The following is a 57,671-nucleotide window of genomic DNA, read 5'->3' as shown; positions in this document are numbered from 1 at the left end:
TTACCGCTGCCGACCGGTGCCGGGGCGCTCCCGGCCGGCGGCTTCGCCGGGAACAGCCCGGTGGACGGCTCCTCGGCCAGGACTGCGACTGCTGCGGCGCGGGGGACCGGTGAGCCGGGGGTGCCGGACTCCGCACCGGCGTGGGCTGACTCGCTGGTTGCCATCGGATGCCTCTCGGACGGATCAGGATGGGGAGGGGGGAAAGACGGGCTGTGGCTGTTGCTGTGGCTGTGGCTCAGGCATGGCACGGGAAGTGGCCGGTGCAGCGGGCGGGCCAGCCGGCGGCCGGCCCGCCCGCGTCCCGGAGGGCCGCCTCGTCGAGCCGGGTGACCGCCTCGTCCGACGGCGGCCGGAACCGCGTCGTTCCGCCCGGGATCTCCGCCAGCAGCACGCGCGCCGGAGCCTCCTCGGACGCGTCGTGCCTGGCCAGTACGGAGAACTCGGTACCCGCCGCGAAGAGCGCCGTCGCGCCGCCGGTACCCGGGGCCGTGAGCACCGAGGTGCGACGCGCGGTCACCGGCCTGATGACGTAACGGACATGACCGGCCGGCGGCGCGGGAGCACCCTTCTGCTCACGGTGGACGACGTCGAGCGGCGCGTCGCAGCGCAGGACGGCTCCCACCACGGCGTCGTCCGGGATGCCGGGCCCCGGCACGGCCCGCATCAGCGTGCCCCGCAGTGCGGGCAGCCTCCGCAGTCCCGAGGTGAGGCAGGCGGCGTACGGTGCCAGCTCACCGCTCCCCGCACCCGCGTCGGCCGCGAGCGCGAGCGCTCCGAACCGTCCACCGGGTGCCGACGTCAGATACAGGTGGACGGCGACGAGGTCGACGTGGGCCTCCTCCTCCTTGGAACCGCGCAGGGCGGGGAGTTGTACGAGAGCCCGGTTGACCGGTCCGGTGTGTTCCTCCCAGACCGACGCGGCCAGCTCGCGGAAGGCGGCCCGGTCCGCACCACTGCTGAAGCCGGGCGGGGCCGACGCGGGGGCGGGGAGCCGGCGGGACGCAACGGCGACGGGTGCCGGAGAAGCAGGTGCCGGGGAAGCAGGTGCCGGAGAAGCTGGAGTTGGCGCGGGTGCCGGAGCCGGAGGGGGCGCGGGTGTGCTCGGAGCTGACGCGACCTGCGGGGCGGTGCGGCGGGGTCGCGGAGTGTCAGGAGGCGCTCCGGCCCCCGGCAGGGGGAGCTTGGACGGCGCGGCATGGCTGCTGCTGCTCGTGGCCGGGCGGGTGGCAGGAGCCGGAGTCTGAGCCTGAGCCTGAGCAGGGGGTGTTGACGCGGTGAGCGCCTCTGCGGGGATCGGCCGGGGGGCGGGCGCGGTCGGCGCGGCGGGCGTGGGAATGGCGGGTGCGGGAGCGGGGGCTGCCGTGGGAATGGCAGGTGCGGGAGCGGCGGGTGCGGGCGACGGTGCTTCTGCCGCGACCGCGGAACGCGGTGTCGGCGCGGCGAACATCAGCGCGTTCCGTACCGCGAAGCGCCGCAGTGCGTCCACGGTTTCGGCCCCCGCACCCGCGGGTGCGGCGATCTCGGCGTACTCGCGGACCTGACCGTCCAGCTCCGGCAACAGGGCGGCGAGTGCCTTCAGGAGTGCGGTCCGGGTCTCTCCGTCGTCGCCCGCCTCCCCCACCTCGATGCGCATCGCGCGCTCCTCGGCGGGCCGCTCCCGGACCGCGGCCGGAGGGGTGGGGGAGTGGCCCACCCACAGTCCGGCCCGCACCGCCACCACGTACGATCCGCCGGGCAGACGGCCCACGGCGGGTTCCGGACCAGGGCCGGTCACGGCGTCGGGCAGCAGCCAGTGCACCGGACGCGGGGCAGGCCGTGGCGCACCCGGTCCGGCGTCCCCGGCTTCCGCCTCCGCGGGGGCGCAGCTCACCGCGGTGAGCAGGGCGGGCCAGGTGGACTCGCCCTCCGCCGACACCAGCCGTATCCGCTCCTGACGCGCATCCCCCGACGGGTCCGGCACGGACAACGGGAGCCCCGTGCAGACTGTCACCTCCGTGCCGAGCAGGTCCGCCACACGCTGGGCGACGGGCAGCAGATCGGGGCCGCCGCCCGGGGCCAGCCGTACCCGGTCACGCAGTTCCGCGGGCAGCCGGGCGAGGAGCGTGGCCAGGTCCTCCGCGAGGTCGTCCCGGCTCTCCGCGCCGTTCACCAGCACGGTCAGCCGGTCCGGGTGCACGGCGAGGGCGAACGCCAGATCGCCGGGACGGGGAACCGCCGCGCCCGTGGGGTGCAGCAACAGTCCCGCGGGTATCTGCCGGACCGTGTGGTCGCCCAGTTCGCCCAGCGGTACCCGGGCGAGCGCGCGCTGCCAGTGCGGGGCGGGTATGCGTGCGCCCAGAGCCACGGGTTCCGTGCCCGGCGCGAAGCGCCACCAGCCGCCCGCCGGGGTCGCGGGCTCGCTCACGTACAGTCCGCCGCCGGGCAGCAGGATCGCTGCGGCGTCGGGCGCCTCGATCTCGAAGTCCCATGCATCGGCCAGCCGTTGGGCCAGTGGGAGCAGGCCGTCGGGCTTGCGTGCGGCGGCGCGTGACATCACCAGCCGGGCTGAGGAACGGTGTTCGTCCCGCAGCCGGGCGAGCAGACCGCCCAGTTCCTCGCCGAGGTTCCCCGCCGCGTCCGCGGCCACGTCGACGATGATGATCGGGCGTTCCCGCTCGACACGCAGGTTTCCGGCCAGCTCACGCACGGAGGTGCGGCGGTCGGCGGAGGAACGCAGCAGGAATCCGGAGGCGCCGCCGGGACCGGATTCCGCGCCGAACTCGTCGAGGACCGTGCGGGGGCCCTCCGGTTCACGGGTGACGGGGCCGGACGCGGCAGGGCCGGGGGAGGGTTCCGCCGCCGAGTGCCGTCCGCGCCACCGGGGCAGCCGCGAGGCCAGTCCGCTCACCGGGAGTCCTCCCGGCGGGTGAAGCTGCTGCGCTGCACTGACCCTCCATCAATGATCGTTCTCGGTCGGGATGCTGACCCTAGCTCCCGGGATCTCATGCTCGCCCCGCAGGGACGGTGGTGGACCCACCGGTGAGGAGGTGCAGGGTGAGGTCGGAGAGAGCGGAGTGCGTGGATCCGTGTTCCTGATCCTCCGCGGTGGTCTCCTCGGAGGACTCCGACTCCGGCTCGAAATCCGACGCCGAATCGGGATCCGCCGCCGTCGGAGCGGTCGGTGCGGTGTGCAGCGGTACCCTCTTGCCCTTGTCCTTGCCTCCGAGGTTCCCGCCGTCTCCCGATCCGGACGGCCGGGAGTTCCCGCTGTCCTCGGTGTCGGCCGACCAGCCCTCGCCCGCCCGCCAGCTGACGCGGAGCGGCGCGGTGTCCGTGGCGGGCCCGAGAAGGTGGATCCGCCCGTCGGGGCCCGTGATGTGGAGACCGCGTCCGAGCGAGCTCGCGTAGAGGTCCAGCAGGAAGCGCGCGGAGCCGTCGATGGTGAACGTGAACGCGGTGGGCGTCGACCGGCCGGGCAGGGGTTCCGTCGGTCCGCCGATGTAGTCGTCGAGGACGTGGTCCATGGGGTGGATGCGGCCGGTGAAGAGGCGGGTGGTCAGGTCCTCGACCGTCAGTCCCTGTTGTGCGGCGTCCGCGAGCAGTCGCTGGGCGTCGGTGGTGGCGGCGAATCTCTGATGGAGGTCCACGAGCATCTGCCGCACGGTGTCGTTGAGAGGGACGGCAAAGGTGGACGAGACGGGATCCTGCTGTTCAGCAGTCCCGGTGCCGGGGGCCAGCGCTTGGGCGAGGGCGGCGAAGAACGATCCGGGCCGCACGGTCAGGGAGTGGTCACCGGTCGGGTTGAGGTAGGTCGACGCGATTTCGTGGAAGCTCCTCTGAAGCACTCCCGCGTCGGTCCCGTACAACAGGTTCATCGCGTACGTGTACGCGTTCAGCGCACCGGGCTGAAGTCCGGCCCACAGGCCGCCCGGAGTCGGCAGCGGTGTCGACAGTCTTTCCAGCAGATTCCGTCGCGCGAGGTCATCAAGAATCGTCGGTGTTCGGTTGACGTTCTCGGAAGAGGAAGAGGAAGAGGAAGAGGAAGAGGAAGAGGACGGGCGGGGCGGATTCGTCAGCGGCTCCCTGGTTTCGAGCAGTCTTGCCAGAGCCTGGTGGATGGCGTTCCTCGTCGGATGTGTCCCGGCCGAAGGCTCCGGCTCCTGGAAGAGTTTCGCGTACGGGACCGGGTTGAGGTGGCTCTGCGGGACGCGCAGCTGGTGCCTGCTGATCTGCGACTCGGTGAGATGAGGCGTCGCCTGAAGAGCCGATGTGCGCCGGGACTGGAGCATGCCGAAATACAGCCGGGACAGGTCGGTCTGTGTCGCGGCGTTCTCGAAGTCGATCACGAAGGCGGTGCCGCGCACGGCAGGACGCAGCAGTTCGGCAGCCGTACGCAGCGACCCGTCGGGCTGTGTCCCGGTCCCGTGGTCCTCGACGATCTCCCAGGCCGCGAGGCGCATCAGCGACAGGGCCAGACCGTTGAACTCGGCGCTGCCCGTGCTGAAGCGGATCGGCGGCGTCGGTCCATCACCTTCCAGCAGCGTGGCCAGTCCGTCGACGAAGAGGTTCGGCTCCGGTGAATAGGCCTGGAACGGTGCCTGACCGGACATGCGGGCCCTGGCCCGCATGTCCTCCCTGATCTCCCGGTCGAACTCTTCGACCATCTCCGCCAGGTCTGCCGGAGGTTCCCCGAGACTCCTGTTGGGATTCTCCAGGTTGTACCGCTGCCACCGCTCGCGTGTCTCCCTGACGAGCTGGGCGCGCCCGGCGGTGTCGTCCCTGTCGGGAATCCGGTAGCCGCCCGACATCAGCAACGGTCGCAACGGCGGTATCGACTCGGTGGAGCCGGTCGTCGTGTGCGGGCCGAAGGCGAGCTCGCTCGCGAAGTGGTCGAAGATGTGCGCGCCGGAGGGCACGGTGTGCGGGTACTCGTCGAAGTCCATGAAGGACAGGTAGGGGTGGCTGTTCTGCGCGACGAGGCCGTGCAGAGCCTGCCGGGTGGCGTTGCTCGTCAGGGTCGTGTTGCGTGCTTCGCCGAAGGGGAATGTTCGGTTCGGGTTCCACCGCATGGGCACGGCGACGACGGCCAGCGGGACGGGCGAGTCGATGTTCCGGGTTCCGGCTTCGATGGCCGCGTGGAGCAGCGACGTGTCGCTCTGGGAAGTGCCCCGTCCGTTGACGCCGACGACGATGACCGTCCGCCTCCGCATCTCGGGGGACAGCCCGCGCAGCACCGAGTCGATGAAGCCCTGGAGCCGGCCTTCCTGCGCGAACGTCTCTCGGTCCACGATCGCGTTCACCACGTACGAGACCGGGCGCCCCTGCCCGACGGAGGCGGCCACACGGGCGCGATAGCTCTCCGGTGTGAGGGTATCGAGTCCGGCGGTGCCTCTGGTGAGAGCGGTGAAGGAGGCGTTGTGGTAGCCGTGTCCCGATACCGGGGAGGTCTGGGCCGTGGGATTCGGTTGCGGGGTCGCGTTGTTGGCGCCGTTGTTGGCGCGGCCCCTCCCGCGTCCTCCTCTCCCTCCACGTGAGCCGTTGGCGGCGCCCCGCGTCGATTGCTTGCTGGAGGGCGACTGGCTGCTTGGCCGGTCGACGGTGTTGTCCGGGGCCAGCCGGGACTCGGGTCCCCGCACGGCGCCCTGCCGGCCGGTGCTCGTGGTCGACGGCAGGGGCTCCGTGAGCAGGTGCGCGACCGACTGTGTCTCCACGTTACGGGCACGCAGGATGTCGTGGCGTTCGTGTCCCGCTTCCGGGTCGAAGAGCGCGGCGAACTCCGCGAGGATCGTGTCCAGCTTCTGCTGCGCCTCGTGCAACTGCCGCTCCAGCGTAGCTGTGCGCCGAAGGCCCTGCTGACTCTGCGCGCCGTTCGCGCGCCTGGCCTTCGCGACGTCCTGCGTCAGGCCCTCGACCTTGACGTGCTCCGGGTGGGCGCGCTGCCCGATGTCCCGTACCTGCTCCCGTAGGCGGGTGGGGATGCCGGCACCGGGGTCGCCCGTCTTCAGGAAGGCGTCGAAGTTGGCGAGGTCCTCGTCGGTGAACCCCTTCGGCCGGGATGTGTTCAGGTGCTTGGCGAGCTTGCCCTCGACATGCCACCGCGCGTGCTTCTCCTCATTCGCGCGCACGGACAGATCCAGAGTCTTCTGGTGCTGCCCGGAGCGGGTGGGGGGCCTGCTCACCATGAGGCGCTCGTACTTCGGGGCGAGGCCTCCCAGCACGGTGAGCCCAGTACCGTCCGGTTCGGTCTCGGCGGTGTGCCAGACGGTCATCCGATCACCGCCCATCTCGCTGTTGGGCTCCTCCAGATAGCGGACGGGAAAGCCCATGAGCGCCATGGCTTCGAGGTTGCCGCTGCGGAAGCCGAGGTGCCGGGCCGTCGAGTGACGGTCGAGATAGTCGAACAGGCGGAACTGTCCGGTGCGGGTGGTGCCTCCCCAGGCGGCGGCCCCGGGGTCGTTCCAGAACTCGGTGAGGTCGACCACTCGCGCTGTGAAAGCGTCGAGGTGTACCCGTTCGTCGCTGTCGGGGAGTTCGCCCTCGTTGAAGTACGCCGCTATGGAACGGAACTTCTTCTTGCCGGGAGACAGCTCCGCACCCCGGGACGACTCGGCGCCGGAGTCCCCCACGATCAGCACGGCCTTGACGTCACCGAGTCCCGCGATGATCTCCGCGATGCCGATGTAGCCGGTGTCGTGCTCGATGTGCACTTCACCCTTCTTGCCGCTGAACCGCGACCACAGCACTGCGACCCGGTCGGTTCCGTCGAGGGTGACGCCCTTCGCCGCCAACCAGGACTTCACGGCGGTGTCCTGCTCCTGATCCAGGTTCCAGGACCGCTTGACGGTCTCGCGCAGCTCCGTACTGAACCGCTTCCCCACGATCCGGGTGGCGTCTCCGACCCCCAGGATCCGGTTTCCCCTCTCCTTGCTGCTCAGCTTCAGGTCATCGACGAACTTCTTGAAGAAGGTTTTGGAATCGGCGGTGGACATCACCTTGATCCGCTCGCCGGAAATTCCGGATTCCTCGTAGAACCTCCCGACCGTGTCCGCCTTCCGCCGGCTGTTGCCGGAGGTGTCACCGCCCGTCGAAGCGGATTGCTCGTCTTCGTAGGTGATGACGACTGACAGGTTTTTGTCCGCCATGAGCGCTGCGGCGATGGCGAACTGGTCACCCGAGGCGTAGTGCGGCTGTTTGAGGTAGATCCGGCCGTCGTCCTCCTGCGGAGTGTGGCTGACATTCTGCTGCGGCGCGTCGCCGGGGTTGCCGTCCGGATGACGGCCGTTCTCGTGGATCGCGGGCTCTTCCTCGTCGCCGGAGAGCACGAGGCTCAGTGGGACGACCGCGTTCTCACTGACCCGTTCGACGGTGGCGAGGTAGTCGCTCGGGAGGTTCTCCAGGCTCTTCTGGAGGGTGTTCACCATCAGGCCCTCGCGGCGTACCCCGCTCGCCCGGTCATCTCGCCGGAACAGGTGGCGGTCCTCGCGCTGTTCCCGGGCCTCGGAGTACTCGTCGGCCAGGCCCAGGTAGTGCAGGATCTCGTGCGTGAGCACCGCGTCGCTGTGCCCGACGTCCCACGTGAGCTGGTCGGCGCGGACCGGCGGACCGTCCGACTGCGAGAGCGTCACCGCCTCGCCGTGCTCGGGCGCCTGTACGAGCTCCACCGTGACGTGCAGTTGGTCACCGGATTCCGGGAGGATGTATCCGGTGTTGACGTGGGCGTCCAGGGTCGACTGAAGGCGGGTCTGCAGCGCGGCCAGGTCCCGTGCGCTCAATCCGTCGGTGAGCCGCATGGGCAGGGCCACGTAGAACTGCCGGACGGTTCGCCCGTCCGGCATCCGGATCCGGCGCACGTGGTTGCGGATCAGGGTCAGCGATCCGTCGAGGAGCCCCTTCCGGCTACGGGTCTGCACCAGCTTCGGATCGAAGCGCTCGGTGTTCACGGCGGCCGTCTTGGTCTCGGGGAACGCGGCCACCTCGTGCGGAAGTACCGGGTTCTCCGTCCGCCGGCCCGCCTCGCGGGAACTGTCGGTCCCGTCCGGGGCCGGCGTCGCGCTGTCGTCCGGGGTCCGGGGAGACGGCCACTGGGGCGGGAGCGAGGCGAGCGACTGGGTGGTCGGCTCCGAGAGCGGTGGCACCGTGAGACTCACCTCGGCGTCGTCGGCCCGGTGCGCCTGCGTGATGTCGGCGGCGAGCGTGAGCTGCTGCACCCCGATCTCGACGAGCCGTGCGTTCGCCCGCTCGACGTCCTGCGTCAACTCGTGCCACTGGAGCGTCAGTCGCGCGGCATCCTCTGCGAGCCCCGCCTCCTCCAGCAGGGTTTCCGCCTCGTGGCTGGACTCGGCGGCCACCCGCAGATCGTCGTGCGCCGCGATGTGCCGTTCCAGCTCGGCCACCGCGTCGAGCAGGTTGGCCTGACGGCGGGCCAGCGTCTCGACCCGGTCGGGGGTCGCGGCGGAGAGCAGCGTGCGGGTGGAATCCAGCAGGCGGGTGGCGCTCCGCAGGGCATCGTGCGCCTCGGCCTCCGTGTGGTCGAGGCCCGCCACGAGAGCCCGCTGGTCCGCGTGGACCTGCCGCGTCCGTCGCAGATCGCGATCGGCGGCGGTGCGGAGCTCGGTGGCCCGCCGCAGTGCTTCCCGCGGATGTGCGTCCAGGGAGGACGGGCGGCCGTACGTCTGCTCGAACAGCTCCAACTGGTCTCGCGCGTGGCGTAGTTGTTCTCGCGCGCCGTTCCGGTCGGGGATCTCTTCGCTGTCCGGGGCCAGGGTCCAGACACGGGTGCCGTCACCGTCGCGCAGCGCCAGTTCCAGGGTCTGCCCGCTCTCCTGGGCGATGGACCGCGCCCGGTACAGCGCCTCGAAGCGTTCGTCCGTGGTGGGGTTCGTTCCGAGATCCAGCCAGAGCTGTACCACGGCTCCGGGCGGCAGCACGTCGTCGGAAGCGGTGATCAGCTGTGCGACCTGTGAGGAAGTCAGGTTCCGCACGTCCGGTGCGGACAGGTCCCACACCCCCTCGCCGCGGTGTGCTTCGGTGAGTACGCCGAGGCCCAGCAGATCGCGTTCGGGCACCCGCAGCAACGCGGTGCCCGTCGCGTACCGCACCTCCCCGTTCGGGCCGGTCAGCGTGGTGACGGTGTCGACCTCGACCTCGTACGTACGCAGCCCCTGGTCGGTGCCGGGCATGCCCGCGGTGCCGGTCTTCTCCCAGTGCCGGGCGAGTGCCGACACTCCGCCGCCCTGACCGCCCGGGACGGACTGGTACGCGAGAAGGGGTATCGATCCGCCGACGTCGAAGCCGCCCCCCGGGGCCAGGGTTCCCGACACACCCAGGCTGAATTCTCCGCTGCGGGAGATCGAGGAGCCGGAGCTCGTGCTGAAGCCCGTCACCCGCACCCGGTCGACCGCCACGTTCCTGGTGGTGTCGATCACGCGCGGCCGGAACACCTGCGTCGACAAGGTGACCCTGGGGTGCGTCGCGGTCCCGGTGACGGTCCCGCCCGCTCCGGCCGCCTCCCGAACCGGGTCCATGGTGATGCTCCCGCCGTGCAGCAGTTCGGTCAGCCGCGCGGCAGCCGCCTCCGACGAGCTTCCGGAGCCGACGCCCTCGCCGGCCAGCTCGGGCGCCAGCTCCCACACCGCGTTCAGGAGGTCCTGCTGGTTGCTGAGCGCGTACGCGACCTCGTTGCCGGTGGGCCGGAGCGGTGTCGCCGTGGCCAGCGGACCGGAGAGCCTCGGGTCCTCGGTGCCGATCCCCTGGAGAAGTTCCTCCGTCGGGTTCTCCGGGGCCCGCTGCTGGTCGGTGTCCCCGGAGAACCGCAGGGTGACCCGTCCGTCCACCTTCTCGTACGGACGAGTGGTGGCGGGATCGCCTTCGATGTGCAGATCGACGGTGAAGGTGTACGCGAGAGTGAACTCGTTGCCGCCTTCGACGCGTTGCCACAGCCGGTCCTCGGCGGTGAGCGTCCTGCTCACGGTGTCCGAACGGGTTGTCGAGCCGCTGCCGGACGGGCTCAGGGTCGCCTTGCGGGAGGTCTCTTCGGACGTCGGCACCACGATGCTGCCCGGCACCGTGAAGCCCCAGCGGGTGGTACGCCCCCGGCTCTCGGTGACGTTCGCGGGGGAGTGGGCGGAGAAGTTCTCCACCCCGGCCCCCGCGTCGCTGCGGCGCCCGGTCACGAGACGCAGCTGGTCCTTCGTCCACGCGGGCTCGCCCTGCACCCGTACGGTGACGGTACGGGTGGTCACGCCGTTCGCGTACGGGAAGCTGAAGCTCAGTGATCCGTCCTTGCCGCGTCCGGGCAGCGCGCCGAGGGCGGCGGGCGAGGTGTAGTCCGCGATGCGCTGGGCCAGCCCGGGCACGTAGTTCCGGTGGCCGGGGGTGAGGCTGCCCGGCGCGTGCTTCCTGACCAGGCCGGTGAGCTTCTCGCGCAGCAGATGAGGCCGGCGCGGGTCGCCGCCTGCGGGCTCCGGCTCCCCGGCCGTCGGTTCGGCGGAGCTCTGCCCCTGGGAGGTGTTCTCGTCGGCCTCTGCCGGATGCGGGTGCGGCTTCGCCAGGGGCGTCGCCTCCAGTACCGCCGCCAGCCCGGGCGCGCCGTACTCGACGAAGCGGTACGGCAGCCGTTCGGTGTCGGGGCGGGGCGGCCCGGTCTCCTCGCCCGCGAGCGGCTCCAGCGTCGGGCCGCTCCGCCGGAGCTGATCGGCCGTGGCGAGGAACGTGATGCCGCCCGGCACGTGGACCGTGCGCGTCACCGAGTCCGCGGTGCGGTTCAGCGGCGATACCCGCCGGTGCCCCCGGTGGACGGTCACCTCGTAGGTGATGTCCGCGCTGATCCGATGATGGGTACCGCCCTCGGTGGGGACCCGCGTCATGCTGGTCGACGCCGACGTGGTCACCGAGCTGCTGCTCCCCCGCCCGTAGACGCCCTTCACACCGAGGCCGCCGGTGGTCGGCTTCGACGCGCCGGGAGTGGACGGATCGGTGACGGAAGGCCCGGCGGCGGCCTGTTCGGCCTCCTCCAGGCTCTGGCCGTACTTCGCCGTGAACCCGGGGCCGCCCTGGTGCGATTCCGTGCTCGTGACCTGGTGGGAGGCGCTGTCGGTGGCACCGAGGTCGGTCTCGCCGTACTGCCGGACCGTCCCCAGATCCTGCGGATTGGTGAGTACGGCCTTCACCTCGACGACCAGGTCGGTGCCGCCCGACACTCCCGGCACGAACAGGTCGTCGATGACGAAGACGCCCTTCACCATCTGGTGCGCGCGCGACATCAGCGCGGCGGGCGTCAGCTGCGCGTGCAGCGCCTCGTGCAGCAGCATGCCCTGGTCGCTGAGGTCTCCGGTGGACACGGTCTGCCGGATCACCGTGGCCATGGAAAGCACCGAGTCGGCGACGGACTTCGCGGCCTCGGTCGCCGCCCCCCACCAGGTGGATGTCGAGGGAGAGTTGGCCGATTCCGAGTCCCCCTGGACCTCCGTGCTGAATACGGGCAGGGTCGGGCCGTGGCCGGAGCCGCCGTCGTTGCCCAGCTGGTTCATCTCGACGTCGTCGGTGCGCTCTTCCTCCACCGGGGGCACCGAGAGGTCCTCGAAGATCGCTTCGACCGCCTCGTACAGCTTCTTGCTGCCGCGTACGACGTCGACGAGGGAGCTGTCGGGCAGCAGGAAGGTCTGCCCGTCGGGAGGCAGCGGAGTGCCCTGCGGCTGGAGCACCGCCTCCCCGTACGCCTCCGAGGAGGTCCCGGTGCGCTTCTCCGGCACCGCCAGGTCGATGGTCACCGGTTCGGGCCGGGGCCGGCCCTCGGTCTGGGGCCGGGTGGCGGACGTGAACGTGGCGGCAGGCAGTGGACCGGCCCCGTCGGTGATCTCGACCGCGAACACGGCCGGGACCCGGAAGACCTCCGTCGTCTGCTGGGTCGTGATGATCATCTGGGAGTGCGAGACTCCCGCGGCGGTGGTCGAGGTGTTCGTCGTCTGCCAGGTGCCCTTGTAGTCCCCCGTGATCACGCCCCTGAAATGACCTGCTGCGATACCGGTTATCTGGCCGGCCGCCTGGCCGGTGAAGGAACCGCCGGACGACTGCTGGCTGGTCCCGGGCACGGACAGACTGCTGGTGCTCGGCAGGTGGACATCGCTGAGCGAGGTGCGATGGGTGGGGGCGGTGGTGTCCCCGGGCGCGCGGTCCAGGGTGAAGCGGAGCCGGACGTGGTCCACACCGCCGCCCGACCGGGGCTTGTTGAAGTACAGGACCATGCCGCCGTCGACCAGCTCGTCCATGGCGCCGAGCAGACCGTGCTGCGAACCCAGCAGGGACAACTTACGCAGATTCTCAAGACGGGCCTTGACGAGGCCCTCGTTCATCAACCAGCCGTTCTGCTCGCCCTCACGCGGGAGGTAGCCGTTGTCCAGAAGCCAGGTCCGTGCCTGTTCCAGTACCTCGGTGACGCCCTCGCCGTGCACCGCCAGGGGGGTGGTGGTGAGGCCGATGGCGTCGAGCCGCGCCACCTCCGGGGGCGCCTGCTTCCGTGTGGCTGCCGTCGGCACGGTGCCGGTCGCGGTCTGCGGGGTGAGCATCCTGAGCCGTACCCGGGTGGGTGGCATCGGCACCGGGTCCGTCGGCTTTCCGTCCGCCGCGATGAACTCCACGCTGTAGACCACGTTCGCCGGGGTGAGCACGTGCCCCCCGTTGGTGCGGATGTTGTGCGTCACGCCGTGTGTGGCGCCCGCCCCGAGACTCCGGTCCTTCTGCCAGACGCGGCCGCCCTTGGGCAGTAGGGAGCCGCCGAGGTGGAAGTCCCGGAAAGCCTTGTCCGCCTCGTCCGGCATCGAGTTGAGCACGAAGCCGATCCCGCCCGCGATGTCGTACGCCTGGGACACCTTCGACAGCGAGTCGGTCTTGCGCTGACGGTCCAGGAAGCGCTCCAGGCTGTACTTCGGACCGACCAGGATCTCCCTGCCGGTGCGGTGGGCCACCTGAGCGGTGACCTTGAACATGCCGAGGGCGTTGCCGCTCTGGTCCAGCAGGACCGGCGACCACGTGCCCGTACTGCCGCCGGGTCGGCCTGTCGCACGTTGCAGAGGGAGAGCACCGAGCAGGTGCTCCGCGCCGAGGAACTTCTCGACGGCGGCCAGCGAGCCGGCGTCGAGGGAGCCGAGCTGCTCGCCGAACCGGGCTCGGACCTCTCGCAGCAGGCTGCCGGGATCGGACATCGAGTCCATCACCCACAACGGTGAGTCGTCGAGATGCTTCTGGAAGTCGGCGTCCTCCATGGGGTTGAAGCCGTTGCGGCCGGCCGCGGTGTAACCGGGCACGGCCAGATGCTCGGGGAACCACGCCGACACCGTGCCGAGCGTCCGCCCCTCCGCCGGCTCCGGCGCGGTCTCCGGGGACGTCGGCGAGGTGACCTCCCACACCCTGCCCCGCGCGGTGTAGTCGAAAAGGCCGGCCGGTTCCGAACTGCGCAACAGACTGGTGGAGGTGATCGCGCTGCTCACCGTCGTCGACAGGGTTCTCTGCTGATGAGTGATGTTGAAGTTCAGCGCGACGGGCACGTGGGTGAGGACGTCCGCGACCACGCTGAAGGCGTTCGAGAGCGGAGTCAGCGAGATCGTACGGACGCTGGTCGTGGAGGCGGTGGAGGTGCTGTCGAACGTGGCCGCGTGCCGCTGCTCGTTGTTGTGCGGCGGCGTGTGCCTTCCGGCACCGGACAGCGTGGAGCGCTTGGGTTTCTCCAGTCGCAGCTGTACGGCCAACGAACGCTGCTTGCCGTCGACGGTCAGGGTGATCGGGTGACCGTCCTTGCTGAGCAGCATCAGACGGTTGTCCTGAAGCACCTGCGGAGAGAGCAACTCGGCCAGTTGGGCGCGCACTTCGGCGCGCTCTGTCTCGGGGAGGGTGCCGGAGGCCGTCTCCAGGGCGTCGAGCGCCTGCTGCTGGAGGGCCGCGGCGACCTGGTCCGGGATCGGCGCCAGGTGGACGCCGCTGACGCCTTCGGAGGCATCCGTGCCGAATCGTCGTACCTCGTCGGACAGCCACACATTCGACGCGGGCGGCGGCGGAGGCGGAGGCGGTGGTGTGGCGTTGGTCGCACCGTCGTCAACGTCGCTGACGATGTCGGTGAGGACATGGGTGCTGGTGTTGGCGTTGGCGTTGGTTTCGGTGGTGAGGGCCGGGGCCGTGGAGATGTCGGTTTCGATGGTGATGGCCGTATGCGGCACCTCATGCGGCGCGTGGCTGGTGGTGAGCACGGGGGCGCCCGTGTCGACGGCAAGGTGGGACTCGGCGGAATAGAGGGCGATGGGCTGTGAGAGCGTCCGTGGCGTGGAGTTCTGACCCGTGGACGCGGAGGTCTTCTCCTGCTCCTCGTCCCGCCTCTGTTCCTGTTCCTGCTCCTGCTTCGGGTCCTTCTCCGGCGTTTCCTGTTCCGGCCGTTCCTTCTCCTGCTCCGCGACGGCCTCCGTGGACGTCGTGTTCGGGCCGTTCGCCGCACCGCTGGTGCTCGAAGCGGTGTTCTGCTGGGTGGAAGTCGTCGGCTTCGACGTGCTGTTGGCCGGGGCAGGCGCCGATGACGCCGCGGGAGTGCTCGCCGTCGTCGTGAGCGGGACGCTGGTGTCCCGGGGCATCGTCGGCGGTGCGGGCACGACGGGCTGCTGCATGCTCTCGTCGGTGTTGTCGGTCTCGTCGTTGCCGACGACGTCGCCGTGGTCGTCGCGCGAGGGACCGGAGACGTCGAGCAGGGCGAAGCCCTCGTCGTCGTACATCTGCGGTGACGGAGGCGAGTATGTGTCCGGTTCGGTGCTGTCATCGTCCGCGGAGAGCGGTGACGAGGTGTCGCTCGGATCGAGGGCCGGCTCGTCGCTCATGACGATCGGGTTCGGTTGGACACCCGGACCACCGGCCGTATTGCTCCCCGCGCCGCCGCCGGACTCCGACCCCGTATGACCGCCCGAGGACTCCGTACGGGCGCCGGGCAGCTTGAACCCGGCCTCCAGCGTCTGGTTGCGCAGATTGGACCCGAGCTTGTCGCCCGCGCCTTCGAGTATGTGTCCGACGCGGCCCTCCACCATGCCCGAGCCGAAGGTCAGGCCCGAGGTGCTGAAGGTGTGGTCGTCGCTGAAGAACAGGTTGTAGAAGCCCTCGGAGACCGCCGCGTGCGCCCCCTCGGACACACCCTCCGTGATGCCGTGGACGCCTGACTGGGCCATCGCCCGGATGGCGCTCCTGCCCAGCTGGTCGGCCGCGCCCTGGCCGAGGATCTTGCCGAGTGCGCCGTCGCCCTCCTTGGCGAGCGGCTTGAGCGCGTCCTCGAGCAGCTTCGGGAGGTCCTTCTTGCCGGTGTTCTCCAGCAGTGTCCTCGCCCAGTCGCGGCCGACGGCACCCGCCTTGTCGCCGCCCAGGTGCTTGCTGAAGGTCTCGCCGATGTTGCGGACGAACTTGTCCCCGGCCGCCTTGCCGGCAGGCCCGACGGTGTGGGGCAGGTCGTTCGCGAAGTTCTTGGCGAAGTCCTCCCCGAACGTCTTCGGGGCTTTCGGCCCGGCGCCCTTCGGCCCCTTGGGGCCCTGCACGGGCGGCTGCGGGAACGCGTTGTCGAGCTCCTTGCCCAGCTGCTTCCCGCCGCCCTTGCCGAAGATGTCGGCGAGTCTCTTGCCCAGCTTGCTGCCCAGGAACTGGAACGGACCGGCCAGGAGCCCCTGGATCATGCCGGACAACGCCGCACCCTTGGTCAGGTCGCCCTCGTACTCGTCGCGCGTGCCCTTGTTGAGCTGCGACCACTGGACCAGCAGATCCATCGCGACACCCATGCCCACGTTGATCAGCTGGTGCATCAACAACGTCATCAGCGCCCGGCCGAGCCACGAGCGGATCAGGAACCGCACGATCGCGCACTTCGCCAGGTAGGCCTGGATCGACGCCCCGAAGAAGAACGCCAGCGCCGCCGCGACGACCGCCTCGAACAGCAGCTCCACCAGCTGGGCGATGATCATGTACTTGGTGTACTGGAGCTGGGTGGCGGCCTTGCGGGTGAACGTGGCGAGCAACTGCGCCTGGTCGGCGACCGCGTCGAAGTAGTTGAGCCCCTCCTCGCCGATGAAGCTCTTCATCGCCGCCTGGTACATCGCGGCGGCGTCACCGTCGAAGCTCTCGCTGGTGTAGCCGAGAGCGGCGGCGATCTGCTGCTTCATGTCGTTGTTCAGCTTGCCGTGCAGGTCCTTGTGGACCTCGGCCAAGGCGAACAGCTTGTCCTCGTCGCCGTTCGGCGGTACTTCACCGGTCAGCGCGGCGAACAGCCAGGCGCAGTCGGGAGGGAACTCCAGGGACAAGGGTCAGCTCTTCCCGGTCTTGTGTCCGCCGAGCGAGTCGGTGATGTCGGTCTGGAGATTGCCGAAGTCCGTCGAGGCGTCGCGCAGGCTCTGCCCGCTGCCGACCAGCGCGTCGCTCAGCGCGGTGATGCCCGTCTTGGCGTCCTCGACCGCGGGCAGGTACTTCTCCGCGAAGGTCATGCCGAACTTGTCCGTGCCCCAGCACCCGTGGTACGAGGTGATCTTGTCCAGGTAGTCGTCGCGGATCAGCTTGATGTGGTCGGCCACCTGGTCCAGATTCTCGCTGCTCCGGTCGAGCCCGTCCGTGTCGACGTCGAGCCCGCTCATCGCTGCGCTCCTTCGTCCGTGCCGGTCGCGTCGTCCTCGTCGACGATCTCGTCGAGCAGCGCGCCACCGGACGAGCGGGTGGGCGCCTTCGACGGGGGTACCGGCAGCCCCTCCTCGCGGAGCGGAGCGAACAGGGCGTCCCAGTCCAGCTCCTGGAAGCCGCCCTCGCCGGTCGGTGAGAGGCCGGGGATGGGGCCGAACGGCCGGTACACGTCGGCGAGTTGCTCGGCCGCCTGGGCGCGGGCCGATCCGATGGTGGCCATCAGCACGCCGGCGAGCTGGGCCGGGGGCATGGTCCGGTACCTCGCGGTGGGGAAACGCAGGTTCGTCAGTTCGCCCTGCGGCCCGACCGTCGCCTCCACGGAGCGGTCCTTCGCCATGACGGTCGCGGAGATCCGGGCGGCGGCGGCCCCGGCCTCGGTCAGCTTGGTCCGGGCCTCCTCGAACTCGGCCAGCGCCTCGGCCAGGTGCTCTTCCATCGGGTTGCTCATGTGTTTGACGCGCCCTTCGATCCGCTCGTACCACTCGGTCCCTCGCTCCGGCTGAAGACGGCCGTCACCGCCCGATCACCGCCGCGACGCCGCCCTCGTCCGTGCCCCAGGTGCCCTCGTCCTCGCTCACCCAGGTGGACCGCTCGCGTTCGTCGCTCTGGGTGTTGCCGCCCGCACCGCCGCCCATGCCGCCGCCCATCGGCGGCATCATCGGGGTGCTTCCGGACGACGTGGTGCTGGGCCGCCGGCTCGCCGCCGCGGCCTCCTCCGCGGCGAGCTGGGCGGACTTGGCGTTCCGCGCCGCGGATGCCTCTCCGGTGGCTATCGCCCGGCCGCGCTCCGCGGCCAGCCCGGTTCCGGCGGCGCCCGCCGAGGCGCCCGTGCCACCGCCGGGCATGAGTCCCTGGTTGCCGAGCGGGTTCAGCGGGAGGCTGCCGGACCCGCCGGTGCCGGTGTCGCCGTAACCACCCACGCCCAGGGGGGATTCGTCGCTTCCGTCGTCCGGGTAGTCGTAGTAGTCGAAGTCGCTGAGACCGCCACCCGTCGTGTTCGCTGCGAGCCCGGCGGTACCGCCCGTCGTGCCGGTCGTCCGTCCGTACGCGTCGGTGGTGACCGTGCGCCCGTCCGGGTAACTGATCCGGTGGCCGCCGTCCTTGAGCGTCGTGTCGACGGTGCCGTCCGGGTAGGTCGTCGTGGACGAGCCGTCCGCGTTGTGCGTCGTCTGCGTCTGTGTACCACCGCTGCCGGTGGTGTTGAGGTGCTCGGTCTGCTTGTGGCCGTCGGCGTCGATGGTGGTGTACGTGCCGTCGGGGCCCAGCTTGGTGGTGCTGCCGTCCTTGTACGTGGTGGACACCGTGCCGTCCTTGCCCACCTGGGACACCGAGCCGTCGGCGTACTGGACGGTGGAGGTGCCCCTGCCCAGGTGCGAGACGGTCTTGGTGCCGTCGGGGTCGGTGGTGGTCACGGTGCCGTTCGCCGAGACGGAGGTCTTCGTGCCGTCCTCGTGCGTGGTGGTGGTCGTGCCGTCCTTGCCGAACTCCGTGGACGAACCGTCCGCGTTGTGCACGGTCGAACCGGCCGCCGGATGGCTGGTGGTGATGTTGCCCTGGGCGTCGGTGCTGGTGAGCGTGGAGTCCGGGGCGAGCTTCGTCGAGGTGCCGTCCGGGTACTGCGTGACCGTCGTACCGTCCGGGCTGATCGTGGTCTTCGTGCCGTCCCGGTAGGTGATGGTCTCGCTGCCGTCCTTGTTCAGGACCGTCTTCGAGCCGTCGGGATTGTTCGTGACGGAGGTGCCGTCGGGGTTGACGGTGGTGGTCGTGCCGTCCTTGTGCGTGGTGGTACGCGAACCGTCCGCGTTGTACGAAGTGGTGCTGCCGTCGGGGCCCTTGACCGTCTTGACGGGGTAGCTGCTGCCGCCTGGGACGTTGGGGGAGAGCACTGGTGGGACAACCCCCGCGGGCGTGGTCTCCTGGTGGCCGTCCGGGTAGGTCGTGGTGGTCGAACCGTCCGGATTCACGAGGCTGGTGGAACCGTCGGGGTTGGTGACCGGCAGGTTCGCGCCGCCCAGGCCGCTGCCGTCGCCCGTACCGTTCAGGCCGAGTGTGGGCGGTGGGACGATACCGCTGCCGGTGTTCTCGCCGTTCAGGCCGAGGTCACTGCCCGCCCCGCCTCCGCCGAACTCGCCGTCGGTGCCGTTCTCCCCGATCTGCGGTGGAAGGTCGACGTCACCGGCTCCGCCGTTGCCGTCCGTGCCCTGGTTGAGCTCGTCCATCTCCTTCTGGGCATCCTCCTTCTGCTTCTCCGCTTCCTCCTCCGCGGCTTCCTTCTCCTTCTCCGCCTCCTCCTTGGCGAGCGCGGCCTCGTCCTCCGCGTTCGACTGCGTGAGGCTGCCCGCACCTGCCTTGAACGGGAAGGACGAATCCGTGTTCATCCCGACCATGGCCTGGTTGAGTTCCAGCATGGCCTTGCTCGCGGCCTGGTCGAGAGGAGCGAGGGTGGCCAGCCAGTTGGTGCAGGCCCGTGTGGCGAGGTTCTTCCAGTCGCTCTCGACGGTGAGGTTGCCGTAGACCGGGTGGATGTGCAGGAACCCCTCCCCGAGCCTGTTGTATCCGTAGTTCTGGCGCATCTTCATGATGTTGTTCTCGTTCAGCCACAACGCCAGATCGTCGAGCAGTGCGTCGAGATGGGACGTCCCGAGCCATACGTTCGCCGGCTTGGTCCGGAGACCGGCGTACGCCGAGTTGACCGCGGTCTGTACGCCGGGATCCGAGTTGTTCTGCCAGCCGTTCCAGGCCGTGGCGAGGCTGTCGGCGGCCGTCCAGATCGCCAGTTCGGCGTCGACGAGCTTGTCACCGACCACGGAGCGGGACCTGTAGTCCTTGTTGCTCTTGAACTCCCGGCCGCCGCCGGGCTGGACCGCGCCGGTCTTCGGGGCGATCAGGGTGAGGAAGTCCTTGTAGCCAAGACCCACCGCGTCGATCAGGTCGCGGAAGACGTCGGCGCCACTGCCCTGATAGGACGAGAACTCGCTGTCGAGCTGCTTCACCCACTTCTCGAGGTCGACGGATTTGGCGGAGAAGTAGTCGACGACCCTGTTGAACGCCTCGGCGATCGGGCTGAATTCCTTGAGATTGATCGCGTCGGCCGTGACGACCGCCGGGGTGTGGTCGTAACCACCGCCGAACCCGTCCGTGGTGTAGGTGTCCCGCAGCGCCTCCAGCGCCTTTCCGTAGCCCCAGTCGTAGGCCCCCGCGTTCCCGGTGTTGCTCCAGTCGGCGCCGCTCGACGAACTCCAGGGGAGTGAGATGGTCGCCTTGTAGACGTCGAGGTAGGTGCTGGACTGCCCGTCGGAAGGGCCGTAGAACTGGATGACCCGTTCGGGCGTCTCGCCCGCCTCCACCTCGCCCGTGGTGTTGCGGTCGTCGGACACGCCCACCTTGGAGACCTTCTTGACCGTGACCCGCATCCACTCGCTGCCGTTTCCCGTCTTCGCGTCGGCACCGCCCACGGCCGCGACGTTGGCCCTGGTGCCGCCGTCGAAACCGGTGAGCTGCTTGACGACGGATTCCCAGCTTGAATCAACTGCCACGGGCAGGACTCTCCTTGTGCGACGAGCGGAGACGAGTGGAGACGAAGGGTGAGGGTCAGGTCTTCTGGGTCGGGGCGAGGTCCCCGTCGACATCGCCCAGGTCGTTCAGGAACTCCTGGCTCTTGATGTCCTCCAGGCTGTCCGCCTGGTTCTTCTTCATCGTCTCCAGCACCGTCCTCATGTTCTTCTGGATGTCGTTGAAGAGCTTCAGCTGGTTGCTGATGACGCCCGCCTGGGACTCCGCCGCGCCGGTGAGGTACTCCACCAGCGGATTCGCGCTCAGCGGGGTCGCCTCTTTCCCGACCAGTCTGCCGAGCTTGAGCACGTGGCTGCTGAGGCCCACTTCGGGTGAAGCCATCTGGGCGCTGAGGAACTTCAGCGAGGAGATCCCGCCCTTCTCGGCGTCCTTCTCCAGCGCGGTCAGCAGGTCGATGAACTCCTGCACGTCGGTGTCGATGAACTTCTGGAGGGAGTCCGTGTCCAGGTGCGACAGATTAGTCGGGTCGGCCGCCATGGCTACTCACAATCGTCGGGAGGCGGGTCGGGCGAGAAGAAGCGGTCCAGGCAGGCGGGGGATCACCCGCCGACGCGGATGTTCCCCCACTCCGAGGCGCTGCGGTTCTCGTGCTTGCGGTACTGGTCCGAGATGTCGCTCAGCGTGTCGCCGTGCTTCGTCAGGACCTGGCCCAGTTGTGTGGTGGCCTGGTTCCACTTTTCCTGCAGAGCCGCGTACGTCGCCGCGTCCGCACCCTGCCAGGCACCGTGCAGCCCGGCCAGCTCCTCGTTGAGGGCCTGAACCAGGGAATGGATGCGGTTGGTCTGGAGGCGCATGTCCTCGGCGGCCTGGTCCACCCTGCTGTACTCGACGTGGATGATGCCGTCGGTCTTGTTGGAGTGATCGTACGGAGTGGTCATGGCGAACTCCTGGGGAGGGAGGGGATGTCAGGGCAGTCGGCGGGCGCCGGACGGACGATCAGGTCAGCTGGGCGAGTACGTCGTTCGACCGGCTGCTGGTCACGATCGTCTCCGTGTTCTGTCCCTGAAGTCCGCGCTGGAGCACGCCGGTCTCCTGGAGCTGCTCCATCATCTGGTTGATGTTTCTGGTGATGATGTCGACCTGGCCGTTCCAGTCCGCGAGCAACCGCTGGTAGGCGCCGCCGTCCTGGCCCCCGTACGCGTGGATCAGGCCGCTCATGGTCGTGCGCACCTCTTCCTGGGACTGCTTGATCCCGCTCTGGACCGTGCTGAGGGCGTTGTAGCCCTCCTGGTTCTCGGACTGGGACGACGTCTGGAGGTTGCCGGGAGGGGCGGGGGTGTTCGACATGTCAGGTGTCCTTTCCGGAACATGAGCGTCTGTCGATGCTAGGGAGGGCGGTGTGGCGCAAGCAATGCCCTGAGTCGAGATCTGAGCTGGAATTGATCATTGCTTAACCGGGGAAGTCATTAACGGCCCTGGGGGCGACTGAATTTGACCGTCTCATCAGGAGCGGACGCCGCCCGTCGACCGGCCGTTCACCCGCAGGACTCCTCCGACGGGACCGCGGAAGCAGCTCGTTCACCGCCGGCCACCGCCGCGTCGAGCACCGGCCCCGTCGGCAGCATGTCCAGCAGCCGGGACGGCACCGCCTGTGCGTGCCCGCCCTTGAGGCCGAGCCGCTCCACCGACTCCGCGTCCGGCAGCCGGTACTTGATGCCCACGTCCGTGACCAGGTACGTCGTCGTGCCGATGACCGAGCCCCCCGCGCCCAGCGCCTGTACGAGCGCGCCACCCCCGGGCCGTACCTCCAGACCGTCCACCGCCAGGCACGCCCGCCGGATCTCTGGGCCGGAGGCGACCGGAGCCGCTCGTGCCGCCGTCGGCACGAGCGTCAGGGCCACTCGGGGCGCGGACCCCTCCGGCTGGATCCGGGCGCAGACCGACGTGCCGGGACCAGGGTCCCGTACGACGGGCGTACGGGACGGCCAGCCCACCGGGTCCCCGGTCGCCCGGCCGGCCGGCGCACGGTGCTGGGCCAACTGGTCCGCGGTGAGCGGGAGCGCGACCGGGACCGACCCCTTGTAGGCCAGCTTCGCCGTCCGGTCGTCACCCAGCACGAGGGCTGCCCCGGGAGTGCTCAGCGGGCGCAGCCCGCTCTCCTCCAGGAGGAAGTGCTGGGTGACGGCGCCCGGCGACGCCAGTGCGTACACCTGGCCCGTCCGGCCGACGAGGCCGTCGATCCGGGGGCCGGCCGCGCCCCGGCCGTCCACCTCCGGCGCCGTCAGGTCGGGTCCGGCCGGCACGCTGTCGAGGAACGCCGCGGAGACGGGCACCGGAGTCACCCCGGAGTAGCCCAGCGCCTCGGCCGCACCGTGCTTGCCGAGCCGCAGCCGATGATCGCCCCACAGCAGGTGCGTGGCTCCGTCCGGGCCCTGGACGAGGACGGCGCGGTCGTCGCCCAGGGAGACGCCGTCGGCGGCCGTGCCCACGCGGAGCGACGTGACGGGGCGCCGGCCGGTGCGGTCCGCGCCCGTGCGGTCCGGTTCCTCCGCGCAGACCTGCCACGCCCCCTGCTCCAGGTCTCCGGGGCCGGGCAGCGCGTCGGGGGCCCCGGGGATGCCGACCGGGGTGCCGTGCCGCTCGCCCGCCAGGGACGTCCCGGACACCGAGACCACTGTGAGGTCGTCGGCCGCGATCAGCTTCGCCGAAGCCCAGTTGCGCACAGGGCGGAGCGTCTTGTCGAGATACAGGAAACGGGTACCGGTGTCCTTCTGCACGATCAGGCTGGAGTCCTGCTGCCAGGTCTTGGAACCCGCGGGCGAGATCATGCCGAAGAGCAGGAACCCGACGGCGAGGACGACTCCGAGGCCGATTCCCCAGGCCATGCCCCGGTTCGTGCGGCCCACCGGGGACTCCGGGGAGTCCGGGTCGCTCCGCAGCATGCCGCTGGTCAGCCGCCCCATGACGAAGAGGTGGGCCTGGACCTGGTCCTTCCTGGACTGCATGTCGTACCCCCTCAGCCGTTGGCGGTGCGCAGGGCCGTGTACACGCCCAGCACCCACAGGGACAGCGGGATCAGGGCGACGGCGAGCAGGGTGTGCAGGACGTCGGCCGCTCGGCCCCAGTAGGGCAGCATCCGGCGGCCGGGCACCGTCCACGAGGCGATGGCCGCCGACACGGCGACGGCGACGAGCGCCGCGATCAGGAACGGGCGCTGCCCGGCGTCCAGCGAGCCGGCGGCCCGCACCGCCATCAGGACCAGTCCGTACAGGCCCGGGAGCATGACGGCGGGCCGCTGCCACACGTTGCCGATACCGCGCGCGTGCAGGAGCAGGAGCAGGCACAGGACCGCGGCGGTGACCACGGCGGCGGTGTCCGGGCGGACCATGACGAGGGCGGTCAGGACCACCGCGCAGACCAGGCCGGTCCCCGCGTACAGGGCCGTCATCCACTCCTCGGCGAGCGCGGTGCGGCTCACCACGACCTGGCTGGGATGCGGTTCGATCCCTTCCTGGAGCTGCTCCGCGTTGGTCGGCAGGGCGGGCAGCCGCAGCCCGGACAGCCGGAAGGCGATGCCCGGGACGAGGCCGCCGAAGACGACCGAGAGGACCGCGAGGACGCTCGCCGCGTGGGCGGCGGGCCAGTCGGTGACCAGCATCAGCGCGCCCCACAGGGCGCCCGCGAGCGCGACCGCCGCCGCGCTCAGCAGCAGCGGCACGAAGGCCGCGACCGCGGCCACCGCCAGCACCGCCCCGCCCGCGGCCGCCGCCGAACCGGCGAGGAGCCGCGCCCCCGTCAGGTGCGCGTCCGCGTCACCACTGGGCAGCAGCGCACCGGCCAGCCCCAGATACGGCGCGACGAGGACGCCGAGTGCGGCGCCGCCCGCGGAGTCGCCCACTGCCCGGCTCGCCGTGGCGGCGCCGAACAGCACCAGCAGCCCGGTGCCGGCCGCGACCGCGGCCCGCAGCGGTGCGGAGCCGCCCGGCAGCGCCAGCACCAGCAGCCCGGCCGCGAGGAGCACCACCGCTGTGCCGCGCAGCAGCCACCGGCTGGTCCGGGCCTCCCAGCCGTGCGGGCGGCCGCGCATCGTGTCGGCGACCCCGTCCACCAGGTCGTCGAAGTGGACCGGCGGCAGCGCCTCGGCGCGAGGGCGGAGGAACAGCGTCTCGCCGTCCCGCAGAGCCAGGCTCTCCGGAGTGCGTTCCTCGTCCAGGGGCTCCTCGCCCAGGCGTTGCAGCACCCAGCCGCCGTGTTCGATCCCCTTCTCCGCCAGGTCGTGGCCCGCGTGGTCGAGGAGGATGGGCAGCAGGTCGGACACGGCCACGTCGGCGGGGACCGCCAGATCGATGATCCGTTCCTGGGTTCTCACCGTGAGCCGGCACAGGCCGGGGGTGGATATGTCTGTCATTGCGGCGGGGCCACACCTCTCCGAGGGGCGGGATACCAAAGTTGATTGCCGCACACTACCTTTGATCTTGCGTCAGGCCGTCCACCACTGGTGCGACCGTTCAGAGCGGGGCATTCACGTCCTTCGTGCCGAACAGCCCTGAATCCCCTGCCTCCCACCGCCTCAGACGCGACGAAGCCCGAGGAGCGAATTCCGCGTGAGTACCGTTCTGTTCCGTCGTCCCGCCCGCAGGCGGGGCCCCGACATGCCGGACGGCGAGATAAGCCTCCAGGAACCTCCCACCCTCCCGGAGGCGGAGCCGAACACCTCGGCCATGTGGATGTACCTCCCCATGGGCCTGACGTCGATCGCCATGATGATGATGTTCATCAGGCCCGGCCAGGCAACCACCTTCAGCTACCTGGCCATCGGGCTGATGCTGCTCTCGTCCGTCGCGATGATCGTCGGACAGCTGATGCGCAGCGCGGGCGAACGCAAGCGCAAGCTCAAGGGAGAACGACGGGACTACCTGCGGTACTTGGCCCAGACCCGGCGCAAGATCCGCCGTACGGTGGCCGACCAGCAGAAGGCCCTGGCCTGGCGGCACCCCGACCCGGCCGGGCTGTGGGCGCTGATCGGTACCAGCCGGCAGTGGGAACGCCGCCCCGCCGACGAGGACTTCGCGGAGGTACGTGTCGCCGTCGGCGAGCAGAAGCTGGGCACTCGGCTCGCCCCGCTGGCCACCAGGCCCGTCGAAGACCTGGAACCGCTCACCGCGCACGCCCTGCGCAGCTTCATCCGGGCGTACGGAACCGTGCCGGGCCAGCCCATCGCCCTCTACCTGCGCGCCTGGTCGCGGATTCTCGTGCACGGCGACAACGAGCGGGCCCGTTCCCTCGCCCGCGCCCTGATCGCTCAGCTCGCGGCCTTCCACGCCCCCGAGGAACTCACCGTCGCGCTCTGCGTCTCCGACGCGCGGCGCGCCGACTGGGAGTGGGTGAAGTGGCTGCCGCACACCCAGCACGCCTACCAAAGCGACGGTGCGGGGCCGGCCCGTACGGTCGCGGCCGGACTCGTGGAGCTGGACGAGCTGCTCGGCGCGGACTTCACCGAACGCCCGCCCTTCGACCCGGAGACCGCGCCCGGCCGCGACGAGCCCTTCACCGTCGTCGTCGTGGACGGCGGCACCGTGCCGGGCGGCCACCGCCTCGAAGGAGCCGGGTACCGCAACGCCGTCGTCGTCGACCTGTCGCAGTCGCTGGCCTGGAAGCCCGCCCGCGGCACACTGCGGCTGCGCATCGGCGACGACGGACTCCATCTGGTGCGCACCGACCGCGAACGCAAGGAGCAGTCCACCCTGCTGGGCGAACCCGACACGCTCGGCCCGGTCGCCGCCCGTACGCTGGCCGCCCGGCTCGCCCCGTACCGCCTCGGCGGCGGTGCGGTCTCGGCCGAGCCGTTCGTCTCCGACACCGAACTCACCTCCCTGCTCGGCATCGCGGACCTGCGCCGCCACGACCCCGCCAAGCTGTGGGACAGCCGCCCGCTGGAGAGCCGCGGCCGGCTGCGGGTCCCGATAGCCGTCGGCGAGGACGGGCTGCCCGTCGAACTCGACATCAAGGAGTCCGCCCAGGGCGGCATGGGCCCCCACGGCATGCTCATCGGCGCCACCGGCTCCGGCAAGAGCGAACTGCTGCGCACCCTGGTGCTGGGCCTGGCGCTCACCCACTCCTCCGAGACCCTCAACTTCGTGCTCGTCGACTTCAAGGGCGGCGCCACCTTCCTCGGAATGGACGAGCTGCCGCACACCTCGGCCGTCATCACGAACCTGGCGGAGGAACTCCCCCTCGTCGGACGCATGCAGGACGCCCTGCACGGCGAACTGATGAGGCGCCAGGAACTGCTGCGCCGGGCCGGGAACTACTCCTCCGTGCTGGAGTACGAGAAGGCCCGCGCCTCCGGTACTCCGCTGGCACCGCTGCCCTCCCTCTTCATCGTCGTCGACGAGTTCTCCGAGCTCCTCTCCGCGCACCGTGACTTCATGGAACTCTTCGTGATGATCGGCCGCCTCGGGCGCTCGCTCGGCGTCCACCTCCTGCTCGCCTCGCAACGGCTGGAGGAGGGCCGCATGCACCAACTGGAGTCCCACCTCTCCTACCGCATCGGCCTGCGAACCTTCTCCGCGATCGAGAGCCGCGGCGTGCTCGGTGTCCCCGACGCCTACCACCTGCCGCCCACTCCCGGCAGCGGCTACCTGAAGAGCGGCGTCGAAGCGCTGACCCGGTTCCGCGCCGCATACGTCTCCGGGGCGTACACGAGCAGGCGCGGAGCCGCCCAACAGGCGCAGATCGCCCGCCAGGTCGTGCCGTGGGGCACCGACTGGGTGGTGCCGCGCACCCTGCCCGCCGCCCCCGAACCGGTGACCGCGGAGCCCGACTCGGGCGAGTCCCTCCTCGCGCTCGCCCTCGGCCGGCTGCGCGACAGCGGGCCGTCCGCCCGCCAGGTGTGGCTGCCTCCGCTGGACGCCCCGCCCGCCCTCGACGCCCTGCTGCCACCCCTGGTCCCGGACCCCGAATTCGGCTTCACCACGACGGGGTCCGCCGGCCGCGGAAAGCTGCGCGTTCCCGTCGGCATCGTCGACAAGCCCTTCGACCAGGTGCGCGACCTGCTCACCGTCGACTTCTCCGGCGCGGGCGGACACCTCGCCGTCGCAGGAGGCCCGCAGAGCGGCAAGTCCACGCTGCTGCGCACCCTCATCGCCGCGCTCGCCCTCACCCACACCCCGCGCGAAGTGCAGTTCTACTGCCTGGACTTCGGGGGAGGCGCGCTGCTCGGCCTGTCCGGACTGCCGCACGTCGGCGGGGTCGCCGGCCGTCTCGACCGGGAGAGGATCTCCCGCACCCTCGCCGAGGTCACCTCGCTGCTCAACCGGCGGGAGCTGTTCTTCCAGGAGCAGGGCATCGACTCCATGGCCACCTACCGCAGGCGGAGGGCCGAGGGTCAGTACCCGGACGAACCGCTGGGTGACGTCTTCCTCGTCGTGGACGGCTGGTCCACGGTACGCAGTGACATGTTCGACGACATCGCGGTCTTCAACGGCATCGCCACCCGGGGTCTCAACTATGGCGTCCACCTCATGGTCAGCACCTCGCGCTGGGTGGAGCTCTCCGCCGCCCTCCGCGACCAGGTCGGCACCCGCCTCGAGCTGCGGATGGGCGACCCGATGGACTCCGCCGTCGACATCCGCAAGGCCGGCACCGTGCCCGCCGTGCCCGGACGAGGTCTGAGCAACGAGAAGCTCCACTTCCTCGCCGCACTCCCGCGCATCGACGGCGGCGAGGACGCGGAGGACCTCACGGACGCCCTCGCGGACCTCGTCGGGGCCGTCGCGGAGAACTGGGACGCCCCGCCTGCCCCGCCCGTCCGCATGCTGCCGGCCCATCTCACCGCCGCCGACCTGCCGCCGGCCGACCCGGAGCGGCCGCTGCGCGTTCCGTTCGGCCTGGACGAAGCCGAACTGGCCCCGGTCTGGCACGACTTCGCCCAGAGCCCGCACCTGATGCTGGTCGGGGACACGGAGAGCGGCAAGACCAGTGCGCTGCGGCTGCTCGTCCAGCAGATCGTCGCGAACCACACCCCCGAACAGGCGCGCATCCTGGTGGTCGACTACCGTCGCGAGCTCGTCGAGGCGGTCCCGGAGGAGTACCGGCTCGGCCACGCGGTGGCGGCGGACCCGCTGCGCGAACTCGTCGACGGGGTCACCCGGGCGATGGTCGTCCGCTCCCCGGGCGAGGACATCTCCCCGGCCCGGATGCGGCGGGCCGACTGGTGGACCGGGCCGCGCGTGTTCGTGCTCGTCGACGACTACGAGATGGTCGGCAGCGGCTTCAGCGGCCCCTTCGAACCGCTGCTGCCGCACATTCCGCTCGGCTACGAGGTCGGCCTCCACCTGGTCGTGGCCCGCGCGTCGACCGGCGCGTCACGCATGGACCCCCTAATGCGCAAGCTCCAGGAGGTCAACTCGCCGGCCCTCCAGCTGTCCTGCCCGACCTCGGAGGGATACGTCTTCGACAGCGTCAAGCCGAGGATCCTGCCGCCTGGGCGTGCGCTGCGGATCGCCCGCCGCAAGGCGGCGCTGGTCCAGATCGCGCTTCCCCGTGAGGTGGCGCCGCCGGAGGAGGAGCGGGAGGAGTAGCCGTCAGGCGGTGCCGCCGCCGTGGGCGTCCCCGGTGCCCAGCCGGCCCGGCCGCCAGCCCCTGGCCCGCCCCCGCGGCAGCACCAACGCGAGGAACGCCACGAGCAGGGCCACCCCCGCGGCGCCCGCCGTGACCAGCAGCGCGGTGTTCCTGGCGCCCGCGGTGTCCGGCGGCGGCACCGGCCGCACCGGGTCCGGGCGGGCCGCCACCGCCCGGGCGGCCGGGGCTTCGGCGCCCGCCACCGCGCCGTAGGGGTCCAACGCGGGCAGGTCCGCCGGGTACGCCGTACGCAGCAGCCTCTCCCGCACCTGGGCCGCGTTCAGCTCCGGGCGGTAGGAACGCACCAGCGCCGCCGCGCCCGCCGTCACCGCCGCCGCCAGCGACGCGCCGGAGCCCGTCCACATGCCGCCGCCCACCGGGCCCGGGCCGACGAGCGCGTCACCGGGGGCGGTGAGGTCGGCGCGCGTGTAGGGCGGGGCGCCGTCCGGACGGGTGCCCTGCGGGCCGGTGTCCAGTACGGCGAGGACGTTCTCCGGAGGCGCGGGAGCGGGTTCGGCGGGGGCATCGGTGCCGACGGACAGCGGCACACTGTCCGCCGCCGCCGGGGCCACCACCAGCGAGTCCTTGGCAGCGGCCACCGCCAGAGCCGCCCGCACCGCCTTGTCCGCGCCGTCCAGCGGCGCGGACACGACGATCACACCGGCCCCACGCTCGGCCGCCGCCCGCACCCCGGCCGCCAGCCGTGCCGGGTCGGATTCGCCGCGGACGCCCGTGCCCCGTACGGCCAGAATCCTCGCCTGTGGGGCGACCCCGGCGAAGCCCTGGCCGGGAGTGGCCGCCCCCGCGACGAGGCCCGCCTGGAAAGTCCCCCGTCCCACACAGTCCTCGTCCGCGTCATCCACCGCGTCGACCCGGCCGGCCAGCACGGCGGGCCCGTCGCTCACCCCGGTGCCGACGATCGCGACCGTCACGCCCTTCCCCCGCGACAGGGTCCACACCTGGTCCAGGCCGAGCGCCTGGCGCGTCCAGGGGGCGTCGGAAGTGGCACGGCCCCCGGCGGTCGTACACGCCTGCTGCGGGGACAGCCGCTCAGGGACCCCCGGCAGCACCACTTGTCCGTCACCGTCCTCCGCGAGAGCGAGCCGGACCGGCAGGGCGGTGAGAGCGGCGCAGAGCAGCACAACGGTCGTACGGCGGTGCATGCGGGGCGTTCCTCTGTTCGGTGAGGTCCAAGATGTACGGGGGATCCGGAAGGTCCGGGCAGGACTGCGCGGCGGCACGGCCGGGCGGCCCTCAGGAAGGCCGCGGCAGACCGGTCAGGTCCTCCGGCAGCAGCAGACGCAGATCCTCCAGGCTCGGCGCCGCGACCGCGCTCAGCCGCCCGGCCTGACGCGTCATCATCTCCTCCAGGGTCTGCCGCGCGAGACGTGCGTTGCCGAACGTGCGCCCCCTGGGCAGCCCGTCGAAGTGCGCGCGCAGCGCGGTGGCGGCGCCGGGCGCGCACTCGTAGCCGTTGTCGACGGCGTGCTGGCGCACGATCGTGACCAGCTCGTCGGAGGAGTAGTCGGGGAACTCGACGTGCCGGGGGAAACGGGACGCGAGACCCGGGTTGGAGCCCAGGAAGCGCGCCATCTCCTCGGTGTAGCCCGCCGCGATCACCACCACCTCGTCGCGGTGGTCCTCCATCAGCTTCAGGAGGGTGTCCACGGCCTCCTGGCCGAAGTCGGACGAACCGCCGCTCCCCGCGGGGGTGAGGGTGTACGCCTCGTCGATGAACAGCACACCGCCGAGCGCCCGCGTGAACACCTCCTTCGTGAGCTGCGCGGTGTGCCCGACCCACCGGCCCACCAGATCGGCCCGCGACACCTCGACCAGCTGGCCCCGCGGCAGCACACCGAGTGAGGCCAGCAGCTCTCCGTACAGCCGGGCCACCGTCGTCTTGCCGGTTCCGGGCGGGCCCGCGAAGACCAGGTGGTTGCTGATGCGAGGCGCGGGCAGCCCGGCCTCGGCACGGCGGCGCGCGGTGGCCAGCAGATTGACCATGTCGCCCACCTCCCGCTTGACCGCGGCGAGCCCCACCAGCGCGTCCAGCCGCAGCAGCGGGTCGTCGTCGGCCTCGGGGCCCGCGGCCGCGCTCACGCCGACATCCTTCGCGGTCAGTACCGCCAGATCGCGTTCGTTCACCTCGGCCATGACCGCCAGCCGGGACGCCTGCCGGTCCACCATCTCCTCGAACACCTTGCGCGCGGTGCGCCCGTTGCCGAACGACGCGTCGCGCGGAATGGCGTCGAAGTGGCCGTGCAGCGCGGTCCTGGCCGCCGGTTCGAGCTCGTAGCGGTGCCCCGCGCACATCCGCTCGACGATGGTGACCAGCTCGTCCGAGGTGTAGTCGGTGAACTCCACGGTGCGGGTGAACCGGGAAGCCAGACCGGGGTTGGAAGCGAGGAAACCGGTCATCTCCTCCGGGTAGCCGGCCGCTACGACCACCACGTCCTCCCGGTGGTCCTCCATCAGCTTCACCAACGTGTCGATGGCCTCCCGGCCGAAGTCCGCGCCCGAACCGCCCCCGTCGGACACCAGGGTGTACGCCTCGTCGACGAACAGCACTCCGCCCAGCGCCCTGTTGAACGTCTCGGTGGTCTTGATGGCGGTGCCGCCCACGATCTGGGCCACCAGGTCGGCCCGCGAGACCTCCACCAGGTGCCCGCTGCGCAGCACTCCGAGCGACGCGAGGATCGACCCGTACAGCCGGGCCACCGTCGTCTTACCGGTTCCGGGCGGGCCCGCGAACACCAGATGGCGGCTCATCGGCGGGGCGGGCATGCCGAGACTGGCGCGCCGCTGGGCCAGCCGGTTCAGGTTGATCAGCGTCAGGACCTGCTGCTTCACGTCGGCGAGACCGATCAGGGACTCCAGCTCGGCGACCGGGCCGGTGTCGTTGTCCGGTCCCGCGGCCGTCGGGACCGCGCCTCCCGGGAGCCGTCCGTCGCCCGCCGCCTCGGCACCCGCGGCGCTTCCCCAGGCGTCCGGCGCACCGTTGTCCGCACTGTTCAGGCCCTCGACGGCGAGCCGGTCGCCGGGCACCGCCTGCCGCAGTCCGCTGCCCCGGTTGTCCCGTACCGTGCAGCCGGTCAGCGACGCCGCGTCGGTACCCTCGACCCGTACGCCGTCGGCGCCGGAGCCGGACACCTCGCAGGACTTCAGGGCCGCCCGCGCGCCCGCCGCGACCAGCACTCCGTGCTCACCCGAGCCGGTGACCCGCACCCGCGCGGCGGACAGCTCGCCCTCCGGATCGATCCGGACGCCCGCACCGGACGCCCCCTCGACGGTGGTGTCGCGCAGGGTGACCGTGCCGAGCGCCCCGACCTGCACGCCCGACCCGGCCGCCGTCCGCAGCGTGCTGCCGCCGACGTACAGGCTGCCGTGCCCCGAGACGTGCACGGCCGAGCCGGCCGACGCCTCGACGACGCACTCCTCCAGCCGGCCCCGCCCGTCCTTGGCGACCTCCACCCCGTGCGACCCCGACCGGGTGACGGTCGCGCGGCGCAGCAGCGGGTTGGCGCCGGTACGTACGACGATGCCGGACCCGCCCGCGTCCCGTACCTCCAGGCGGTCGAACTCACCCGACGAGTCCTCGTCGAGCAGTACACCGACGGCCTCCGCGTCCGCCACGACGGTCCCGGTCAGTACCGGCGAGGAGAAACTGCTGACCCGGATCCCCGCGTCCCGCGCGGAGGTGAACACGCAGTCCGTGAACGTGCCCCGGCTGCGTTCGGTCACGAACAGCCCGTGGCCCGACGTCCGTTCCGTACGGCAGGCGGTCAGGGCGGGGGAGCTTCCGGCACCCAGTACGAAGCCGTGCCCGGTCGTGTCGCCGACCGTCACCTCCTCCAGCACCGTCTGGCCGGTCGAGCTGACGTACACCCCGACCACCGCCTGCCGGACCGAACCGCGCACCATGCGCACCGTGCTGTCCTCCTCGACGGCGACCCCGGGCTTGTCCGTCGCGGATATCTCGCAGTCCTCCAGGTGCAGGTGCGCCTGGCCGTTCGTCAGCACCCCGTTGCCGCGGGTGTCCCGCAGCCTGCCGCCGCGTACGGTGATCCGCCCGCGCTCGCCGGCCACCACCGCGGAGGTGCCGAGATGCTCGACGACACAGTCCTCGACGAAGCTCTCGTTCGCGGACGTCGAGACCACACCGGCGCCCGCCGGATTGCTGACCCGGCACTCGCGCAGGACGAGGGACCCGCTGCCCCGCGCGAACAGCGCAGCCCACGCCGAGCCGTGCACCTCGCACCGGTCCATCGCGATCTGTCCGCGCGGTGAGTCGACGACCGGCAGCTCGTCGTCGTGGCCGCGCAGCACCAGATCGCTCACCAGCACGGCGTCGCCGGTGAAGGTCAGCGCGGTGCCGCGCCGGGGCGCCAGCTCCACCGTCCCGGCCCCCTCGGACGCGGTCAGTGTGATCGCGGCGGAAACGGTGAGCGACTCCTGGTAGCGGCCGGGACCGATGCTGACCACGGCCCCGTTACGGGCCCGTGCGACGGCCTCCGCCACGGTGCGGAAATCGCCCGAACCGTCCACTGCGACGGTGAGCATCTGGCGTGACACGTATCTGACCTCCCGGCCCCCGGGGCCGGTGGGGCGACGGGGACACGCGGCATGTGATGGGGTGTACGGAAGTTGAGTGCCCATCATGCCTGTTGCCGCAGGTCGACCGCCATGGTGATCCCGGCCCCGCCCACCTTGCGGGGACCGACCCCGGGCGGAGAAGACGAAGACCGTGCCAGGACTTGACGCCCGGCCGGCTCCAGGTCGGCCGGGTGCCGGGGAGACCACAACCAGGCGTGGCCCGCCGAGACGAGCACGAGGGCCTGCGGCACGGCCCGGGCTCGGGCCGTGCCGCAGGGTCGCCCGGCCGTAGAGCTGCGTCTGCTGTCATTGCAGGAGGGGCCTAGGGGGCGAAGGGCGAAGGGCGAGGCGTCGAGGGGGGCGAGGGGGGCGAGGGGGCGGCGAATGCACCAGGACTGGGCCCGCCGCTGTTACCGCACGGGGCGCTGTCACTTGTGCGCGGGGCAGACCGGACGGAAAACTCAGCCGGCTTGGCCGTAAGAGGCTGTGACAGGAGGCGGGCGCTCAACCCCGCACCAGGGCTGCGGCGTTGACTGGCATACTGCCGTGGTGAACCCCACACCCGAGCACATGAACTCCAGAACAGCCGCCGCGTGGACGGTCGCGCTCACTGCTCTCGGCGGGTTTACCGGATTCGTCTGGGGAGGAGCGTTCCTCGCTGTGACCTGCGGCCTCTCTCTGGCAGGCGGAGGTGCTCTCGGGGCGGTTCTGTCCCACCGTCGAATGGTCGCCGGCGCTGCGGGAAGTCAGGCCCGGACGGCTGCCCTCGGGTACGCCGACGGGGCTGCGGACGCGATGGTGCTGGGGATACACGCATACAGGCACTCCGCCTTTCCGCTGTCCGGTCCCGGCGCTGTGGACCTCGCGGAACGCATGGCCCGCCGTGAGGAGGCATACCGGCTCACGGCCGCCGAGGGCCTTCCCCACCACGTCCGGGAGGCTGCGGCCGCCACGCTGGAAGCAATCGACGGCGGCTGTGAAAGTGCCGCCCTGTCCGCCGTCGAAAACCTGAGGGAAGCCATCCAGAAGCGACACTGTGACCTGTAGGTACACCCGGAACGGGCTCCTCCGAGTAACGGCCCGGCTGCTCTCCGCCGACGCTCCCGCCTCCCGCCACCGTCAATGCGGCGGGACCGTGGGGCAGTGTCCACGTCACGACCCGGTCGGGTCCCAGGACCGGGTGTGCGCCGGCAGGACACGGTTGGCCGTGGGCCCGCAGCGAGCTTCACCGTGGAGACTCGGCCTCATCCCGAACGGTCGCGGAGACGCGGCTTCATCCCGAACGACCCCGTTCACGACCACCGTTCACATTCGGCGTCGAGGCGTGGGTCGGTGCGCACCCACACTTCGCCGTCGGCGGCCTCGGCCGGGGCGTCGACCCGTTCGAGACCGAGGAATTCGATCAGCCTGAGCAGTACGGCTCGTTCGGCTCGGTCCTCGCCGACACCGTGCGAGCCGAAGAAGACGTAGTACTGGTCGCTCGGGTCCACGAAGCCCGAATCCGCCCAGATGCGGGCGACTTCCACGATTGCCGCGGCTTCGGTCGTGATCGCGGCGGCGCGAGTGGCACCGCGAGTCTCCGGTGAGGCGTCGACGTCGGCGAGGTCCGGGAACCACTGGCCGAAGTGGTCGAGGCCGGCGTATCCGTTCTCGAAGAACAGCATGGCGCTCGGCATGTAGCGATTGGCCCTGTCGACCTTGAGGTATTCGGACCTGCGTCGGTCCGCGAATTCGGTCCGGGCGAGCACACCTCGACCGGGCATGAGCACCAATCTCTGGCCCGCCCGTACGTCTTCGATGGTGTAGGTGTCGGAATCCCGCTCGCGGAAGAACGCGGAGAACGCTACGTACGCTTCCTGAGGGTCGCCCACGGAGACCTGCTGGTCGTCGCCGTCACCGACGACGAAGACGAACTGTTTCGGTCCGGGGTGGTAGGGGCGGGCCATGTGTGTCCTTCGTTCAAATGCGATTGCCCCCCAGCGTAAGGCGTGTTGCGAAAGTTCCGCCTGTCAGGCGACGCCTGGCACGTACGCTCGCCGCGTTGTCGGGTCGCCCCGATACCCCGCCCAGATCGAGATCGACTGCGACGGCCACCGCGGCGGCCTCAGGCCCGACGCGCCCGCGCTCGTCGAGATCGGCCGCATCCTGGACGACGCGGGCTGCCTCGACGGCGTACTGACGCACGCGGGCGAGTCGTACTTCGCCCGTACAGCGGAGGAACGGCGCCTGGCCGCGCAGAACGAACGCGACGTCGCCGTCGCCGCGGCGGAGCGGCTGCGCGCGGCCGGCCTGCCCGTGACCACCGTCAGCGTCGGCTCCACGCCCACCGCCCACGCGGCCGAGGACCTTGCCGGCGTCACCGAACTGCGCGCCGGCAACTACGTCTTCTTCGACCTCGTGATGGCCGGCATCGGCGTATGCCGCATCGAGGACATCGCCCTGTCGGTCGTCGTCACCGTCATCGGCCACCGCCCCGAGTACGGATGGGCCGTCACCGACGGCGGCTGGATGGCCATGTCCCGGGACCGCGGCACTGCCGTCCAGGCGCAGGACCAGGGCTACGGCCTGGTCGCCGACCTCGACGGCAACCTCATCCCGGACCTGGTCATGACGGCCGCCAGCCAGGAACACGGCACGCTCACCGCCCGCGACGGCGCCCGCCTGCCCGATCTGCCCGTCGGCACCCGCCTGCGCATCCTGCCCAACCACGCCTGCGCCACCGCCGCCCAGCACCACGGCTACCACGTCATCGACAGCACCCGCACGTCCGATACCGCACCGGCGATCCAGGGCGTCTGGAAGCGGATCACCGGCTGGTGACCCGCACGCGCACCTGCAGGGTGCGGGTCGGCGTAGGTCGGGGCGGGGCGGGGCGGGGCGGGGCAGGTCGGGGCGGCGCAGCTCGGTGGGTTCGGGTCGGTGATCGCGGCACCCTGCCGGCGAAGGCCTCGCGTCCGCCGCGAACCGGCCGATGGACCCGCCCCGAGGCGACAGCCCGCGCTCCCCGGTGGCACTGTGGCCGGGGTGGGCCGGGGTGGGGTTTACCGAAGGGAGAGCGATGGAGGGTTCGTCGGCCGAGGCCGGGGCGGAGCGTGCGGAGTCGCCCGGAGTTCGTACAGCGATCGCCCAGTCCGCTCCGGAGGTCTCCGTGGTCGCCCGCCTCGCGCATCTCCAGGGCGTGGTGGGGAACAGTGCCGTCGTACGCCTGCTGGGTGAGCAGGTCACTGTCGGGGGCGGGACCGTGGGGGCAGCCGATTCTGCCCCTTAGGCCATTGCTCCGGGACGGCTGCTTCGCCTACAACCGGTAGGCAAACACCTAGAGTTGGCAAGGAGGTCCGCCTGTGCGCTCCGTTGATCGGGACCACCGGAAGGCCGATGAACGGGCACCGGGTACGACGCGCCAGTCACGGCCGCCGGCAACCCTGAACAGTGCGTGGGTGCGCCATCTGCAGCGTGTGGCAGCGGGCGGTACGACCTTGTCGCACCCCGGAGCGGGCCCGCGGAGCGAGGCCGCCGCCGGCCAGATCATGGACGCCCCCGAGCCCGTTCGGCGGACGTCCGCCGAACCCGCACGCACACCTGACCGCGTGGACCACGGCCGCGCGCACACCGAACCGGCGCCGGTCCAGCGAGTGCCCAGGAGCACGGCGGCCGAGGAACCCGCCTCCCGGCAGGCCGAGCAGCCCCCCGGGGAAGCGGAAGTCATCGCCCGCCTGAGCGAGTCGATCGAACAGCACACGGTCCAGGAAAAGACGAAGTAGAACCTCTTCGTGCCGGGGACCTGGTGGCCCGAGCGTTGGATGGTCGAGGGGCCGGCCCGGCTCAGGAAGACCCTCGACCGGCGGGTGATGCGGGGTGAGCCGTTCAACAGCCAGGATCTGGCCGACATCAGGACCCTCTCCGAGGCCAATCCGCAGTGGCTCGACGAGGTGGGCATCGGCACCTACCAGCAGGCCGAGAGCTACACCGAGGGTCGCTTCAAGGACTGGCTCAGGCTTCCCGCGGGCAAGCGTGTGCTCACCGCCACCCTGGCCGTGCGCGCCAACCATCCCGCCTTGCGTGAAGCGGGCCAGGCCCCGCCGATCTCGCCCGACTACACACTCGGCCGGTTCATGCTCACCCGGGCCCCCGGTACCTCGCCGGAGGAGAAGAAGGTCCTGGAGCGGGAACGCGACCAGCAGATCCGGGAGACGGCCATCGACACCCTGCACCCGGCCGGAATCGCACCCGACCGCCTGCACCCGGACGGCATCGCCGGGACGGGCCCGGCCAAGGGCAAGGGTCAGAGCGCGGGTGCGTCCGATGTCGCGTCGCGAGATGCGCAGGCTCGCGAGATCCTCACCAGGGTGCTTCTCGTTCTGCAGAACGGACTGAAGCTGTACGACCCGAAGGCAAGCGCGCACGTGGCCGACTACGAGAAGGACGTCATCCGCGCACTCGCCCACGGTGGACGCGTCAACATCCGTATCCCTGCCTTGAGTTCGGCCGACAAGCCGGCCTACTCGCTGCCTCACTTCCTGGGTGTGACCCAGGACGACCGTACGAACACCCCTGCACCGGGCGTCAGTGAACGCGCGTTCGCCACCCACCGCACCGACATCGGCGTCAACAAGAAGGACAAGCCCGGCGCGTTCAAGGAGAAGGGCGGACTCGGGGCGTCGCTCACCAACGTCCTGTCCGTCGGCGCCGACCGTCCGGACATGTGGGGACAGAACATCTCCGGCGGCGGCCTCGGCTCCAAGGACTGGAACGGTGACGTGGTCCTGCCGAACGGCTCCCACGGCCACATGCTTCTCGTCCATCACCGGCCGACCGTGAAGAAGGACGGTTCGCTCCAGATCGGCATCGAGACTCTCGCGCCGCACGCCGCCAGCCCGGTGGGCTACCGGCATGACTTCCGTTCCACCGAGGCCACCGCCAACCCCGAGTCGGTCCTGCATGGCCACAAGGGCGACAAGGTCGGCTCGGGCGGGCTGAGCAAGAACGAACGTCTGGTCGAGCTGGGGGAGATGGGCGGCGGGGACTGGCGTGTCTTCCTCGACGGGATCAAGGGGGAGTGGGACGCCATGCTGGCCGCGACCGAGGACGGTTCCAAGGAGCGGCGAGCCCTCTACGAAGGGCTGGTCGGCCCACGGGCCCAGCCGAAATCCTGACCGCGGGACGCGCCGCCGCACCGAAGTCCGCCGTGAACGGGCAACCGGCAGCCGCCCGTTGACGTGAAAGGGAGAACGTTCGGTCTTGACATTCTGGCGCCGGGTGCCGATCATCGGAATGGAGACCGAACGTTCTCTCTCATCCTTGGTGGTGCCTCATGCCCTTCCGTCGCTTCGTCATCTCCCTGAGCCTCGCCCTGGCGGTCGTCGCCGGCTTAGCGGCTGCGCTGCCGGTCGTCGCCGGAACCGGCCGCGGCGTTCTTGTCGTTCTGTTCATGGGGGCCACCGGCGCCGCCGTGGGCGCCAAGGCCGCTCCCTCGAAGTCCGCTCCGGAACCGGCCGGTGAGCCCCTTCCGGTCCCCGGCCAGGAGTCCGTCGAGAAGACTGCCGATCAGAGCGAGGCGGATCACGGGACGTCGGCGCAGGAAGCGGCGGCCAGGGAGGCGGCTGCCAAGGAGGCTGCGGCGAAGAAGAGGAGTGTGCGGACCTACTCGGTGAGGGTCGGCGATTCCCTTTCGGGGATCGCCGTCGAGCAGAACGTCAGCGGTGGCTGGAGGGAACTCTATGCCGACAACCGTGAGGTCATCGGTGCCGACCCGTCGCTGATCCGTCCAGGTCTCAAGCTCGCCCTCGGCGGCGAGGGAGTCGGAACGGCAGTCCCGGAGCGGTCGTCCGCCCTGGCCTCTTCGAGGTCCGGTTCGTCCCCGAAGGCATCGTCCGCCGACAGGCCCGACGTGACGGAGAGGGCGAGGGTCGCCGTCCCCAAGTCGTCGTCCGTCGCGACCCGTTCGAGGCCCGAGTCGCCCTCGGAGGCCTCGTCCGCCGTCAAGCCCGCCGCGGCGCAGGGGGCCGGGAAGGCGACCGCGGAAGTCGGGACCGCCGGTACCGCCCACGGCTTCACCGCCCCGGTGTCGGGTGTCTCGCTCGGTACCGGCTACGAGGCGGGGGGCAGTCTGTGGTCCAGCGGCCACCACACCGGCGTCGATTTCCTCGCCGCGACCGGCACCCCGGTGAAGGCTGTCGGCGCGGGCACCGTCGTCTCGGCCGGCTGGGGCGGCGCGTACGGCAACCAAATCATCATCCAGCTCGCCGACGGCCACTACGCCCAGTACGCCCACCTGTCCTCGCTCCTGGTCTCCGGCGGCCAGGCGGTGACGCTGGGGCAGCAAGTCGGTCTCTCCGGCGCGACGGGCAACGTCACCGGCCCGCATCTGCACTTCGAGATCCGCACCACGCCCGACTACGGTTCGGACATCGATCCGGTCGCCTATCTGCGTTCCAAGGGTGTCTCCGTCGGCTGACGCGCGTCCCGCTGCGAGAAGCACCTGCCCGTCATGCGACAGAAGGCCGGAACCCCGTCACGGTTCCGGCCTTCGGTGTGTTCCGGCCAGACCACGTCCCAGGACCGGGAGGGGCGGGGAAGGGGCGGCCGGCGCTGCCCCTTCCCCGCCGGGCGTGCCAGGAATGCACTGGTGGTCAGAGGTAGCCCTCGCGCAGGGCGTACGCGACCGCGTGCGCCCGGTTGCGCAGATGCAGCCGGGTGGTCATTCCGTGGATCACGCTCTTCACCGTGCGTTCGGAGTAGGAAAGCTTGCCGGCGATCTCGCCGGTGTCGAGTCCGTCGGCCACCAGGCGCAGTACATCCACCTCGCGGGAGGCCAGTCCCGAGGCCGGGCCTCCGGTGCGGCCGGCGGCGTCGCGGTGCATCGCGCGCACCTGGCTGATCAGCCGGCCCAGCAAGTCGGCCGGCAACTCCCCGTCGCCGCGGGCGGCTGCCAGTACGGCCTGCACCAGGCGCGGCGCGGTGGCCTCGTGCCGCCATACGATCGCGCCGACTCCGCACTCGATGACCTCCAGCAGCTCGCCCTCGCGGAGGGCGCTCACCACCAGCACCGCTCGTGCCCCTTCACCGCGCACCAGGTGGCGCAGCCGGCTCAGTGTGCTCTCGTCCAGGACGTCGTCGACGAGCAGTGCCACCGTGCCGGGGCCGGAGGCGTTCTCCTCCCGGAGTTCGATCTCCGGGTGCCGCCGCAACTGGCTGATCGCACCCTCGTACAGGATCGGGTCGAGAGCGTGTACCGCCACTGGTATCCGCTCCGGCGTGCCGGTCAAGCCGGTGCGTGCGGTCCGTGATGACCTGAACATGTCTCCCCTCGATGTGCTGCGGTACGCCACGTACGTTCAAGATCCGGTTGGTTACGTTCAAGATCCGGTCGGTGCGGGTGGCGGCCGGTGGCCGCGAACGCGCCCAACAGGGCTCATGCGTATGGAATGTTCATACGGAAGGAACGTTCGCTCCCGTGAAGGTAGCCGCGACGGATCCCACTCGTCAATACCGAACGTTCTATCCCTGTTGGTTCGGCCGGAAGGGGGCCTCGGGCCGTCACGCGGGTGCGGGCCGGTGGGGGAGGGTGGGCCGCAGCTGTCAGGCCGTCGGTTGCTCGCCGTGACCTGTGCCCGCACACGATGCCCCGCTCAAGGGTGCTGGTGGGCGCGCGGGCGGTCGTGGAGTCGAAGCCGCATCAGCCGGTCGATGTCGCGGGGGACATCAGCCCGCCCGGCGCCGATGTCGGTGCGTTGTGGGCCCGGCGGTAGGCCACCGGGGAGAGGCCCACGTAGGTGTAGAAGTGTTTGCGCAGTGCCACCGGGTCGCCGAAGCCGCAGGCGGCGGCGATGCGCGCGACGGTCAGGTCGGTGGACTCCAGAAGCCGGCGGGCATGCGTCAGCCGGTGCTGGGCCAGCCACTTGAGTGGGCTGATGCCCGTCTCGCCACGGAACCGGCGCGTGAAAGTACGGACACTCATGTGCGCATGCCGTGCCATGTCCTCCAGCGTGATCGGTTCAGCCAGCCGTTCCAGTGCCCATTGCCGGGTTGCCGAAGTGGAACGGTCGGTGTCCTGGGGAACCACGTGCTCGATGAACTGGGCCTGCCCACCCTCGCGCCACGGTGCTGTCACGCACCGGCGTGCGGCCGCCGCCGCGACCGTCGTGCCATGGTCCCGGCGAACCAGGTGGAGGCACGTGTCGATGCCGGCCGCACCGCCGGCGGACGTCAGGACGCGGCCGTTGTCGACGAACAGCACGTTCGGATCCACCTCGACGTCGGGAAACCGGCGCGCGAACGCGTCGCACAGTGCCCAGTGGGTGGTGGCCCGCCGGCCGTCGAGCAGGCCGGCCGCCGCGAGCAGAAAGGCCGAGGTGCACAGGCTCACGATGCGGGTCTGCGGGCGTATCCGATCCAGGAGGGCGGCGAGTTCGCCCGGCAGCGTCCCCGTCGCGAGCAGGTCTTCGCTGGGCTCCAGGGTGGCGATCACCACCGTGTCCGCGGTCCGCAGCAGATCCTCGTCGTGGTCGACGAGGATCTGGAAGTCCTCGTGCGTACGGACCGGCCGGCCTCCGATCGAGAAGGTCTTCACCGAGTAGAGGCGGTCCCCCTCCGCGGTGCACGCCTCGTTGAACACCCGGGCCGGGATGCCCAGATCCAGGGGCAGCACGCCGTCGAGGGCGAGAACGGCAACATGATGTGGCATGGCCGGAATGGTACGACAGGTGTCCCTCAGGCCACTCACCGGCCGCTGTACGCACAGGACAGAGTGGCTCTCGCCGGGGTCGGACCGGCAAGAGAACCCACGGAACAGACCTGAGCGAGGAAGCACATGAGCGAGAACACCATGCGTGCCGTCACCATGAAGGAATTCGGCGGACCCGAGGTCCTGACGGTCGAGCGGGTCGCCAGGCCCGAGCCGCTGCCGACCGAGGTGCTGGTGCGGGTGCACGCCGCCGGGATCAACCCGGTGGACTGGAAGACCCGCGCGGGCCAGGGCATGGCCGGCCTGCAGACAATGCCGCTGATCCTGGGCTGGGACCTCTCCGGCGTCGTGGAAGAAGTCGGCTTCGGCGTCACCACCCTCGCGCCGGGCGACGAGGTCTACGCCATGCCGTGGTTCCCGCGACCGGCCGGTGCCTACGCCGAGTACGTCACGGCACCCTCCCGCCACTTCGCCCGCAAGCCGGCCTCGATCGGACACGCCGAGGCCGCGGCCCTGCCTCTCGCGGCGCTCACCGCATGGCAGGCCCTCGTCGACACCGCCGACGTGAAGGCCGGGCAGCGCGTACTCGTGCACGCGGCGGCCGGCGGCGTCGGGCACCTGGCGGTGCAGTTCGCCAAGCACCTCGGCGCCGAGGTCGTGGCCACGGCCAGCGAACCCAGGCACGCCTGGCTCAAGGAACTGGGCGCGGACCAGACGATCGACTACACCCGGCAGCGGTTCGAGGACGTCACCGGCGACATCGATGTCGTCGTCGACCTGATCGGCTCCCACGACGACAGTGACGCCCGGTCCGTGTCGGTGACCCGTCCCGGCGGCCTCGTCGTATCGATTCCCAGCGGTGTCTCCGAGCGTCTGTCCACCGTGGCCGGACGAGCCGGGGTGCGCACCAGCCCGTTCCTGGTGGAGCCGGACTCCGCCGCCCTCACCACGATCGCCGGGCTGGTCGACTCCGGCGCGGTCCGTGTCGAGGTGGAGCGCGCCTTCGCACTGGAAGAGGCCGCCCAGGCCCACCACCTGGGTGAGGCCAACCGCACCCGCGGCAAGCTCGTCCTCGCCGTCACCGACTGACTCTCCCACCTGCCCCCTGACTCTCCCCCCTGCCCCGGAGCACGCCATGCACGACGAAATCCACCGTTGCCCGATCGGGCCCGGACACAGCGAGGAATCATGAGTACCGATACGCAGGCCAAGGCAGCTCTCACCCCGGCGGTGCACCTCGCTGCTGCCCGCGAACTCATCTCCGAGGTGCACCTCGCCGCCGCCCGCATCGGCTTCACGGCAGCCGTCGCCGTCACCGACCAGGGCGGACATCTGAAGGCATTCGACCGCGCCGACGACGCGCCCTTCCTCACCGCCGAGATCGCCGTCGACAAGGCATGGACCGCGGCGTCGTTCCACACCCCCACCCACGTGTGGAACGACCTCGTGGCCAGCCCGCGAACCGCGCCACTGGCCGGTCACCCGCGTGTGATGGCGGTGGGCGGCGGCTACCCGATCATCGACGACGGCCGATGCGTCGGGGGCCTCGGAATCTCCGGCGGCACCGCCGAGCAGGATCAGCAGGCCGCGGAGGAGGCCCTGGCCGCCCTCGGGTTCGAACTGCCCACGCGCTGACCGCGGCCTCACCGCGTCCCGTCCGCCCATGCCGTCGTTCAGGGCGAACGGGCGAACGGGCGAACGGGCGAACGGGCGAACGGGCGGGCGGACGGCGGCCGGTGAGCTCGACGGTGCCGGTCCTGGTCCGTGCGACAACGCGCCACGAGCCGATGACTCGCCCCGCGCCCTCCGGTCCGTGGCCGGGAACGGAACGGACGCGGGACCCGCGTGCCCCGTCGGCGAGAAGGGGCGAGAAGGAGTGGATCAGGCGTAGTCGGGGATGTTGCGGGCCGCCCAGCCCGCGAGGGCGTGGGCACACTCCGCGACGGATTCCCGCCAGGACTTGGCGGCTCCCTCGCCCGCGTCGTCGCTGACGTGCTTGACGATGTGCAGAGACACACCGGCCAGGTGTGCTGCCGTCGCCAGGGCGTAGCCCTCCATGTCGACCAGGGACGCGTGCGCCGCCAGGCGGGCGCGGGCGGCCTCGTCATTTATGAAGGAGTCCCCGGTGGCCAGGGTGGGGCCGTTCGGGTCGCCCACTGTCAGGGGGGCGCCGCAGGTCTCCCCGGTCAGGGAGAGCAAGGTGTCGCTGTCCAGGTCGTGCTGCATGACCGTGCCGATGACGTGGGTACCGGTCCAGCCCGGGCGCAGGGCTCCCGCGGTGCCGAGGTTGACGACGTGCGACGGTCTCGGGCCGCGGCCGAGTATCGCGGCGAGCGCGCTCGCGGCGTTGACCTTGCCCATTCCGGTCAGCAGGACGGGCAGTGAGGTGTCGAGGTACTGGGCCTCTTCCTTGACCGCCAGAACGAGCAAGGGACGGGTACTGGTGATCTCTCCCGTGAGTTGCATGGGATCAGGGTATGAGCCGGCTCCCGGTGCACGCTTCCCGGGGGCGGGCATCGTCATGGCGAGCACCCCCCCCGGGCGCCGCTGGGCCTGGGCCGTGTCCGACCATTCCCGTCGGGCGGTCGACGCGCATGGTCGGACACGGCGGCACATCAGCTGCCCTCCGCGGACCGTGCGGTGCGGAACCAGGAGAAGATCTGCCGCCGGCCCGGGTAGTCCCAGTTACGGAAGGTGCCCCGGCAGGCCACCTGGTCCACCGCGAACGAACCGCCGCGCAGCACCTTGTGGCCGGGCCGGAAGAACACCTCCGAGTAAGACCGACCGGCAATAGGCGCCCGGGAGGCGACGGGGGCGGGCCACGGTGCATGGACCTGCCATTTCGCCTGCTTGAACCCTCCAGGATGGCGGTGCAGGGTGGCTCTATGACATGGGCAGCACCACCGGTCGAGCGCGCCAAGAAGCTTGGCGACCTGGGTACCGTAACTGAGCGTCAGATGTTGGAGGGTTGGCTGAACTGGCACCGGGAAACGTTGCTGGCCAAGTGTGCCGGGCTTGAGCCGAACCAACTGGCGCGGACGACAGTAGAGCCGTCGAACCTCACCCTCCTCGGCTTGGTCCGGCACATGGCGGAGGTAGAGCGATGGTGGTTCCGGCGAAGCTTCGCAGGCGAGGCCATCGGCGATGTCTTCACCGGCCCGTCAGATGGCAACGAAGGACTTGACGGAGTTCACGCAGCCGATGCGGAGGAAGACTTCGGATTGTTCCAGACCGAGGTAAAAGCGTGCGACGCGGCGGCGGCCGGGCACAACCTCGACGAGACCTTCATGTCCTCTCGCGGAGTTTCCCTCAGCCTGCGCTGGGTCTACGTGTTGATGATCCAGGAGTACGCCCGCCACAACGGCCACGCCGACCTCCTGCGGGAGCGGACCGACGGGGCAACGGGTGACTGAGCTTCTTCCCCGGACCGGTCCGACAGCAGGTGCCCGCGAGACGAGATGACCATAAGAACGGGCACGGGCCCTACCTGATCATGGATTCACCAAGGCCCCGTGCGGTGGTCAGAGTGCGGGCCGGTCCCCGGAAGCAGGGCCTGAAACGCTCGGTCGCCACTGATGCCCGCGGCGTCCCGCTCGGCTTGGTCGCGGCGGGAGCCCACCGCCATGACTCGCCCCTACTCGAACCGACTCTCCACGCAGCCATGGACCAGGTCGGGCCGCTGCCGGACGACGTGAACGTCAATCTCGACCGGGGCTATGACAGCAACACGTCCCGCGCTCTGCTCCGGGAGTTGGGTTTCACTGGTGAGATCGCCCGTAAGGGCTTGCCCGCCCCGATCCAGGCCGGCAAGCGGTGGGTCGTGGAACGAGCGCACTCGTGGATGAACAGCTACGGCAAGCTACGACGCTGCACCGAGAAGAGCAGCACCGTCGTCGAGTTCTACCTCCACGAGTTCTACCTCCACCTGGCCGCAGCACTCGTCACTCTCCGCATGCTGATCCGCCACGCCACCATTCGCTGCCGCTGGGATCAACGTCCCACCACACGCCGCCTCAAGTGATCCATTTGCCGGTCGGTCTGAAGCGCGTTGTACGGGAAGGCCCCAAAGCCCGGATACGGCAGGAAGTCGCTCGCTGTCCACTCCCACACGTCACCGGTCAACTGACGTACACCCAGTGGGGATTCACCGGCGGCGCAGCTGCCTGCCGGGGCCGGGCGCAGATGTCGCCGGCCGAGGTCGGCGGGCTCGGGCCGCGGGTCGGCGTCGCCCCACGGGAAGCGCGTGAAGCGGTCCGAGAGAGGTAGAACGTTCGGTATTGACAGGTGCAGCCGGAGTCGCCATGCTGAGTTGAGGCAGAACGTTCGGTCTTGATGGATTCCGACGGATCGTCCTCCCCGCCCTCATGAGGAGGAGGGGGACCGGCCGCGTATCCGCCGGACCGCGTCCTTCTTCCCGTCACAGCCCCGACTCGTCACAGCCCCGAAAGGATCATCGTGACCACCGTTGACTCGCCCACCGCCGCCGGCGGCATCGCACCGGCACTGCGCCAGCTGTACTTCGTGCGGTTCGGATTCGCCGTCATCTGGGCGGCCCTGCTGTTCACCACCAAGTCCGACCTCGGACCGCTCGGTATCACCCTCGTCGTCATCTACCCCCTGTTCGACGTCGCCGCGGCGATCGTCGACGCTCGCTCGGCCCGAGACACGGGATCGGTTCGCGCTCTGCAGGTGAACATGGCGATCAGCCTGATCACCGCCGTCGGCCTGGCCGTCGCCAGTGCCTCCGGTGTACCGGCCGTCCTGCGTGTCTGGGGCGCCTGGGCGATCGTCTCCGGGATCGTGCAGCTGATCGTGGGCGTCGTCCGCCGCCGGCTGGGTGGCCAGTGGCCGATGATCCTCAGCGGCGGGATCTCCGTGCTCGCCGGCGGATCGTTCATCATGGGAGCGTCCGCGTCGGACCCGAAGCTGAGCAACGTGGCCGGCTACGCGGTGCTCGGCGGAATCTTCTTCCTCGTCTCGGCGCTGCGCCTCGGCCGCACCACCAAGGTCGGCTGACATGGGCACCGTTACGTACGACGTCGTCGTCATAGGCGCGGGACCGGTCGGGGAGAACGTCGTCGACCGAGTGGTGCAGGGCGGCCTGACCGCGGCCATCGTCGAGCGGGACCTGGTCGGAGGCGAGTGCTCGTACTGGGCCTGCATGCCGACCAAGGCACTGCTGCGCAGCGGGGCGGCGCTTCGAGCGGCCCGGCGCGTACCGGGCGCGCGTGAGGCGGTGACGGGCGATCTGGATGCGGCGGCCGTACTCCGCCGTCGCGATTCCTTCGCCTCGGACTGGAAGGACGACGGCCAGGCATCCTGGCTCGACCAGGTGGGCGTTCCGCTGTACCGCGGCCACGGCCGGATCCGCTCCGCCCGGAACGTCGAGGTGACCGGCAAGGACGGCTCCACCACCCTGCTGACCGCGCGTCACGCGGTCGTCGTCGCGACCGGAAGCGGCGCACTCGTACCCGACGTGGAAGGCCTGCGCCGGGCCGCACCCTGGACCAGCCGGGAAGCGGTCGCGGCGAGCGCGGTTCCGCGGCGGCTCGCCGTCATCGGCGGTGGGGTGGTGGCATCGGAGATGGCCACCGCCTTCGCCGGGCTGGGCGCCTCGGTGACGATGCTTGCGCGTGACGGAGTGCTTCCGTCGGCGGAGCCGTTCGCCGGCGAGCGAGTCGTGGAGGTGTTGCGGGAGGCCGGCGTGGCGGTGCGCCTCGGCGCCGAGGCCGGATCCGTGAAGCGTGCAGACGACGGAACGGTCTCCATCACCCTCACCGACGGTGAGCAGCTCGAAGCCGACGAACTGCTCGTCGCGATCGGCCGCACACCGAACACCGAGGACGTCGGAGTGGAGACCGTCGGCCTGACGCCCGGTACCTGGCTCACGGTCGACGACACCCTGCGGGTCGTCGGCGAGGACGGCGCGCCGATCGGTGGCGGGTGGCTCTATGCCGCCGGAGACGTCAACCGGCGTGTGCTGCTCACTCATCAGGGCAAGTACCAGGCGCGTGCCGTGGGCGATGTCATCGTGGCCCGGGCGAAGGGCGAGACGATCGACGACGGCCCGTGGGGCCGGCACGCGGCGACGGCCGACGAGCGCGCGGTGCCGCAGGTGGTCTTCACCGAACCGGAGATCGCGTCCGTGGGGCTGACCGCAGCCGCCGCCGAGGCCGCCGGCGTGCGGATCCGGGTCGTCGACTACGACTTGGCCGCCATCGCGGGGTCCTCCCTGCAGGCCGAGGGATACCGGGGCCACGCCCGGATGGTCGTCGACGAGGACCGGAAGGTGATCGTCGGCTTTACCCTCGTCGGCCCGGACGTCGCGGAACTGCTGCACGCGGCCACGATCGCGGTGGCCGGGGAGGTGCCGCTGGACCGGCTGTGGCACGCGGTTCCGGCTTTCCCCACCGTCAGCGAGGTGTGGCTGCGGCTGCTGGAAGCGTACGGTCGCTGAACCTCTCGGCCGGTGCCCCGTCCCGTTCCGTCAGGTCCGGTCGCGGCCGGGACACTGCCTCCCTCGCGAGGGGCCGGCAGTGCTGCTTCCCCGCGAGGCAGCAACGACGGTCCTTGAACCCGGAGGGATTGCTGTCCCCCGCGACGCACTGATCAGTCGTCATCCACCGCCTGCCAACGACGAAGGTGCACCATCCCTGATCTTCGAAGGGAATCCCGGCTTTCGGGCCGGGAGGGAATTCGATCCTGAGGAAACGTCCTTGAGCCCGTTGACGAGTTCGGACGTGTTCCAAGTGGTGAGCAGAGCACGCAAGACGCTCGGCCGGGATGTTCCGGCCGAGCGTCTTGCGTGGGCGGACGTTGTGTTCCTGGGCCTCCAGCCGCGGCAGGACCCTGAAGCAGTCTCCGACCGACAAGTCCTCACTGTGATCATCAGGATGGCTGCGAAACGGCTCCGGACAGGTCGAGGTCCGTTCATGGCTGGGACCGGGCGACCGGGACGGCTCTGGTCGTCGATCCCCAACGTGGCGCCCTGCGTGCGGGCTCAACTCGTGCGCAGCCGGTCCATGGCCGCCCGGCTGTCGTCGTTGGCGGGGCGGACGATCAGGAGCCGCTGGTCCGGGTCCTGAAGCGGCATGAGCACCTCGAAGTCGACGGTGATCTCTCCGGCATCGGGATGCCGTATCACCTTGTACCCGCGACCGTTGATCTTGACATCGCGCTGATCCCACAGGCGTGCGAACTGGTCGTTGTGAGTGAGGCATTGGGCGATGAGTTCGTTCAGGACATGGTCATCCGGATGCGCGGCCCACGCGGCGCGCAGGTGGGCGACTCCCTCCCGTACGACGCGTTCGCGGTCGACGTAGAACTCGCGCATCCCCGGATGGATCAGACACAGCCACATGGCATTGCGCTGCTGGGGCGGCAAGGTGTCGAAATCGACGAGCAGCCCCGCCATTTCGGGATTCCAGGCCAGGATGTCGTACCGGTGGTTCATCAGCATGGCCGGCAGTGGGGACAGGTCGGCGACCAGCCGGGCCAGCGACGGTGCCGCGGTGGTGGGGGGCTTGGCGGTGGCGCGGGGGCGCTGCTGGGTGAGGTCGTAGAGGTACGTGCGTTCGTCGGGAGCCAGCCGCAGGGCGCGGGCCAGGGATTCGACCACCTCGGCCGAGGGCCTCAACGGGCGGGCCTGTTCCAGCCGCACGAGGTAGTCGATGCTGATCCCGGCCAGTTCGGCGACCTCTTCGCGGCGCAGTCCCGGGGTGCGCCTGGCCTGCCGGCGCGCAGGCAGGCCCACGTCGTGCGGGTCGAGGCGCTCACGTCGGGTGCGCAGGAAAGCGGCCAGTTCACGGGTCGGATTCACGGTGGGGGTCGTCACCCCCGGCTCAACAGGCTGGGTAGGAGTGGTGTTCCCAGGAACAGGCTTCCGTTCCCCCCGGTCGCCCGCGGTCGCAGGCTGGTGACTCACGCCGGATCACGAGCACTGGAGAACACGATGACGCTGACCCTCGACACCTACCGGCTGCTGGGCCGCTCAGGGCTGCGGGTCTCACCTCTGGCCCTGGGCACCGCGACCTTCGGCACCGAGTGGGGCTGGGGCGCCGAGCGAGAGGAGGCACGCAAGCTGTTCGACCGCTACACCGAGCTCGGCGGCAACTTCTTCGACACCGCCAGCACCTACACCAACGGCAGCTCCGAGCGACTGCTGGGCGAGTTCGCCCGCGACAGGCGCGAGGCGCTGGTGCTGGCGACGAAGTACTCGACACTGCGCCGGCCCGGTGACCCCAATTCCGGGGGTACGCACCGCAAGAGCATGATGGCGTCGGTGGAGGCCAGTCTGAGGCAGCTGGGCACCGACTACATCGATCTGCTCTACCTGAACGTCTGGGACTTCAGGACTCCGGTGGAGGAGATCCTGCGCGGTCTGGACGACCTGGTGAGGCAGGGCAAGGTTCTGTACGTGGCGATCTCCAGCGCCCCGGCCTGGCAGGTGTCGCGCATGCAGGCGATCGCCGACCTGCGTGGCTGGTCGCCGCTGGTCGCGCTGGAGATCGAGTACAGCCTGATCGAGCGTACCGGGGAGCGTGACCTGATCCCCATGGCACGCGAGATGGGACTGGGCGTGGTGTCCTTCTCCCCGCTGGGCGGCGGGCTGCTCACCGGTAAGTACACCCGGGAAGACCGGAATTCGGTTGGCCCCGTCGCCGGCGAGACCGCCGGCGACCGCAAGAGCCTCAACACCGCCCTGGGATGGGTCACCGACCGCAACCTCGCCATTGCCGACGTGGTGAAGGAGGTCGCAGCGGAGCAGGGTCGCACACCCGCGCAGGTCGCACTGGCCTGGACCCTCCACTCCTCGGACGTGACGGCGCCCATCATCGGAGCCCGTACCGTCGCACAGCTCGAGGACAACCTGGGCGCACTGCAGCTCGACCTCACCCCCGCCCAACTGGCCCGCCTCGAAGAGGTCAGTGCCATCGACCTCGGCAATCCGCACGGCCTGCTCGCAAGCGACCACATCCGCACGGTCGTCACGGGCGGCATGAAGATCGAAACGCGCGGCTGATCACTCGATGAACAGCCGTATTCGGATACATCACCACGCTGTCGGCGCGGGAACGGAGCAAGCTCGGCATGGGTAGGTACAGCGACAAGAATGTGGTGATCACGGGTGGCAGCAGCGGTATGGGGTTCGCCCTGGCGGAGCTGCTGGTCCGAGGCGGAGCCCGGGTGGTCATCACCGGCCGTTCTCGGGCCACGCTCGACGCGGCGCGCGAGCGGCTCGGCGGGAACGCCGTGGCCGTCCAGGGCGACGTGGGCTCACTCTCCGATCTGGACACGCTCGCCGGCCGTGTGAAGAGCGAGCTCGGCTCGATCGAGGCTCTGTTCGTCAACGCCGGCATCTCACCCCTGACGCCCTTCGAGTCCACGACCGAGGCGATGTACGACGAACTCTTCGCCATCAACGTCAAGGGCGCCTTCTTCACCGTGCAGAAGCTCGCCCCGCTGCTGAGCGCGAACGCCGGCGTCGTCCTCACCACCTCGATCGCGAACGTCATCGGACTGGCGGACACCAGCGTCTACGCGGCCGGCAAGGCGGCGCTGCGCTCGATGGCCCGCACCTTCTCCCGCGAGCTGCTTCCACGAGGAGTCCGAGTCAACGCGATCAGCCCCGGACCCATCGAGTCCGGAGTGCTGGAAACGATGATGTCCGAGGAGGCGGCCGACCGGTTCAGGGCGGAGCGGACCGCGAGCAATCCCATGGGGCGGTACGGCACCGTCGCGGAGTTCGCCGGGGCAGCCGCGTTTCTCGCCTTCGACGCCACGTACACCACCGGCATCGAACTGGCCGTGGACGGCGGTGAAACCCAACTCTGAGCCCGCTTGGACATCCCGCATCCAGGCCGTGTCCGGCCACGCGCGTCGGATCGGCGGGCGGTGTCCGGTGCGGTGCTCGGGGCGAGTCGGAGGGACCGTGGTTCCGGGCGGTCGGCGCGAGGGCGCCGACCGCCCGAGTTCCGGTCACGGGTCCCAGGCCGTCCTCCGGGGGACGGCCTCCAGAGGCACCACCACGGCGTCGCGAGGCGGTCGGCCCCGCCGGCGCACGCAATGATCTTGGCCGAACCAGTGCTGTGACCGGGAGGTGCGCCGGGTTGGGGTCTTCCTCTGGTGGTGACGATCTCGGAGTATCGAAGAATGGGGATTCGGGGGGATCTGGTCGAGGCGTTCCGGGCGGAGGTGGGCGTCGAGTTCGCCTTCCTGGTCGAGGAGGCCGGCTTTTCGGGCCCGGAGCAGACTGACTATGGGCTTCTCTTCCACAGCGTCGGCCTGGACGTGGAGGTCTGGTTTCCCGACGGGCACGAGCCCGAGGTGGCGACGCTGGTCGCCCCGGTCGCATCGGACGGTGTGAGGGCCAGGGGAGTATGGCTGGACGAGTTGTATGTCGCGAGCGGATGCGGTCCCGCTCAAGACGTTCCCGTTTCGGCCCAGACCCGGCGAGCCATGCTCAAGCGAGTCCGTCAGCATGCGGCCGCGCTGCGCCGGCTCATGCCCCAGTTGCTCACCGCTGAGGGTTCACAGCTCATCGCCCGCTGTGGCCAGGGCTGAGCCGTGGCGGCCAGATCCTCATGCGGCTGTGGCTGCGGGCCGCCCTCCCCAGCGGATGCCTTTCTCGCTGCGGATGCGTGCGCGCTCCTTTTCCTGGTCGGACGGACAGCAGCACCATCCGGGCTCGCCGCCAGGTCACCACCGACCCGGTAGCGCGGCGGATGATCCGCGACAGCCGTCGCCCCTCCGCATCGCCAATTTCCCGCACGCGCGCACGTCCGCGCACATGATCATCCTGTCGGCGTGCCCCGGGCCGGGCGGCGCAGCGCGACGCAGGGCTCCTACGATCGTAGTCATGGCACGCTTCGAGGATGTGCAGGCCGCCTTCTGGAAGCCTCGCAGCAGTTACGCAGTGCACCAGCCGCTGACCGATGAGGCCGTGTGCAAAGCCGAGCGACTGCTCGGTGTCACTCTCCCTGTTTCGCTCCTTGACCTGCTGCGCGGTCAGAACGGGGGCGAGTCCGCAGCCGACCGGGACGCCTTCCCGACGGACCACCCGAATTCCTGGAGTACCGATCACATCCCGTTCGACCACTTGATGGGCATCGGCGAAGACGAACGCACAGTCTCTCTGCTGGACAGTCCGTACCTGATCAAGGAATGGGGACTGCCCGGGCCTGCCGTGCTTCTCTCAGGCGACGGGCACTACTGGATCGCACTCGACTACCGGGCATCCGGCCGGCACGGGGAACCATCGGTGACGTGGTTCGACGTCGACTGCAATGAAGAGCTGGCCCTTGCCAGGGACTTCCGATCCTTCGTCGAAGGTCTCACCTCCACCAGTGACTTCGACAGCGAAGACGTACCCGACTGACGTCTGACCGTGGAAGGCATTGCCCATCGGTGACACAGCACCGATCGAGGCGTCACATCAAGGCGGACGTTGCCTGATGAGGGACAGCCTTCAGCCATCCAGCTCGGAGAACCGTCCACGCGGTCGCCCCGGTCACGGAGACGGTGCACGCGGGGAATCGGACGGCGGTGCCGGTTCATCGGACGCTGCGCCGCGGACCTGGTCCGGGAGGGGTTCGGTCGACCAGGTGGCCAGCAGCCTCAGGGCGGTTTCGGAGGAGGAACCCGGCTCGGTGCTGTAGATGAACAGGGTCTGGTCGCTGTCGCCGGGCAGGGCGAGGGCTTGGTAGGTGACCGTGAGGTCACCGACCACGGGATGGTGGTAGCTCTTGGTCCCCTCGGTTCGCTCATGCACCCTGCGCTCGGCCCAGTAGGAGCTGAAGTGCTCACTGCGGACCGCGAGTTCGCCCACCAGTTCGCCCAGCTTCGGGTCCTCGGGATGGCGCCCGGCGTCCATGCGGAGCATGGCGGCGGTGTCTGCGGCGACAGCCTCCCAGTCCGCGTACAGGTCGCGGGCGGCCGGGTCGAGGAAGAGGAACCGGCTCTGGTTGCGCTCGTTCGCGGGCATGGCGTCGAAGTCGGCGATCAATGCGCGGGAGAGCGAGTTGGAGGCCACCACATCGGTGCGCCTGCCGAGGACGAACGCGGGACAGTAGGCGGCATCCAGTGTGGTCAGCAGCTGGTGGACGGCCGGGCTGACCCGCTCGGCCGAGGAGGGCGTCGACCTCCGGGGCTGGGCAGGGCGCCGATTCGCCAGATCAAACAAATGCGCGTGTTCGGTGTGGTCCAGTCGCAGTGCGGTCGCCAGGGACTCGAGGATCTGCGGCGAAGCGGTACGGCTGCGCCCCTGTTCCAGACGCGTGTAGTAGTCGACGCTGACGCCTGCCAGCTGGGCGAGTTCCTCACGGCGCAGGCCCGGGACGCGACGGCGGGCGGTCCGAGGCATTCCCACGGCCGCGGGATCGAGCCGCGCCCGGCACGAGCGAAGAAACTCTCCCAGTTCCACGATCTGATCCATACCGTCATTGTCCGTGATGTCCACGGGCATCGGGAGGCGCAAGGGTGGCCCTGGTTCACCCTGGAAACGAGGGACCGGTCTCGCGCCCGCGCGCAGACCCGTTCTCCGGTTCCTTCACCCGCGGCATCGCCCCGCACCCACGGCAGGTCCCTGCCGCGGTGCCGTACACGCCCCCAGGCCGCCGGCCCGGTTGCCGGCGATACCGCTGCCCGTCGTGGCGCGGCCACGCATGATCACGCACGATCCGCGGCGCCGAGCCCTCGGGCCGCGTCCTGGAGGGAGCCGTCGGCGGAGCCTCCCCTTTCCTGGGAGCGTTCTTCCCAGGAAACTCCCGGCCTTCCTGCCACTCACGATGTCCCACAGGATCGACTCCGTCGGAGGAAATCCCCGATGGACATGTGACGTGAGAAGAGAAAGAGGCCCACTCGTGGCTACTTGGTTCGTAACCGGAGCATCCCGAGGCATCGGCGCGGAGATCGCCCGTAACGCGCTGGCGGAAGGCAACGACGTCGTCATCGGCGTGCGGAACCCGGAGCGGGTGCCGGCCGACCTGAAGGATTCCGGCCGTGTTCTCACGGTCACGCTGGACGTGACCGACGACAAGAGCATTCCGCAGGCCGTCGAGGCGGCCGTGGACCGGTTCGGCGGCATCGACGTGCTGGTGAACAATGCGGGCCGCGGTCTGCTGGGTGCCCTGGAGGAGATCACCGATGCCGAGGCCCGCTCGCTCTTCGACCTCAACGTCTTCGGTCTGATCAACGTCACCCGTGCCGTGCTGCCCGTCATGCGCGGGCAGGGCTCCGGCAAGCTCGTGCACATCGGTTCCCGGTCGGGCTTCGAGGGCGAGCCCGGCGTCAGCATGTACTGCGCCTCCAAGTTCGCCGTCGCGGGCATCAGCGAGGCGCTCTCCGCCGAGATGGCGCCGTTCGGCGTCCAGTCGATGGTCGTCGAGCCGGGAGTCTTCCGCACCGACTTCCTCGACGGCAGCTCCCTGTCCGTCGCGGCCGACCGCATCGCGGACTACGACGGGACGCCCGCACACGTGACGCTGGACTGGATCGACCAGGCCAACCACGCCCAGCTCGGCGACCCCGTCAAGGGCGCCGCTCTCATCGTCGAGGTCGCCTCCACGGAGAAACTGCCCACGCACCTCTACCTCGGCCGCGACACCCTGGAGCGGCTCGACGTCAAGCGCCGGCAGATGCGGGACGACCTCGCCCCGTGGCGTGAGAAGTCCGCGGCCACCGCACACGACGACGCCGCCTGAGCCCACTGCTCGCCGGGGCGCGCATCCTCGCCCACGCGCTTGGGTGCCAGGGCCGCCCGGCTGGGCCGGCTCCGCCCGCCGAGCGCCCCCGGCCCGCCACGCATCCGGCTCCGTCGGTGCGGCGGCAGGAGCCGACCGGCAAAGAAAGAGATAGAACGTTCTGCCTTGACATGGGGGGGTGCAAGGCGCTTCGATGGCAGGACCGGAGGTCCGCCCGGCATGCGGGTGGCCCGGGCCGGCTCGGACACCCGCATGGGAGATGACGCCGGGCACCCGCCAACCCGCCTCGGATCAAAGATGGTTGGACCAGAAGACCAACGGGAGAATGAACACGTGAACTCTGCATCACCAGAGGACCGGGGCGCTCCTGTCGGGCGGCGCGTCTTCCTCGGCACGCTCGGGCTGGGCGCGCTCGGCGTCGTCGCCGCCCCCGCGCTGCAGCGGGGCACGGAAGCGCTGGCCGGACTGGATCCCACCGGGCTGACGGGACTCCTTCCGAACGGAGGGGGTTTCCGCTACTACTCCGTCACCTCGTCGGTTCCGCACAAGGACGCCGAGACCTACCGGCTCACCGTCGACGGCCTGGTCGACCGCCCGGCCTCCTACACCCTGGCCGATCTCCGGGCGCTGCCCCAGACCCGCACGGTGCGCGACATCCAGTGCGTCACCGGGTGGCGTGTCCCGAGCACCCCCTTCGAAGGGGTACGTCTGTCGAACCTGCTGGACGCCGCGGGAGTACGCTCCTCGGCCGGCGCGGTGCACTTCACCTGCTTCGACGGCGCCTACACGGAGAGCCTCACCCTGGAACAGGCGCGCCGCGCGGACGTCCTGGTCGCCCTCCGCATGCAGGACAAGGACATCGGCCACCCCCACGGCGGCCCGGTCCGCCTCTACGTGGCGCCCATGTACTTCTACAAGTCCGCCAAGTGGCTCTCCGGCATCACGGTCACGAAAGACGTGGAACCAGGCTTCTGGGAGGAACGCGGCTACGACATCGACGCCTGGGTGGGCCGATCGAACGGACGGGACGATGAGCCGACAACCTGACCTCCGGCCGGCGGCGAAGCAACAGGAGCCCGCCCCGCGCCTGCGACGATTCAGCCCCGCCGAGCGCTGGGCCCACCGCGCCACGGCCGTGCTGATGGGCATCTGCGGGACCACCGCGGCCTTCCTGTACCTGCCCGCGCTCGCCGAACTCGTCGGCCGCCGCGCCCTCGTGGTCACCGTGCACCAGTGGTCGGGCATCGCACTTCCCGTACCGGTCCTGATCGCGCTCGCCTCCCGGGCGCTGCGCGCCGACCTGAGCCGGCTGAACCGCTTCGGCCCGCACGACCGCCGGTGGCTGCGCGCGGCCCTGCGCCGGGACAAGCGGCCGTCCTCCCGTCCGGCGGACAAGTTCAACGCCGGGCAGAAGCTCTACGCGGCCTGGGTCGCGGGTGCCACGCTCGTCATGCTCGGTACCGGGCTGATCATGTGGTTCACCCACCTCACCCCACTGGTCTGGCGCACCGGGGCCACCTTCGTGCACGACTGGCTGGCCCTCACCCTCGCCATCGTCGTCGGCGGCCACATCGGCAAGGCCATGGGCGACGCGGAGGCCCGCCGGGGCATGCGTACCGGTTCGGTCGCACGGGAGTGGGCCGAGCGGGAGCACCCGCTCTGGCGTCAGCACCCCGACGGAGAGTCACCGCACTGACGGCGGCCGGTCAGGCGGCGCGGGTCTGCAGGATTCCTTCGACGGCCTGCAGGAAGGTATCGGAGACCAGCTTCGGGTCGGAGAGGCAACCGGAGGCCATCGCGCCGTCTCGGAGCAGGACGAGATGCCGGCCCGCGTCTTCGGCCGGTGTGCCACCGGTCCGGGCCAGCAGTCCCGTGACGGTGTCCAGGAACCACTGCCGGTG

Annotated in this window: 36 protein-coding genes and 6 pseudogenes (1 of these 42 running past the window's edge); 19 read left to right on the top strand and 23 right to left on the bottom strand. The window is 70.5% G+C overall.

Annotated features, from left to right (window positions below):
- From ACWCWD_RS27545 to eccD, 11 genes are all read right to left on the bottom strand, one after another.
- A protein-coding gene (locus ACWCWD_RS27545) for a hypothetical protein (RefSeq protein WP_450776734.1) crosses the window boundary here: on the bottom strand, positions 1–164 show its 5' end (the start). Its footprint begins 1,252 nt before the window's first position; only the first 164 of its 1,416 coding nucleotides appear in the window; it begins with the start codon at positions 162–164; the stop codon falls past the left edge of the window.
- A gap of 71 nt (positions 165–235) precedes the next feature.
- Positions 236–2,887 (bottom strand): hypothetical protein, encoded by a 2,652-nt coding sequence (locus ACWCWD_RS27540; protein ID WP_450776732.1) that lies wholly within the window; start codon positions 2,885–2,887, stop codon positions 236–238.
- Between the two features lie 94 nt (positions 2,888–2,981).
- Positions 2,982–16,289, bottom strand: a complete 13,308-nt coding sequence (locus ACWCWD_RS27535; protein WP_450776730.1) for a WXG100-like domain-containing protein — start codon at positions 16,287–16,289, stop codon at positions 2,982–2,984.
- Positions 16,290–16,292: 3 nt separating this feature from the next.
- Positions 16,293–16,616: a WXG100 family type VII secretion target gene (locus ACWCWD_RS27530; RefSeq protein WP_450776728.1), complete on the bottom strand. Its 324-nt coding sequence runs from the start codon at positions 16,614–16,616 to the stop codon at positions 16,293–16,295.
- The gene (locus ACWCWD_RS27525; RefSeq protein WP_450776726.1) at positions 16,613–17,107 is read right to left on the bottom strand and encodes a YbaB/EbfC family nucleoid-associated protein; all 495 of its coding nucleotides are present in this window, start codon (positions 17,105–17,107) and stop codon (positions 16,613–16,615) included. Before ACWCWD_RS27525 ends, ACWCWD_RS27530 begins: the two co-directional genes overlap by 4 nt.
- A gap of 64 nt (positions 17,108–17,171) precedes the next feature.
- Entirely contained in the window at positions 17,172–20,195 is a 3,024-nt protein-coding gene (locus ACWCWD_RS27520; protein WP_450776724.1) for an AAWKG family protein, read from the bottom strand.
- Between the two features lie 55 nt (positions 20,196–20,250).
- Positions 20,251–20,709 (bottom strand): type VII secretion system-associated protein, encoded by a 459-nt coding sequence (locus ACWCWD_RS27515; RefSeq protein WP_450776722.1) that lies wholly within the window; start codon positions 20,707–20,709, stop codon positions 20,251–20,253.
- 62 nt (positions 20,710–20,771) lie between these two features.
- A complete protein-coding gene (locus ACWCWD_RS27510; RefSeq protein WP_266713498.1) occupies positions 20,772–21,110 on the bottom strand; it encodes a WXG100 family type VII secretion target in 339 nt (112 codons plus the stop codon).
- Between the two features lie 58 nt (positions 21,111–21,168).
- Complete coding sequence (locus ACWCWD_RS27505) at positions 21,169–21,519, bottom strand: hypothetical protein (RefSeq protein WP_450776720.1); 351 nt, start codon at positions 21,517–21,519, stop codon at positions 21,169–21,171.
- A 188-nt stretch (positions 21,520–21,707) separates the two neighbouring features.
- On the bottom strand, positions 21,708–23,177 hold the full coding sequence (gene eccB / locus ACWCWD_RS27500) for a type VII secretion protein EccB (RefSeq protein ID WP_450776718.1): 1,470 nt from the start codon (positions 23,175–23,177) through the stop codon (positions 21,708–21,710).
- 11 nt (positions 23,178–23,188) lie between these two features.
- Entirely contained in the window at positions 23,189–24,580 is a 1,392-nt protein-coding gene (eccD, locus tag ACWCWD_RS27495; RefSeq protein WP_450776716.1) for a type VII secretion integral membrane protein EccD, read from the bottom strand.
- 196 nt (positions 24,581–24,776) lie between these two features.
- Here eccD and eccCa point away from each other — a divergent pair, with 196 nt between their 5' ends.
- Positions 24,777–28,754 (top strand): type VII secretion protein EccCa, encoded by a 3,978-nt coding sequence (gene eccCa / locus ACWCWD_RS27490; protein ID WP_450776715.1) that lies wholly within the window; start codon positions 24,777–24,779, stop codon positions 28,752–28,754.
- 3 nt (positions 28,755–28,757) lie between these two features.
- Here the strand turns inward: eccCa and ACWCWD_RS27485 are convergent, their stop codons facing one another.
- Together ACWCWD_RS27485 and ACWCWD_RS27480 are read right to left on the bottom strand one after the other, a co-directional pair.
- Complete coding sequence (locus ACWCWD_RS27485; protein ID WP_450776713.1) at positions 28,758–29,957, bottom strand: S8 family serine peptidase; 1,200 nt, start codon at positions 29,955–29,957, stop codon at positions 28,758–28,760.
- A gap of 91 nt (positions 29,958–30,048) precedes the next feature.
- Positions 30,049–33,354 carry a right-handed parallel beta-helix repeat-containing protein gene (locus ACWCWD_RS27480; protein WP_450776819.1) on the bottom strand — a complete coding sequence of 1,102 codons (3,306 nt, stop codon included), beginning with the start codon at positions 33,352–33,354 and terminating at the stop codon, positions 30,049–30,051.
- 582 nt (positions 33,355–33,936) lie between these two features.
- Here ACWCWD_RS27480 and ACWCWD_RS27475 point away from each other — a divergent pair.
- A complete protein-coding gene (locus ACWCWD_RS27475) occupies positions 33,937–34,434 on the top strand; it encodes a hypothetical protein (RefSeq protein WP_450776711.1) in 498 nt (165 codons plus the stop codon).
- Positions 34,435–34,679: 245 nt separating this feature from the next.
- On the opposite strand, the gene ACWCWD_RS27470 is transcribed toward ACWCWD_RS27475, so the two are convergent.
- Positions 34,680–35,333: a hypothetical protein gene (locus tag ACWCWD_RS27470; protein ID WP_450776709.1), complete on the bottom strand. Its 654-nt coding sequence runs from the start codon at positions 35,331–35,333 to the stop codon at positions 34,680–34,682.
- Between the two features lie 64 nt (positions 35,334–35,397).
- Here ACWCWD_RS27470 and ACWCWD_RS27465 point away from each other — a divergent pair.
- From ACWCWD_RS27465 to ACWCWD_RS27450, 4 genes and pseudogenes are all read left to right on the top strand, one after another.
- Positions 35,398–36,207, top strand: a pseudogene (locus tag ACWCWD_RS27465) (alanine racemase); the annotation flags it as partial.
- A 617-nt stretch (positions 36,208–36,824) separates the two neighbouring features.
- Positions 36,825–37,148, top strand: a complete 324-nt coding sequence (locus ACWCWD_RS27460) for a hypothetical protein (protein ID WP_450776708.1) — start codon at positions 36,825–36,827, stop codon at positions 37,146–37,148.
- A gap of 9 nt (positions 37,149–37,157) precedes the next feature.
- The gene (locus ACWCWD_RS27455) at positions 37,158–38,540 is read left to right on the top strand and encodes a PE-PGRS family protein (RefSeq protein WP_450776706.1); all 1,383 of its coding nucleotides are present in this window, start codon (positions 37,158–37,160) and stop codon (positions 38,538–38,540) included.
- Positions 38,541–38,698: 158 nt separating this feature from the next.
- Complete coding sequence (locus ACWCWD_RS27450) at positions 38,699–39,841, top strand: M23 family metallopeptidase (protein ID WP_450776704.1); 1,143 nt, start codon at positions 38,699–38,701, stop codon at positions 39,839–39,841.
- A 175-nt stretch (positions 39,842–40,016) separates the two neighbouring features.
- Here ACWCWD_RS27450 and ACWCWD_RS27445 read toward each other — a convergent pair whose 3' ends face one another.
- Positions 40,017–40,685: a LuxR C-terminal-related transcriptional regulator gene (locus tag ACWCWD_RS27445; RefSeq protein WP_450776702.1), complete on the bottom strand. Its 669-nt coding sequence runs from the start codon at positions 40,683–40,685 to the stop codon at positions 40,017–40,019.
- A gap of 377 nt (positions 40,686–41,062) precedes the next feature.
- Positions 41,063–42,070: a GlxA family transcriptional regulator gene (locus ACWCWD_RS27440; protein WP_450776700.1), complete on the bottom strand. Its 1,008-nt coding sequence runs from the start codon at positions 42,068–42,070 to the stop codon at positions 41,063–41,065.
- A gap of 126 nt (positions 42,071–42,196) precedes the next feature.
- Between ACWCWD_RS27440 and ACWCWD_RS27435 the strand changes: the two genes are divergently transcribed.
- Positions 42,197–43,159, top strand: coding sequence for an NADP-dependent oxidoreductase (locus tag ACWCWD_RS27435; protein WP_450776698.1), 963 nt, complete (start codon positions 42,197–42,199; stop codon positions 43,157–43,159).
- Between the two features lie 99 nt (positions 43,160–43,258).
- Positions 43,259–43,705, top strand: coding sequence for a GlcG/HbpS family heme-binding protein (locus ACWCWD_RS27430; RefSeq protein WP_450776696.1), 447 nt, complete (start codon positions 43,259–43,261; stop codon positions 43,703–43,705).
- Positions 43,706–43,951: 246 nt separating this feature from the next.
- Here ACWCWD_RS27430 and ACWCWD_RS27425 read toward each other — a convergent pair whose 3' ends face one another.
- A complete protein-coding gene (locus ACWCWD_RS27425) occupies positions 43,952–44,536 on the bottom strand; it encodes a nucleosidase (RefSeq protein WP_450776694.1) in 585 nt (194 codons plus the stop codon).
- A 149-nt stretch (positions 44,537–44,685) separates the two neighbouring features.
- A pseudogene (locus ACWCWD_RS27420) lies at positions 44,686–44,853 on the bottom strand (SUMF1/EgtB/PvdO family nonheme iron enzyme); the annotation flags it as partial.
- Between the two features lie 102 nt (positions 44,854–44,955).
- On the opposite strand from ACWCWD_RS27420, the gene ACWCWD_RS27415 reads away from it, so the two are divergent.
- Together ACWCWD_RS27415 and ACWCWD_RS27410 are read left to right on the top strand one after the other, a co-directional pair.
- A complete protein-coding gene (locus ACWCWD_RS27415; RefSeq protein WP_450776692.1) occupies positions 44,956–45,483 on the top strand; it encodes a DinB family protein in 528 nt (175 codons plus the stop codon).
- Positions 45,484–45,559: 76 nt separating this feature from the next.
- A pseudogene (locus tag ACWCWD_RS27410) lies at positions 45,560–46,091 on the top strand (transposase); the annotation flags it as partial.
- Here ACWCWD_RS27410 and ACWCWD_RS27405 read toward each other — a convergent pair.
- Positions 46,061–46,333, bottom strand: a pseudogene (locus tag ACWCWD_RS27405) (SUMF1/EgtB/PvdO family nonheme iron enzyme); the annotation flags it as partial. The pseudogenes ACWCWD_RS27410 and ACWCWD_RS27405 sit on opposite strands and share 31 nt — an antisense overlap.
- A 192-nt stretch (positions 46,334–46,525) precedes the next feature.
- Here ACWCWD_RS27405 and ACWCWD_RS27400 point away from each other — a divergent pair.
- Together ACWCWD_RS27400 and ACWCWD_RS27395 are read left to right on the top strand one after the other, a co-directional pair.
- Positions 46,526–47,086, top strand: coding sequence for a hypothetical protein (locus tag ACWCWD_RS27400; protein WP_450776690.1), 561 nt, complete (start codon positions 46,526–46,528; stop codon positions 47,084–47,086).
- A gap of 1 nt (position 47,087) precedes the next feature.
- On the top strand, positions 47,088–48,527 hold the full coding sequence (locus tag ACWCWD_RS27395; protein ID WP_450776688.1) for a dihydrolipoyl dehydrogenase family protein: 1,440 nt from the start codon (positions 47,088–47,090) through the stop codon (positions 48,525–48,527).
- A gap of 543 nt (positions 48,528–49,070) precedes the next feature.
- Here ACWCWD_RS27395 and ACWCWD_RS27390 read toward each other — a convergent pair.
- Positions 49,071–49,904, bottom strand: a complete 834-nt coding sequence (locus ACWCWD_RS27390) for a helix-turn-helix transcriptional regulator (RefSeq protein WP_450776686.1) — start codon at positions 49,902–49,904, stop codon at positions 49,071–49,073.
- A gap of 117 nt (positions 49,905–50,021) precedes the next feature.
- Between ACWCWD_RS27390 and ACWCWD_RS27385 the strand changes: the two genes are divergently transcribed.
- The 3 genes from ACWCWD_RS27385 (at position 50,022) to ACWCWD_RS27375 (ending at position 52,633) form a co-directional block, all read left to right on the top strand.
- On the top strand, positions 50,022–51,092 hold the full coding sequence (locus ACWCWD_RS27385) for an aldo/keto reductase (RefSeq protein ID WP_450776684.1): 1,071 nt from the start codon (positions 50,022–50,024) through the stop codon (positions 51,090–51,092).
- A 68-nt stretch (positions 51,093–51,160) separates the two neighbouring features.
- The gene (locus tag ACWCWD_RS27380) at positions 51,161–51,904 is read left to right on the top strand and encodes an SDR family oxidoreductase (RefSeq protein ID WP_450776682.1); all 744 of its coding nucleotides are present in this window, start codon (positions 51,161–51,163) and stop codon (positions 51,902–51,904) included.
- Between the two features lie 294 nt (positions 51,905–52,198).
- Positions 52,199–52,633 carry a hypothetical protein gene (locus ACWCWD_RS27375; protein WP_450776680.1) on the top strand — a complete coding sequence of 145 codons (435 nt, stop codon included), beginning with the start codon at positions 52,199–52,201 and terminating at the stop codon, positions 52,631–52,633.
- A gap of 97 nt (positions 52,634–52,730) precedes the next feature.
- Here ACWCWD_RS27375 and ACWCWD_RS27370 read toward each other — a convergent pair.
- Positions 52,731–52,859 (bottom strand): annotated as a pseudogene (locus ACWCWD_RS27370) (IS630 family transposase); the annotation flags it as partial.
- Between the two features lie 69 nt (positions 52,860–52,928).
- Here ACWCWD_RS27370 and ACWCWD_RS27365 point away from each other — a divergent pair.
- The gene (locus ACWCWD_RS27365; RefSeq protein ID WP_450776678.1) at positions 52,929–53,447 is read left to right on the top strand and encodes an SMI1/KNR4 family protein; all 519 of its coding nucleotides are present in this window, start codon (positions 52,929–52,931) and stop codon (positions 53,445–53,447) included.
- A 132-nt stretch (positions 53,448–53,579) separates the two neighbouring features.
- On the opposite strand, the gene ACWCWD_RS27360 is transcribed toward ACWCWD_RS27365, so the two are convergent.
- Positions 53,580–54,503 (bottom strand): helix-turn-helix transcriptional regulator, encoded by a 924-nt coding sequence (locus ACWCWD_RS27360; RefSeq protein WP_450776676.1) that lies wholly within the window; start codon positions 54,501–54,503, stop codon positions 53,580–53,582.
- A gap of 427 nt (positions 54,504–54,930) precedes the next feature.
- On the opposite strand from ACWCWD_RS27360, the gene ACWCWD_RS27355 reads away from it, so the two are divergent.
- From ACWCWD_RS27355 to ACWCWD_RS27345, 3 genes are all read left to right on the top strand, one after another.
- Positions 54,931–55,770, top strand: a complete 840-nt coding sequence (locus ACWCWD_RS27355; protein WP_450776674.1) for an SDR family NAD(P)-dependent oxidoreductase — start codon at positions 54,931–54,933, stop codon at positions 55,768–55,770.
- A 297-nt stretch (positions 55,771–56,067) separates the two neighbouring features.
- Positions 56,068–56,817: a molybdopterin-dependent oxidoreductase gene (locus ACWCWD_RS27350; RefSeq protein WP_450776672.1), complete on the top strand. Its 750-nt coding sequence runs from the start codon at positions 56,068–56,070 to the stop codon at positions 56,815–56,817.
- Positions 56,801–57,466 carry a cytochrome b/b6 domain-containing protein gene (locus tag ACWCWD_RS27345; protein WP_450776670.1) on the top strand — a complete coding sequence of 222 codons (666 nt, stop codon included), beginning with the start codon at positions 56,801–56,803 and terminating at the stop codon, positions 57,464–57,466. The genes ACWCWD_RS27350 and ACWCWD_RS27345 overlap by 17 nt, the downstream gene beginning before the upstream one ends.
- Before the next feature lie 10 nt (positions 57,467–57,476).
- Here ACWCWD_RS27345 and ACWCWD_RS27340 read toward each other — a convergent pair.
- Positions 57,477–57,671 (bottom strand): annotated as a pseudogene (locus ACWCWD_RS27340) (TetR family transcriptional regulator); the annotation flags it as partial.

It is taken from the genome of Streptomyces sp. NPDC001493 (genome assembly GCF_053597235.1).
This window is presented reverse-complemented; position numbering and strand designations above follow the sequence as displayed.

Excerpts from the sequence above, each read along its gene's own strand:
- ACWCWD_RS27445 (WP_450776702.1), bottom strand. The coding sequence starts at position 40,685 with ATGTTCAGGTCATCACGGACCGCACGCACCGGCTTGACCGGCACGCCG.
- ACWCWD_RS27480 (WP_450776819.1), bottom strand. The coding sequence starts at position 33,354 with ATGCTCACCGTCGCAGTGGACGGTTCGGGCGATTTCCGCACCGTGGCG.
- ACWCWD_RS27505 (WP_450776720.1), bottom strand. The coding sequence starts at position 21,519 with ATGTCGAACACCCCCGCCCCTCCCGGCAACCTCCAGACGTCGTCCCAG.
- ACWCWD_RS27350 (WP_450776672.1), top strand. The coding sequence starts at position 56,068 with ATGGTTGGACCAGAAGACCAACGGGAGAATGAACACGTGAACTCTGCA.
- ACWCWD_RS27380 (WP_450776682.1), top strand. The coding sequence starts at position 51,161 with ATGGGTAGGTACAGCGACAAGAATGTGGTGATCACGGGTGGCAGCAGC.
- ACWCWD_RS27425 (WP_450776694.1), bottom strand. The coding sequence starts at position 44,536 with ATGCAACTCACGGGAGAGATCACCAGTACCCGTCCCTTGCTCGTTCTG.
- ACWCWD_RS27395 (WP_450776688.1), top strand. The coding sequence starts at position 47,088 with ATGGGCACCGTTACGTACGACGTCGTCGTCATAGGCGCGGGACCGGTC.
- ACWCWD_RS27345 (WP_450776670.1), top strand. The coding sequence starts at position 56,801 with ATGAGCCGACAACCTGACCTCCGGCCGGCGGCGAAGCAACAGGAGCCC.
- eccD (WP_450776716.1), bottom strand. The coding sequence starts at position 24,580 with ATGACAGACATATCCACCCCCGGCCTGTGCCGGCTCACGGTGAGAACC.
- ACWCWD_RS27530 (WP_450776728.1), bottom strand. The coding sequence starts at position 16,616 with ATGAGCGGGCTCGACGTCGACACGGACGGGCTCGACCGGAGCAGCGAG.
- ACWCWD_RS27470 (WP_450776709.1), bottom strand. The coding sequence starts at position 35,333 with ATGGCCCGCCCCTACCACCCCGGACCGAAACAGTTCGTCTTCGTCGTC.
- ACWCWD_RS27510 (WP_266713498.1), bottom strand. The coding sequence starts at position 21,110 with ATGACCACTCCGTACGATCACTCCAACAAGACCGACGGCATCATCCAC.
- ACWCWD_RS27525 (WP_450776726.1), bottom strand. The coding sequence starts at position 17,107 with ATGAGCAACCCGATGGAAGAGCACCTGGCCGAGGCGCTGGCCGAGTTC.
- ACWCWD_RS27415 (WP_450776692.1), top strand. The coding sequence starts at position 44,956 with ATGACATGGGCAGCACCACCGGTCGAGCGCGCCAAGAAGCTTGGCGAC.
- ACWCWD_RS27430 (WP_450776696.1), top strand. The coding sequence starts at position 43,259 with ATGAGTACCGATACGCAGGCCAAGGCAGCTCTCACCCCGGCGGTGCAC.
- ACWCWD_RS27385 (WP_450776684.1), top strand. The coding sequence starts at position 50,022 with ATGACGCTGACCCTCGACACCTACCGGCTGCTGGGCCGCTCAGGGCTG.
- ACWCWD_RS27485 (WP_450776713.1), bottom strand. The coding sequence starts at position 29,957 with ATGCACCGCCGTACGACCGTTGTGCTGCTCTGCGCCGCTCTCACCGCC.
- ACWCWD_RS27450 (WP_450776704.1), top strand. The coding sequence starts at position 38,699 with ATGCCCTTCCGTCGCTTCGTCATCTCCCTGAGCCTCGCCCTGGCGGTC.
- ACWCWD_RS27365 (WP_450776678.1), top strand. The coding sequence starts at position 52,929 with ATGGCACGCTTCGAGGATGTGCAGGCCGCCTTCTGGAAGCCTCGCAGC.
- ACWCWD_RS27440 (WP_450776700.1), bottom strand. The coding sequence starts at position 42,070 with ATGCCACATCATGTTGCCGTTCTCGCCCTCGACGGCGTGCTGCCCCTG.
- ACWCWD_RS27515 (WP_450776722.1), bottom strand. The coding sequence starts at position 20,709 with ATGGCGGCCGACCCGACTAATCTGTCGCACCTGGACACGGACTCCCTC.
- ACWCWD_RS27360 (WP_450776676.1), bottom strand. The coding sequence starts at position 54,503 with ATGGATCAGATCGTGGAACTGGGAGAGTTTCTTCGCTCGTGCCGGGCG.
- eccB (WP_450776718.1), bottom strand. The coding sequence starts at position 23,177 with ATGCAGTCCAGGAAGGACCAGGTCCAGGCCCACCTCTTCGTCATGGGG.
- ACWCWD_RS27435 (WP_450776698.1), top strand. The coding sequence starts at position 42,197 with ATGAGCGAGAACACCATGCGTGCCGTCACCATGAAGGAATTCGGCGGA.